The following is a 57,671-nucleotide window of genomic DNA, read 5'->3' on the forward strand; positions in this document are numbered from 1 at the left end:
AAACCTAAATATCCGACTGTAGAGGTTCATGCTTTGGAGTTCTCGGGGGATATTTATGGCAACCAGGTCTCGGTTGAATGGCATACAAGACTTCGGAGTGAGCAGAAATTTTCCGGACTTGAAGCATTGGTCGCTCAGATCGAAACGGATAAGCAAAATGCCATAGCCTATTTTGCAAAGCTTGAAGGATAAAAAGACAAGACTTGCAATTTTAATGAAAAACATGTATTCTATTGTATGTATGAAAATAACCATTGCTTGGCTAGTCGAGACTCCGACGCTGGCTCGGTAATAGGTGATTTTACAGAATTTTAGGAGGAATAATAACATGGCAATTACACAAGTACGCAAAAACGAACTTATCGCTGAGTTCAGAACTCACGATACTGACACTGGTTCTCCAGAAGTTCAAATCGCAGTATTAACAGAAGAAATCAACAACTTGAACGGTCACTTACGCACACACAAAAAAGACCACCATTCACGTCGCGGTCTTCTAAAAATGGTAGGTAAACGTCGTAATCTTTTAACTTACCTACGTAACAAAGACGTTACTCGTTACCGTACACTAATTAACAAATTAGGTCTACGTAGATAATTTTTTCAGGAAGGCGGGAAATTTCCCGCTTTTTTGATGTTAATCAAATGATTTGGACGTATTCTACTTAAGGCTGGGCCTTCGTCCTTGGGACTCGGCAGGAGCCGGGTCCTTTTCCATTTATAAATGATCGGGATATACATAATCAAATGAATGAAATTTTTATTCATTTTACTGTTAATGCTTGTTTTTTTCGTGCATAATAGGAATAGTTTGGTTTTAACTCGAGTTCAGTTACTTTTCCATATAAATGATTTATCCAATACAGGTTTAGGTAAACTAAGCCTCTAAGTGAAGATTCAGAGAGGGGTTTAATAAATGGGGCAGGAAAAACATACGTATTCATTTGACTGGGCCGGCCGTAATGTAACGGTAGAGATAGGGCAATTGGCCAAACAAGCGAACGGGGCAGTATTAGTTCGTTATGGAGAAACTGCTGTATTAAGTACAGCAACGGCTTCGAAGGAACCTAGAAATGTCGACTTTTTCCCTTTGACAGTCAACTACGAAGAAAGACTTTATGCAGTCGGTAAAATTCCGGGAGGCTTCATTAAACGTGAAGGACGACCGAGTGAAAGGGCAATTCTTGCAAGCCGCTTGATTGACCGTCCTATCCGTCCGCTTTTCGCCGACGGCTTCAGGAATGATGTTCAGATCATCAGCATGGTCATGAGTGTCGATCAAGATTGTTCTACGGAAATGGCAGCTATGCTAGGTTCTTCACTTGCACTTTCAGTTTCCGATATTCCGTTCGAAGGTCCAATTGCCGGAGTTGTAGTGGGGAGGATCAATAATGAATTCATTATTAACCCTACTGTCGACCAACTAGCTGAAAGTGACATCAATCTGACGGTTGCCGGAACAAAAGATGCTATCAACATGGTTGAAGCCGGAGCAAATGAAGTACCAGAGGAAACGATGCTTGAAGCAATCATGTTTGGACATGATGAAATCAAGAAGATCATTGCATTCCAAGAGAAAATCGTTGCTGAAATCGGCAAGGAAAAAATGCAGGTCACTTTATATCAAGTGGATGCAGAACTGGAAGCAGAAGTGAAAGGCCTATGTGAAGCAGACTTGAACAAAGCTGTACAAGTTCAGGAAAAACATGCTCGTGAAGACGCGATCAAAGAAGTAAAAGATCGTGTATTGGGTCATTATGAGGAAGAAACTGATGAAGAGAAATTAAAGCAAATCAAAGAAATCCTGAATAAATTGGTCAAATCCGAAGTCCGCCGTTTAATCACGGAAGAAAAAGTGCGTCCGGATGGCCGTAATCCTGACGAAATCAGACCATTATCATCAGAAGTTACCATTCTGCCACGTACACATGGTTCCGGATTGTTCACACGCGGACAAACCCAAGCTCTATCCATCTGTACATTAGGTGCACTTGGTGATGTGCAGATTCTGGACGGACTTGGAACCGAAGAGTCAAAACGTTTTATGCACCACTATAACTTCCCGCATTTCAGTGTCGGTGAAACTGGACCTATCCGTGGGGCAGGACGCCGTGAAATCGGTCATGGTGCACTTGGTGAAAGGGCATTGGAGCCTGTTATTCCAAACGATAAAGACTTCCCTTATACAATCAGGCTTGTTTCTGAAGTGCTTGAATCAAACGGTTCAACATCACAAGCAAGTATCTGTGCAAGCACTTTGGCAATGATGGATGCAGGTGTTCCATTGAAAGCTCCAGTTGCCGGTATTGCCATGGGTCTTGTCAAATCAGGTGAGCACTATACAATCTTAACGGATATTCAAGGCATGGAAGACCATCTGGGAGACATGGACTTTAAAGTCGCAGGTACTTCAAAAGGTGTTACTGCCCTACAAATGGATATTAAGATTGAGGGTCTTTCAAGAGAGATCCTTGAAGAAGCTTTACTTCAAGCCAAACATGGCCGGATGCATATTTTGGAATCAATGATGTCAACTATCAATCAACCGCGTGAGCAGTTATCCAAATATGCTCCAAAAATCGTTACAATGTCCATAAATCCGGATAAGATCCGTGATGTGATTGGACCGAGCGGAAAACATATCAACAAAATCATTGAAGAAACTGGCGTGAAAATCGACATCGAACAAGATGGAACGGTATTCATATCTTCTACTGATGAACCAATGATTCAAAAAGCGAAGAAAATCATTGAGGATATCGTACGTGAAGTCGTAGTGGGCGAACTATACTTAGGTAAAGTTAAACGTATCGAAAAGTTCGGTGCCTTCGTTGAAATCTTCAACGGTAAAGACGGTTTGGTACATATTTCTGAACTGGCTGAAGAAAGAGTCGGAAAAGTGGAAGATGTCGTTTCACTTGGCGATGAATTATTGGTCAAAGTTACTGAGATCGATAAGCAAGGAAGGGTAAACCTTTCCCGTAAAGCGGTCTTGAAAGAGCAAAAAGAGGCAGCCAACCCTACTCAATCGTAATGAATAATGTAAATCCGGCATGCAGTTCCTTGTGAATCTGCATGCTTTTTTTGTTTAAAAGTATGGGAATATCCATAGTGTGAATGGCGTTAAAAGGATGTCATGTTCTACCTTGTCCGTTTTCTTCATACATTTTGGTATGAAGGGGGCGTAAAAAATGAATAATAAATGGAAGCAGATAGTTGCGATAAGTGCCATTGCAGGTATATCATGGTTATTAGTGCAAAATCCATATACACAAATTTATTTGACCCAATTAACCGATGATTCAGTTGCATCAATGAAGCAAGAAGACGAGCTTCTTTTACAAATAAAAGAATCAACAAAAAAATATGAGATTGCACCACAGGATGCACGAATAGATTCTGTCTGGAAAACCGTTCCTGCATATAACGGCCTGAAGGTAAATATTGATGATTCGTATAAAGCCATGAAGAAGGAGGGCGTGTTCGATAAGGATAAGCTGGTGTTTCAGCAGGTTCCTGCAAAGATACATATGGAGGATCTGGATCCGGCTCCCATATACCGGGCCCATCCCGAAAAGCCAGTGGTATCATTTTTAATCAATGTGGCCTGGGGGAATGAATTCTTACAAGATATGTTGGCCGTGTTAAAAAAGAATAATGTCAAGGCCACATTTTTCCTTGAAGGTAATTGGACCAAGAAAAACCCAGATTTGGCCAAGATGATTAAGGGTGGCGGGCACGAAATTGGAAATCATTCTTATTCACATCCCGATATGAAAAACATATCCGCACAAGCTACACGTGAGGAAATTCGAAAAACGAACGAAGTCATTGAAGCTGTGACAGGTTTGAAAATGAAATGGTTCGCACCACCAAGTGGAAGCTATCGGGACGAAACGGTGAAAATAGCGGATTCTTTCGGTATGGAGACCGTCATGTGGAGTGTGGATACAATCGACTGGCAAAAGCCAAGCCCTGAAGTCCTTCAACAAAGAGTGCTTTCTAAGGTACACCCCGGAGCATTTATATTGATGCATCCGACGGAATCTACTGCAAAATCATTGGAAACGTTAATAATTGAAATAAAAAAGAAAGACTTAGATGTTGTTACCGTTTCGGAAGCAGTAGATGAAGAGCGATCGAATCCATAATGTATTGGTTACGATAGCAGCATAGAATGATTGGGAGGAATGTTAGTTGATTAAGAAATACACGTGTCAAAATGGAGTTCGAATTGTATTGGAAAATATTCCAACTGTACGCTCTGCAGCAATTGGAGTTTGGATCAAAACAGGTTCAAGAAATGAAACACCGGAATTGAATGGGGTTTCACATTTCTTGGAGCATATGTTCTTCAAAGGGACAACTACGAGAAATGCGCGTGAAATTGCCGAGTCATTCGATAGTATTGGCGGACAGGTGAATGCATTCACTTCAAAAGAGTATACATGCTATTATGCTAAAGTAATGGATAACCATGCAAGCTATGCGCTTGAAATCCTTGCTGATATGTTCTTCAACTCAACATTTGATGGGGAAGAATTGAAAAAAGAAAAAAATGTCGTCTACGAAGAAATCAAAATGTACGAAGACACACCAGATGACATTGTCCATGACCTCTTAAGCAAGGCGGTATATGAAAATCATCCCCTTGGCTATCCGATACTTGGCACGGAAAATACGCTTGAAACGTTCAATAGTGATACATTAAAAAAATACGTCCATGACATGTATACACCCGATAAAGTAGTTGTATCCATTGCTGGGAATGTAGATGAAAAAATGATTAAGGAAGTCGAAAGCTACTTTGGCTCGTATCAAGGAGGGGAAGATCGTCTTGAATTGGTCAAGCCTTCCTTCCATGAAAATAGGATCACCCGTAAAAAAGATACGGAACAAGCCCACTTATGCCTTGGTTACAAAGGGTTGGAAATTGGCAATGATAAAACATACAGCCTGATTACCTTGAATAATATTCTTGGAGGAAGCATGAGCAGCCGCCTATTCCAGGACGTCAGGGAGCAACGAGGCCTTGCCTATTCCGTTTATTCCTATCATTCCAGCTATCAAGATAGCGGTATGGTGACAGTATATGGGGGGACAGGCACAAATCAGCTTGACAGCCTGTATGAAACCATTCAGGAAACACTGGATACTTTAAAGAGGGATGGCATTACGGAAAAGGAATTACGGAATAGTAAAGAGCAACTTAAAGGCAGCTTGATGCTTAGCCTTGAAAGCACGAATAGCCGCATGAGCCGGAACGGAAAAAATGAGCTGATGTTGGGTGAGCACCGTTCCCTTGATGATATCATCATCAAGATTGACGCGGTGACGGAGGATACCGTCAATGAATTGGCAAACCAGATCTTTACGGAACATTCCTTGTCATTAGTGAGCCCGCTGGAAAACTGGGATAAATAATGACGAACAAGTCTGCACCTTCCTTTAATTAATGGGAGGTCAGGCTTTTTTTCTTTGAATGCAGGAGGGTCCAATGTTATGGACAATATTTGGACAAATGCCTTCTAAGTTTACCTTTTTCGGATATAGATTGAATAGAAGGCGAAAAAGGGGGAACCAAATTTGAGGTTGAGCGAATTGAGCGGTAAGGAAATAGTCGATGTGAATAGGGCGGAGAGATTAGGGATCCTTGGTCAGACCGATTTGGAAATAGATGAAACTGGACAAATTACCTCATTGATCATCCCATCTGTCAAATGGTTCGGTCTTTTAAGGAATGGCAGTGAAATAAGAGTTCCTTGGGAACATATAAAAAAAATCGGTGCGGATATGGTCATCATTGATTTCCAGGAAGGACTTTCACATAAAGACGGAGAGCATATGGACGGATGATCGCGCTCGTGTCAGGCTCCTTGAACTTCTCGGAATGCAAGCTCGAAAACGCCTTAGCTGGCAATAGCTATGGCGTTTTTTCTTTTCTTATCACCGTTTTTTAAGTGAAAACATAAGATGGCAGGGTAACTAGAGAATGTAGCAAAAACCGAATTGCTTCCTGAAGGAATTGTATATCATGAGGCAAGGAATGTTTAGGATCTTTTATATAAAGAAGGTGACGGTTTTAATGCTCACAGGCATGCAAATCGCTGTAATTGGTGGAGATGCGCGTCAGCTTGAAGTTGTCCGTAAACTGACGGAGCTTGATGCAAAGCTATTATTGGTAGGTTTTGAACAGCTCGACCATGCTTTTACCGGAGCGGTTAAGGAAAAAATGGAAGATATAAACTTCAAGGAATTAGATTCAGTTATTTTACCTGTCCGGGGCACGGATTCAGATGGGAAAGTAGAAACGATCTTTTCCAGTGAAGAGGTTGTTTTGACTGAAGAAATGATAAAAAATACCCCGGCACATTGCATTTTTTATGCAGGAATCAGTAACGACTACCTTAATGAGATATTCAAGAAAGTGGATCGCAAACTCGTTCTATTGTTCGAACGTGATGATGTGGCTATTTATAATTCGATTCCCACTGTTGAGGGTGCAATCATGATGGCCATTCAACATACGGATTTTACTATCCATGGATCGAATGTAGCCGTTCTCGGACTGGGAAGGGTCGGAATGAGTGTAGCCCGGTCATTCCATGCACTTGGAGCAAAAGTGAAGGTGGGGGCAAGAAAAAGCGAAGATATTGCGAGAATCAGTGAAATGGCATTAGCCCCTTTTCATTTAAATGAACTCGCTGCAGAAATGAAAGATGTTGATATATGTATCAATACGATTCCTTTTCCGATAATTACCGCAAAAGTTATAGCCAATATGCCCGTTCATACATTAATCATCGACCTTGCTTCAAAACCGGGGGGGACGGATTTTCGGTACGCTGAAAAAAGGGGAATTAAGGCGCTGTTGGCACCGAGCCTACCGGGTATAGTTGCCCCGAAAACAGCTGGTCAGATATTAGCGAATGCACTGGGACTATTGATTCAAGGCGAGTTCTTGAAAAGGAAGGGGAAAATGATATGAGTCTCAAAGGGAAACGTATTGGATTCGGATTAACAGGATCACATTGCACATATGATGAAGTGTTTCCGGAAATAGAAAAACTTGTAAATGAAGGTGCGGAAGTCATTCCAATCGTAACATCGACTGTCCAAAACACAGAAACCCGTTTTGGAAAGGGAGAGGACTGGGTTGAAAGAATAGAAAAATTGACGGGGAACCATGTCGTTGATACAATCGTCAAAGCAGAGCCTTTAGGACCTAAATTGCCACTTGATTGCATGGTGATCGCTCCTTTAACGGGTAACTCAATGAGTAAAATGGCAAATGCACTTACCGATTCGCCAGTACTTATGGCTGCAAAAGCGACGATGAGAAATCACCGTCCAGTCGTGGTCGCGATTTCAACAAATGATGCACTTGGGTTAAATGGTGTCAATCTAATGAGGCTGATGGCAGCTAAAGATATTTATTTCGTTCCATATGGCCAGGATAATCCCAAAGGCAAACCAAGTTCCATGGTTGCAAGGATGAGCATGATAAGGGATACAATCATAGCGGCACTGGAAAGGGAACAGATTCAACCTGTCATCGTCGAAAGGTTCAAGGATGATTTAGTCTGAACAAGTATTTCTGCCTCAAACCAGCTTTCTAACGACTGACATATATGCATAAATTTGTAGGTTGAAGTTATAAAAAACCACTCCACTACCAGAATATTTTGTTAAAGTGCGACCCTTTGGAATGTTAATGTGTTAAAATAAATGATATTCTAAAAAAGAAGTAATAAATCCAATAAATAACTAATTTAAGAGATAGAAAAGGAGTATGTATAAATGACTGAGACACAGGGATTGCGTATTGCAGTTGTGGGAGCAACTGGAGCAGTAGGACAACAAATGATTTCAACACTCGAACAAAGGGACTTACCGATTAAGAAAATCATCTTTTTATCATCGGCTCGTTCCGCAGGAATCAAACTTACGTTTAAGGGCGAAGAAATCGAAGTGCAGGAAGCAAAACCTGAAAGCTTTGAAGGCATCGATATAGCTTTATTCAGTGCTGGAGGAAGCGTGTCTAAGGAATTGGCTCCAGAAGCAGTGAAACGCGGTGCGATAGTAGTCGATAATACAAGCGCATTCCGCATGGATGAAAATGTGCCGCTAGTCGTTCCTGAAGTAAATGAGGAAGACTTGAAACAGCATAATGGGATCATTGCAAATCCGAATTGTTCAACTATCCAAATGGTTGTGGCATTGGAACCTATTCGCAAGACATACGGCTTATCAAAAATTGTTGTTTCTACCTATCAGGCTGTTTCGGGTGCAGGTGCAGCTGCGATAAATGAATTAAAGGAACAAGCTCGCGACTTGCTTGATGAAAAAGAAATAGATCCGAAAATTTTACCGGTAAAAGGGGACGAAAAGCATTATCAAATCGCATTTAACGTCATTCCCCAAATCGATAAATTCCAAGATAACGGGTACACGTTCGAAGAGATGAAAATGATTAATGAAACAAAGAAAATCATGCATATGCAAAACCTTCCAGTGGCTGCAACTTGCGTGAGGCTTCCTGTTGTAACAGGTCATTCGGAATCTGTATACATTGAAGTTGAAAAAGAAGGCATAGCGGCTTCTCAAATCAAAGATTTAATGAAAACGGCACCTGGAATAGTGTTAGAAGATGAACCGGAACAACAAGTTTACCCTACGCCTGCTTCATCCGTCGGCAAGAATGATGTATTCGTCGGTCGGATACGCAAAGATTTGGATGAAGATAAAGGCTTCCATTTATGGGTGGTTTCCGATAATCTATTAAAAGGAGCAGCTTGGAATTCCGTTCAAATTGCTGAGAGCCTTTTGAAATTAGGTTTGGTTACCGTTAAGTAAAAATTTTATTCTTAATGAACTCGACAGAAAATTAAATTCCAATAGGATAGAGAGTTTTTGTCAGCTTCCCGGATTGGGAAGCTGGCTTATATTTGGGGTGCATATTATGAAAATTATCGTCCAGAAATACGGTGGGACATCCGTTCGTGATGAGGAAAGCCGTTCATTCGCCAAGGGGCATATTGAAAATGCGATTAAAGAAGGCTATAAAGTGGTGGTTGTGGTTTCAGCAATGGGAAGAAAAGGCGATCCTTATGCAACGGATACCTTACTTTCCCTGGTAAATGGAGCGAAAGCCTGCCTTTCAAAACGAGAACAGGATTTACTTATGTCAGTAGGGGAAACGATATCATCAGTCGTATTTACGAACATGCTCTTGGAACATGGTATTGATGCGGTCGCATATACTGGAGCCCAAGCGGGATTCTTGACGAATACCGACTATTCAAGTGCGAAAATTATCGAAATGAAATGCGACCGTCTCATGAAAGAACTTGAAGTGAAGGATGTTGTCGTTGTAGCAGGTTTCCAGGGAGCGGCTAAAAACGGGGACATCACGACCATCGGCCGTGGTGGAAGTGATACTTCAGCCGCAGCATTAGGTGCGGCTTTGCAAGCTGAACGGGTCGATATTTTTACGGATGTGGAAGGAATCATGACGGCAGATCCACGTATTGCCGACCAAGCTCGTCCATTGTCAATCGTTTCATATACGGAAGTTTGCAATATGGCATATCAAGGGGCGAAGGTCATTCATCCGAGAGCTGTTGAAATTGCGATGCAGGCGAAAGTCCCGATTCGGATAAGGTCAACTTACAGCGAAGGCTTGGGAACACTTGTTACAAGCATGAACAAGGGAAGCCAGGGCAGCGACATACGTGAAAGGCTCGTGACCGGGATTGCCCATGTACCAAAGATCACTCAAATCAAGGTCCGTGCGAAAAAAGATCAATATAATCTACAGGCAGAAGTTTTCAAAGCAATGGCCAATGCCTCCATTTCAGTGGACTTTATAAATATATATCCAAGTGGCGTAGTTTATACCGTTTCCGAGGAGATGACAGAACTTGCCCTCTCGATTTTGGCCGAGCTTGGTCATGAACCGGTCATTGAACGCAATTGTGCCAAGGTTTCAGTAGTCGGTGCAGGCATCAATGGAGTGCCAGGCGTTGCAGCGAAGATTGTCACAGCGCTTTCCGAAAAGGAAATTGCCATTCTCCAGTCAGCGGACAGCCATACGACAATTTGGGTACTCGTAAAAGAGGAAGATTTAATAGAAGCTGTTAATTCCCTGCACTATGCGTTTCAATTGCATGAAAGGGAAGTCCAATAATAAGGTTTTTTAATAAATAAAGGTTTTAAAAATTAAAGAGGTGTTAGATAATGATATTTGGTAGAGTATCAACCGCAATGGTCACCCCTTTCGATAGCAAGGGAAATGTTGATTTTCAAAAGACGACTTCATTGGTTAATTACTTAATAGCGAATGGAACAGATTCGCTTGTGCTTTCGGGAACGACAGGGGAGTCTCCAACTTTATCTTCGGAGGAGAAAATTGCATTATTGCGTCATGTTTCTAAGGTTGTTGAAAAACGTGTGCCCATCATCATGGGTACAGGAAGCAACAATACGTATGCGTCCATCGAGTTGACAAAAAAAGCGGAACAAAATGGCGCCGATGCGATAATGCTGGTTGCCCCGTATTATAGTAAAACCAATCAAGAAGGTCTGTACCAGCATTTTAAGGCTATTGCAGCTAGTACGACTCTCCCTGTTATGGTTTACAATATCCCTGGGCGCGCTTCGGTTAACATTGAACCGGAAACGATCATCCGCCTTTCAAAAATTCCTAATATCGTAGCCGTTAAGGAAGCGAGCGGGGATTTAAACGCTATGACCCAAATCATAGCAGGCACGGATGAAGATTTTGCATTATATAGTGGGGACGACGCTTTAACACTCCCAGTATTGGCGATTGGTGGTGTGGGTGTAGTCTCGGTTGCTTCACATATTGCAGGTAATGAGCTGCAGAAAATAGTGGAGGCCTTCATCAGCGGGAACTTGAAAGAGGCAGCCAGGCTGCATCAGGAACTGATACCGCTTATAAAAGGTTTGTTTGCAGCGCCAAGCCCTGCACCTGTCAAAACAGCGCTTCAGTTATATGGAATTGACGTTGGATCGGTGAGACTTCCAATCGTGCCGTTGACTGAGCAGGAGCGCCTTGCATTAACCAAGGTATTAAAAAAATAAAAGGACACAGAACAAGCTGATCGTTGAAGATTGGCTTGTTTTTACATAATGATGTATATGAATGGGATAACTTTCTGATTTCGGATGAAAATATTTAAATTTTTTTATGATCAATCGAGACTGGATAAAAGTACAAAGGATCTCTTACATAATAGGTTGTTTTATTGGATTAAATGAAAAAGTCCCTCTGAAAATGGTAAGTGTTGTCATGTTTTTTGAACATCGGTTATAATGAAATCATTGGGAAATTATGAACGGGATTTTTTAAGGAGGATATTCGATTGGGTAAAGATAAAAATAATGGAATAAAAGTGATTTCTCTTGGAGGACAAGGGGAACTTGGTAAAAATATGTACGTCGTTGAGGTGAACGAGGACATCTATCTTCTTGATGCAGGGTTAATGCTGCCAGAAGATGAAATGCTCGGAATCGATGCGGTTATCCCTGATATTACGTATTTGATGGATAATAAGGAACGTGTGCAGGGGATATTCATTTCCCATGGTCATGAAGACCATATGGGAGCGCTTGCTTATGTCTTGAAATATTTACCGGTCCCTGTTTATGGAACAAAGCTTACTCTTGCTTTAATCAAAACGAAATTAAAGGAAGATGGCTTTAACGGCAGGGCGACATTCACTGAAATCGATTCGGATTCTCTTTTAAGTTTCCCTCAAGCAGCCGTGTCTTTTTTCCGGACAAACCATAGTATTCCCGATTCCGTCGGAGTCGTGATCCACACTCGTGAAGGTGCAATCGTATATACAGGGGATTTCAAATTCGATCAAGCAGCAACAGATCTATATAAACCGGAAATCGGTAAAATGGCCAGTATCGGTGAAGAAGGTGTCCTATGCTTGCTTTCGGATAGTACCGGAGCCGAGAGGCCAGGTTATACGACATCAGAAGCAGTTGTGGCCAAAGATATTACAGAGGTATTTCATGCTGCCTCCGGAAGGATCATTGTTGCGTGCTTCGCTTCGAATATCAACCGGATTCAACATGTTTTCAATGCAGCGGCAGCAAGTCGCAGAAAAGTGGCAGTTGTCGGGAAAAGCCTGCAACGCGTTTATGAAACAGCATTGAACCTCGGCTACTTAAAGGTAGAAGAAGAGCTGATAATCCCAATTAATGAAATAGGCCAGTATGACGACCGTGAAATCGTCGTGTTATCGACAGGTCATCAGGGCGAACCCATTGCGGCACTTCAAAAAATGGCAAAACAGACGCACAAGCAGGTAACGATCAAAAAGGGAGACACCGTTTTGATCAGTGCATCACCGCTACAGGGCGGTGAACTTATTTTATCCAAAACCGTCGATTTACTATACAGGGTAGGTGCTGAAGTGGTATCTGCTAATAAATATAAAGTGCACGTAACAGGGCATGGCAGCCAGGAAGAACTGAAAATGATGATCAATTTGATGAATCCTAAATTCCTCATCCCTGTACATGGGGAATACCGCCATTTATATGCCCATCAAAAAGTTGGGATTGCAGCGGGGATTAAGCGGGAAAACATCATCATTGCCGAAAAAGGTGATGTCATCGAACTTAAGGGCAATAAAATGGGCCTTTCCGGGAAAGTCTCTGCAGGAAATATCTTGATAGATGGCAGTGGTGTTGGAGATGTGGGTAATATCGTACTTCGTGATCGGCGCTTGTTATCCCAGGATGGCATTTTGATTGTAGTGGTCACGTTGAACCGTCAGGATAAAAGCATTGCAGCAGGCCCTGAAATCATTTCAAGGGGCTTCGTATATGTTCGCGAATCAGAGAAAATGATTGGCGAAGCAACTGAAATTGTAAGTGAAATCGTAAAGAAAAATGGGTCGCGCCAACCATTTGATTGGTCCACGCTGAAGCAGGAAATGCGTGATGCGTTAAACCAATTCTTCTATGAAAAAACGAAACGCCGTCCAATGATTTTACCGATCATCATGGAATATTAAGTAAGGAACCCCTGATTTAACAGTCAGGGGTTCTTTTTCTGTTTCAAACCTCTTATATCTTGAAGAATGAAGTCCGAGACTCGAGACATAATAAAGCTATAGGCTATAAGAGAAAGGGGTTGGCATAGTGGATAATGCACCATTACCAAATGAAAATGAAGGCAAGCAGGAAGGTAAGAATTCAACTTTAATCGAAAAGATCCAGCAGCTGGGGGCTACTAATGTTCCGCAACTATCTCAAGACTCAAAAATCCATTGTTTGACGATCATTGGACAAATTGAAGGACATATGCAGCTGCCGCCTCAAAATAAAACGACCAAATATGAACATGTTATTCCGCAAATTGTGGCAATTGAACAAAATCCCAATATAGAGGGACTGCTTGTCATATTAAATACAGTCGGAGGAGATGTCGAAGCGGGACTGGCAATCGCAGAAATGCTGGCTTCCCTATCAAAGCCATCCGTCTCGATTGTACTTGGGGGAGGGCACTCGATCGGTGTGCCGATTGCGGTTTCGTGTGACCATAGCTATATAGCAGAAACAGCAACGATGACGATTCATCCCATTCGTTTGACAGGGCTAGTCATTGGCGTGCCTCAAACCTTTGAATACTTGGATAAAATGCAGGAAAGAGTCATTAAATTTGTTACTCGCCACTCCAACGTTACAGAAGAAAGTTTTAAGGATTTAATGTTTGCCAAAGGAAACTTGACCCGTGATATCGGTACGAATGTTATCGGGGCCGAGGCAGTTGAAATCGGTATGATCGATGATGTAGGAGGAGTGGGCCAGGCAATGAGAAAACTAAATAGCTTCATGGAAGAAAGAAGGCCAAAAATTGCCGGGGAAGAGGAGGGGCTTCTGCAATGACGCTTTATACGATCGTTCCTGAAGAAATAATTTTCCCTCATCACCATGAGAAGACGGCAAATTTAATAGAAATGATCTACAATGGTGTCCATGTGATGGTTGAACATGACGGTGGCCGTACGTTTCGCATTGACCGAATCGTCAGCACCGATCCTGAAGATTATATGAATGTACACATTCAGCCGGGAGCTGTCATAAATGTGTTCGAACATATGAACCATTAGTAAAAACGACTAACTGAGGTAAATTATGATATACTGGAATGAAAATCAGCAGCCGCTTGGCTGCTTTATTCATTATATGGGAAAAATGTCCGCCTTAAGAATGAATGGTACTTATATCAAGGACAAGGTCATATTTATTTGGTATAATCAGTAGCGAACGTTTGTTTCGTGAAGGGAAATCATGTAGTGATGTTGAATAGGAAAGTTAGAATAGTTTCATGAAGAATCAGGTGATATTATGGCAAAGAAGAAACGCAGAAAAAAGAATAGTACAGAGAAGTTAAAACTAACGCTTAAATATGAATTGATTGGCCTCACTATAATAGGTTTGGCCATCATTGCCATTGCCAAGCTCGGAGCAGTGGGAAACGGGACGGTCTTTTTAATCCGCTTCTTCATGGGGGAATGGTATATCCTCTTTTTGTTGGGAGCAATCGCAGCTGGATTCTATTTGATGATAAAGAGGGAGGTCCCTTACCTGTTAAAACGGCAATTCGTCGGGATGTATTTCCTTGTTGCGAGCATGCTCCTACTGAGTCATGTCACGCTGTTCAACATGCTTGCAGATGGAGGACCGTTCACGAAGCCCAGCGTCATTTCGAATACATGGGAACTATTCTGGATGGAAGTGACCGGCAAGGCCAGCACAAAGGACCTTGGGGGCGGTATGATTGGAGCGATATTATTTGCAGCCTCATACTTTTTATTCGACGAAGCTGGATCGAAAATCGTTTCATTCCTTTTTATCATTGTAGGTGCCGTCCTATTGACAGGGAAAACGTTAGGTGAAACCCTCGGGAAGTTTTTCATGGGTCTTGGCGGCTTTTTCAAAAAGCAATGGTCTGCATTCAGAGATGATATGAGAACGTGGAATGAAGACAAAAAAGAAAAGAAAAAGAATCCGGTTAAAAAGAAGAAACGGGAAAAAGAACCGGTGGAAGAAACGGATCAGCCCCTTCTTCAAGAAGAGGATACAGAGCAAATGGCGACGGAGCGGATTATTTCCAGCTTTGCTGATAAAGCCTATAGCGACGAAGACGAAATAATTCCGGTCGTCACGGAATCTGCAGCTGATAATAAAGAGGACCAGGATGATGCCGTTCCGCCTATGAATTTTACGGAAGTGGAGAATAAAGAATATCTTTTACCGCCTCTTTCTTTACTATTACAGCCCAAAAAAACGGATCAAAGCGGAGAATACCAATTGATCCATGATAATGCGGCTAAGCTTGAGCGCACCTTTCATAGCTTTGGAGTGAAAGCGAGGGTCACTCAAGTTCATTTAGGCCCAGCCGTAACCAAATACGAAGTTCATCCGGACGTAGGAGTGAAGGTAAGTAAAATTGTCAGCCTATCCGATGACTTGGCCCTTGCACTTGCCGCAAAGGATATTAGGATCGAAGCCCCGATTCCCGGAAAATCGGCAATCGGGATAGAAGTGCCCAACTCGGAAGTGGCGATGGTGTCATTAAGGGAAGTTTTAGAGGCCAAGGAAGTTGACAAACCTGACGCAAAACTGCAAATAGGCCTAGGGCGGAATATTTCCGGTGAAGCGGTTAAGGCGGAGCTCAATAAAATGCCGCATTTACTAGTGGCTGGTGCTACTGGCAGCGGGAAATCCGTTTGTATCAACGGGATTATCACGAGTATCCTGATGCGGGCAAAACCGCATGAAGTGAAAATGATGATGATCGATCCAAAAATGGTGGAGCTGAATGTCTATAATGGAATTCCCCACTTACTCGCACCTGTAGTGACAAATCCAAAGAAAGCTGCACAGGCTTTGCAAAAAGTTGTCAGTGAAATGGAAAGGCGCTATGAGCTATTTTCTCATTCCGGTACGCGTAATATTGAAGGCTACAATGATTATATTAACCGGTATAACATCGAAGAAGATGCCAAACAACCGCTCTTGCCTTATATCGTAGTCATTGTCGATGAGCTGGCGGATTTGATGATGGTCGCCTCAAATGATGTAGAGGATGCCATCACACGGCTTGCACAAATGGCACGTGCCGCGGGCATCCACTTGATAATTGCCACTCAGCGGCCATCCGTCGATGTAATTACAGGGGTCATTAAAGCGAACATCCCATCCCGGATTGCTTTTAGTGTCTCATCAATGACCGATTCGAGAACGATCCTCGACATGGGCGGAGCTGAAAAACTGTTAGGCCGGGGTGACATGCTCTTCCTGCCAGCAGGAGCTTCAAAACCGGTTCGCGTCCAAGGTGCCTTTTTATCCGACAATGAAGTCGAGGAAGTTGTCACATATGTCATTTCACAGCAAAAAGCACAATACAGCGAAGAGATGATACCCGATGAAATTGCAGAAACTTCAAATGGTGAAGTCGAAGATGATTTATATGGGGATGCCGTGTCCTTGATAGTAGAAATGCAGACTGCTTCGGTTTCCATGCTGCAGCGCCGTTTCCGGATTGGCTATACGCGGGCAGCGAGATTGATTGATGAAATGGAAGCGAGGGGAATTGTCGGTCCATATGAAGGCAGTAAACCACGAAATGTGTTGGTCACTAAAGATGAACAGGATGAAGCGCATTCATCATAGGTAAAAAAAACCGGGCAGCAGCCCGGTTTTTTAATTATTCATCGCCTCGTCTAAATGTTTAAGGCAGAAGTCGGTAATCATCGCTTCTTCATCTTCTTCTAAATCGAATTCGAGTGTGCCCTCATTACCTTTTTCAAAAATATCATATTTAATCAATTTTCCTACTTGCTCTTCCACTGCAAAAAGCACCCGGATATATAAACCATTTTCTGAAAAGAGCTCATCCTCTTCAGGCACTTCAATATCCAGGAACAACTCGTAACGTTCCCCGGACAAAATACCAAATGGATCATTCAATTTTTCGATCGTGTATTCTGTAATCTTTAACATCTTGTGTACATCCCTTCAAAGAAGATAAATCCTATTATACAGGAAAACAGCATCTTGAACAGAGCTGCATTCATTTTGCATTTTCAAAAAAAATTTATCTGATTTAGGAGAATAATCGTGCAAATTCCGCGGCCTCATCTAGATTGAAAGACACAGGGAAGGGTAATTTCTCCTAAATTCTTTTAAAGTAAATAGTAAAACACTATTTATTTATGTCAAAAAAAATGTTATATTATTTTCGATTAGTAGGAATGATTCAACATCAGAGGTCTGATGTCTTAAGAAATTAGCTGGGGGAAACTGTATGTCAATAAAATCAGATAGTCGACATTTATATTTGCAGGTCATTGATTACCTGAAGCAGGATATTGAAGCTGGAGTCTATCAGGAAAATGAAAAATTCCCTTCAGAATTCGATCTTGCAAAAAAATTGGGAGTGAGTAGGGCGACACTTCGAGAAGCGCTGCGAATTTTAGAAGAAGAAAACATCATCATTCGCCGCCATGGAGTTGGGACTTTCGTCAATCCGAAACCTCGGTTCACTTCAGGTATCGAGCAATTAAAAAGTGTCACGAACATGATTGAAGAGGCAGGAATGAAACCGGGTACGATTTTCTTAAGCTCGACGGCCCAAGAACCTACAGAAGAAGATATACGCAGGTTTTCGTGTTCGACAGATGAACGCATCGTCATCATCGAACGAGTAAGGACTGCGAATGGGGAGCCAGTTGTCTACTGTATTGACAAAATTCCTGAATCTATACTATCAGAAAATTTTGACCGTAATGATGAGTCTCTTTTAGATATTTTGGAAAGAGATGCGCATCGAAAAATTACGCATGCCGTAGCAGAGATTGAGCCTATTGGATATCATGAGAAAGTTTCTCCTATCCTTAAATGCTCGCCAGAAGCCGCACTACTCGTTCTAAAGCAGATGCATCTGGATGATTGGGACCAGCCTATCCTGTATTCTGTAAACTACTTTAAAGCCAATATGTTCAGCTTTCATGTTCTTCGTAAACGTGTGTAGGTCTTGACTCTGCAGACGGGTGAATGCAAGCGTTTGTTTCGATTCCGAAAAAGTCGATCAAGCGGATGCAAAAAAAATTAACGAGAAGTGAAAACGCAAACATAAATGACTTTTCAGAACATTCCTGCTAAAAAAAACTATGTAAAACTAGGGGGATAAAAATTGAAAAAGCGCAAATTAGGACTAGCTCTTTCACTTGTTCTTGCAGCCGGTACGCTACTAGGAGCATGTGGTAATTCAGAGAATGATGATAAAGAATCTTCAAATGGGAAAAACAAAGATAACTTCACTGTTGCAATGGTAACTGATACTGGCGGCGTGGATGACGAGTCGTTCAACCAATCCGCTTGGAAGGGCATTCAGGAATTCGGTAAGGATAATGGTCTGGAAAAAGGTAAGGATGGCTACAACTACCTGCAATCTAAATCTGATGCAGATTACGCTAAAAACCTGAATACGCTTGTACGTGAAGATTACCAACTAATCTATGGTATCGGTTTTCTTTTAGCCGAAGCTGTTGGTGAAGTGGCCGATCAACGTCCGGACTCACACTTTGCTATCGTTGATACAGTTGTAGATAAAAAGAATGTAGCCAGCATTAATTTTAAAGAGCAGCAAGGTTCATTCCTTGTAGGTGTAATTGCCGGTCTGCAAACGAAAACAAACAAGGTCGGTTTTATCGGCGGAGTTGAATCTGAATTAATCAAGAAATTCGAAGTTGGCTTTAAGGCTGGGGTTTTATCTGTAAATCCGGATGCGAAAGTTGAAGTTAAATATGCCGGAGATTTCAATAAAGCTGATATCGGTAAATCCACAGCAGGCTCCATGTATTCTTCAGGTATCGATATCATTTATCATGCTGCTGGCGGAACTGGAAAAGGTGTATTCACTGAAGCAGTCGAGCAAAAGCAAAAAGATCCTAAGAGAGAAATCTATGTTATCGGTGTAGATAGCGACCAAGCTAAATTAGGGGCAGTTCCTGGAACTGACGACAACATCACACTTACTTCCATGTTAAAACGTGTTGACGTGGCAGTTAAAGACCTTTCCGAAAAAGCGAAAGAAGGAAACTTCCCAGGCGGAAAAGTAATTGAGTACGGTATCGAAGAAAATGGTGTAGGCATTTCCGATACAAAAGATAATGTAACAGAAGAATCTTTAAAAGCGGTCGAAGAGTGGACAGAAAAAATTAAATCAGGTGAATTCGTAGTTCCGGGCACGGATGAAGAATTCAAAAAACTTGGTTTATAAGCTGTAATGCCAGAAAGAATAGGGAGGCGAATTGCCCTCTATTCTTTCTTTTCCCAATTGCTCTTTGCATCTGAAAAATATCGAATGAAAAACTATGATAGAATCGTAGTTTTTCATTTGGTTTTTTTAAAAAAATCAATAAGCTAGTAGAAGCAATTATATGATTTAAGAATATTTACACTCATTTTAGGAGTTGATAATACGTGGAATATGTAATTGAGATGCTTAATATCCGTAAGGAATTCCCCGGCATCGTCGCAAATGATAACGTTACCCTTCAGGTTAAAAAAGGGGAGATTCACGCATTATTAGGTGAAAATGGCGCGGGCAAATCCACTTTGATGAATGTCTTATTCGGCTTATACCAGCCTGAACAGGGAGAAATCCGTGTGAATGGCAAGCCAGTCAAGATTACCAGTCCTAACATTGCCAATGATTTAGGGATTGGGATGGTCCATCAGCATTTTATGCTCGTAGACCCCTTTACAGTAACAGAAAATATCATTTTAGGAAAAGAACCATCAAAAGCGGGTAAAATCGATTTAAAAGAAGCGAGCGAGGAAGTTAGGAAACTATCGGAACAATATCAGCTTCGTGTTGACCCCTATGCGAAAATTGCCGATATATCAATAGGGATGCAGCAGCGTGTCGAAATTCTTAAAACGCTATACCGTGGTGCGGAGATATTGATTTTTGATGAGCCGACCGCTGTATTGACTCCTCAAGAAATCAAGGAATTGATTTATATTATGAAAGCCCTTATCAAAGAGGGGAAATCCATCATTTTAATTACACACAAACTTAAGGAAATCATGGAGGTTTGTGACCGGGTAACGGTAATACGCAAAGGCCAAGGAATTGGTACAGTGAATGTCAACGAAACGAATCCTAACGAATTGGCCAGTTTAATGGTCGGTAGGGAAGTTCTGTTCAAGACGGAAAAAACGGCAGCTATTCCTTCGGATGTAGTTCTCGAGGTCCGGGAACTGGAAGTCAAGGATTCCCGGGGCGTTTCAGCTGTTCGGAACTTGGATTTAACTGTCCGTGCAGGAGAAATCGTCGGTATCGCCGGTGTGGATGGGAATGGACAATCCGAACTAATTGAAGCATTGGCTGGCCTAAGGAAGACAACCGCAGGTTCGATAAAGCTAAATGGAAAAGAAATCAGGAATCTGAAGCCGCGTAAAATCACTGAAGCAGGTGTCGGCCATATTCCAGAAGACAGACATAAGCATGGTTTGGTTCTTGATTACAGCATTGGGGAAAATATTGTCTTGCAAACCTATTATCAAAAGCCTTTTTCAAAAGCTGGTATCTTGAACTCAAAGAAAATTTTTGAAAAGGCCCGTTCACTGATCAAAAGTTACGATGTTCGCACTCCGAGTGAATATACCCCGGCAAGGGCGCTTTCTGGAGGGAATCAGCAAAAAGCGATCATTGGACGGGAAGTTGATAGGAACCCGGATTTATTGATAGCCGCACAGCCGACACGCGGGCTTGATGTCGGGGCGATCGAGTTTATCCATAAACGTCTGATTGAACAGCGTGATGCAGGAAAAGCGGTACTCCTCATATCATTTGAATTGGAAGAAATCATGAATGTGAGCGATAGAATTGCCGTTATATACGAAGGGGAAATCGTCGCAATAGTCGATCCGAAAGAAACGACTGAACAGGAGCTTGGCCTTCTTATGGCTGGCAGTAAACGGACGGTAGCAGGGGGAAAACAAAATGTCTAAGTATTTATCTAAATTAACGAGTCCGTTAATAGCAGTTATCCTCGGCTTAGTCGTTGGGGCCATAATCATGTTAGTAAGCGGCTATGATCCTGTTGCCGGCTATGGCTCCATGATAAATGGAATTATTGGGGATTCTTATTATGTAGGGGAATCCGTCAGGACAATCATCCCTTATATCCTTGCCGGTTTGGCAGTGGCTTTTGCTTTCCGTACGGGCCTATTCAATATCGGTGTAGAAGGGCAATTAATTGTAGGCTGGCTGGCGGCAGTTTGGGTCGGAATCGCTTTTGATCTACCAAGGATCATCCATTTGCCGTTTGCCATATTAGCTGGTGCAGCTGCAGGTGCCTTGTGGGCGTTTATCCCTGGTTATTTAAAAGCTAAGTTCCGTGTACATGAAGTAATCGTTTCGATCATGTTGAATTATACAGCTTTATATGTGACAAATTATTTAATTCGGAATGTAATGACTGACAAGCTGGATAAAACAGAAAGAGTTGCTGATACAGCATCACTGCGGTCTCCTTTTTTTGAAAGCATTACGGATTTTTCCCGGATGCATTGGGGAATAGTGGTAGCGATTATTTGCGTGATCATCATGTGGTTCCTTCTTGAAAGGACAAAAACCGGCTTTGAACTGAAAGCGGTAGGTTTCAATCAGCACGCGTCCGAATATGCAGGGATGAGTGTAAATAAGAACATCATACTTTCCATGGTTATTTCAGGTGCGTTTGCAGGGCTTGCGGGTGCGATGGAAGGCCTTGGAACTTTCGGTTATGCTGCAGTCAAAGGCGGGTTCACAGGTATGGGCTTTGATGGGATTGCAGTAGCCTTACTAGGAGCTAATACGGCTATTGGTGTAGTGCTGGCAGCCTTATTATTTGGGGGACTGAAAGCAGGGGCGTTAAATATGCCGCTAGAAACCGGCATACCTAGTGAAATTGTAGATATTGTCATAGCATTGATCATCTTCTTCGTCGCATCCAGTTATTTTATTCGTTGGATTGCCGCTCGATTTAAGAAAGGGGTGAAATAAGTGGATTTTTACCAAGTATTACAAATTATTATTCCATCTATGATTGCTCTAGCTGCACCACTTATTTTTACTTCGCTTGGAGGAGTGTTATCTGAACGGGCAGGTGTCATAAACATCGGTTTAGAAGGATTGATGGTCATCGGTGCCTTTACAGGGATCGTTTTTAACTTAATGTTTGCTGATGTTTTTGGGGAATGGACTCCTTGGCTTGCTGTGCTAGCGGCAATGGTTGCCGGCTTGCTGTTTTCCATTCTGCACGCCGTGGCATGCATTACATTCAGGGCGGACCAAACGGTTAGTGGGGTAGCCATCAACTTGTTGGCAGTGGGTCTGACCATGTTTTTGGTGAAGCTGATTTTTGACAAAGGTCAAACTGATAGAATAACGGAAACATTCCCAAGGATTGATGTTCCTTTACTAAGTGATATCCCATTTATAGGACCCATCTTTTTCGCGAATGGATATTATATCGTATATATAGCGATCCTTATATCCTTTGTCGTCTGGTATGTACTTTATAAAACACCTTTCGGGTTAAGGATCCGTGCAGTGGGTGAGCATCCCATGGCTGCTGATACGATGGGTGTCAATGTTACGAAAATCCGATATGCCGCTGTTTTATTATCAGGTGCTTTTGGAGGTATAGGCGGAGCGATATATGCTACCATCTTTTCGAATGAATTCAATCATGCGACAATTAATGGTCAAGGTTTCATGGCCATTGCCGCCATGATTTTTGGTAAATGGCACCCGGTCGGGGCAATGGGTGCAGCGTTATTCTTTGGTTTGGCTCAAAGTTTAAGTATCGTTGGCTCGAGCCTTCCCTTCTTCAAGGATATTCCTTCGGTTTACCTATTGATCGCTCCTTATGTTCTGACGATCATTGCATTAACTGGTTTCATTGGACGTGCAGATGCTCCTAAAGCATCCGGACAGCCGTACATCAAAGGAAAAAGATAAGGTTTTAACCGGTCAGCAAACTATGCTGACCGGTTTTTTGAGATTGAGCCGTAAGTGATCGTGAGCTGGTGAAAAACCAAAAAAAGTAGCTGTAACTTGCATGATTTTTCCTTTCACATGTATATTTTAAGTAGATGTTTAAAAGGGTTCCAATCTACAAACAATAAGCTAATAAAGGTGATTTATATAATGAGGAGGATTATTCATGTCTATTGCTTCCGAAACAATTACGGAAAAAAGCGGCTACAAGCTTCATGTGGTCCGGACGGATAAATATAAAACGAATACTCTCGTGCTCAAGATGAAAGCCCCGTTGACAAAAGAGGACGTTACATATCGTGCATTGCTGCCATATGTGTTACAAAGCAATACAAGTAAATATCCTACAACACCCGAGCTTCGATCTTATCTTGATGATTTATATGGAGCAGGGTTTTATGTCGATGTAGCTAAAAAAGGCGAATATCAAATCATAAGTTTTACGATCGATATCGTCAATGAAAAATTTCTTAGTGATTCAACCCCGCTTCTCGAAAAGGCTTTTGGGTTATTATCAGAGGTGATCTTTAATCCGAAGAAGAATGGCGAAGCCTTTGACTCTAAAACGGTTTCCAATGAAATCCGTTCTTTAAAACAGCGGATTCAATCCATTTCCGATGATAAAATGCGATATTCAGCTACACGCCTTGTAGAGGAAATGTGTAAAAACGAACCATATGCTTTAGAAGCGAGCGGTAATCTTCAAGACTTGGAAACGATGACTCCCGAGTCCCTTTTCGCCTATTACAAAAAAGTGCTGGCGGAGGATGAAATCGATTTATATGTAATCGGTGACATCGATCAATCGGAAGTGCAGGCTCTGGCTGACAAGTATGTTTCATTGCAAGAACGAGTGCCTGTGAGACTGCCAGGGAAGACGGGCAAGGTAGTGGAGAAGGAAAAAGAAATCATTGAGAATTCGGATGTGAAGCAAGGGAAATTGAATATCGGTTATCGAACCCAAGTTGCCTACGGTGATCCGGATTATTATGCACTTCAGCTTTTCAATGGGATTTTTGGTGGCTTTTCACATTCAAAACTTTTCATCAATGTCCGGGAGAAGGCCAGCCTTGCTTATTATGCAGCTTCGAGGCTCGAAAGTCATAAAGGTCTATTAATGGTCATGGCCGGCATTGAAAATGCCAACTACAAGCAGGCATTGGATATCATTCATGCGCAAATGAAAGAAATGAAGCAAGGGAACTTTTCCGAAGAAGAGCTGGCGCAGACAAAGGCGGTCGTTAAGAACCAACTCCTTGAAACCATTGACGTTTCGAGAGGACTTGTGGAAATTTTATATCATAATGTGGTTTCCGGGCAGGATATATCACTCGACGAGTGGTTTGCAAACACAGAGCGGACGACAAAGGAAGAAATCATTGCAGTTGGTCAAAAAATTCAGCTTGATACGATTTATTTCCTAACGGAAGAGGAGGTGCAAGGGTAATGGAAAAAATAGCATTCACTCAATTGAAAGAAGAACTTTTCCATGAAAAAATGGATAATGGCCTAGAAGTGTATATTCTTCCGAAAAGTGGCTTCAATAAATCATTTGCCACTTTCACGACGAATTATGGTTCGATCGACAACCATTTCAAACCTTTGAATGAAACGGAATTCACTAAAGTACCTGATGGAATTGCCCATTTTCTTGAACATAAGCTTTTTGAAAAGGAAGATGGAGATGTTTTTCAGCAATTTTCAAAGCAGGGAGCATCTGCAAATGCCTTTACTTCTTTCACCCGTACAGCTTATTTATTTTCCAGCACGTCCGATTTCGATAGGAATCTAACTACCTTAATCGACTTTGTCCAGGATCCTTACTTTTCGGAAAAGACGGTAGAGAAGGAAAAAGGAATCATTGGGCAGGAGATCAATATGTATGATGATAATTCGGACTGGCGATTATATTTCGGAACGATAGCCAATATGTATCATCAGCATCCCGTGAAAATCGATATCGCCGGTACTGTGGAATCCATTGCAGATATTACGAAGGATATGCTTTACGAATGTTATAATACGTTTTATCATCCTAGCAACATGCTCCTATTCGTGGTAGGACCGGTGGATGTCGAAAGCACCATGAAGCTGATCCGGGATAATCAAAATAATAAAGGGTACAACGAACAACCTGAGGTGGAACGTAAGTTTGACCAAGAGCCGGAAATCGTTGCCAAGGATAAGGAAGTCTTAAGAATGAATGTCCAGACACCAAAAGTGATGCTGGGAATCAAGGCGACCAATGTCCATCAATCCGGTTTACAACTTTTGAAAAGGGAATTGGCAACCAATATTTATCTGGAAATGCTGTTCGGCAAAAGTTCACCTTTGCATGAGGAGCTATATGAGGAAGGATTGATCGATCAAAGCTTCTCATATGATTATACACAGGAACAAGGTTTTGGATTTGCGTTAATTGGCGGGGACAGTGCCAAACCTGATGAGTTGACGGAGTCTTTATTTGGTATCCTGCATAAATCAAAAGCCGGAACCGGCCTGAATGAAGAAAGCCTGCAAAGGACAATCAAGAAAAAAATCGGTTCTTTCCTTCGTTCTCTGAATTCGCCGGAATATATAGCGAATCAATTCACCAGATATGCATTCAATGATATGAACTTGTTCGATGTTGTATCAGTATTGGAAAAACTAACGATCGAAGATATCAGGGAGGTCGCCAAGGACTTAATATCCGATGAACGGATGACAGTCTGTCAGGTACTTCCTAAATAATATAAAGGGGGCTCGAATGTGGGGAAACGTTTTGCCCTTATTACTGGAGCCAGTGGAGGGATCGGCCGGGAAATCGCTATAAAGCTCGCCGAGGAGAATTATTCACTTTATTTACATTATAACAGCAATGAAGAAGCGATACTTGAATTGATTGAAGAACTGAAGCCCCATCAAGTCGAACTTATTCCGGTTCAAGCGGATTTGGCTGCACCGGATGGATACAAGAAATTGGCGGAAAATATCTTTGCCCTCCATGCAATCGTCCTCAATAGTGGCAATAGCTATTATGGGCTAATATCAGACATGGATGAGAAAATCGTTAATGAAATGGTGCAGCTGCATGTAACGAGCCCTTTCCAATTAACAAAGGAACTGCTTCCAAAGCTTATGTACCAAGAACAGGCTGCCATCGTTGCGGTCACATCGATTTGGGGGCAGACAGGTGCATCCTGTGAAGTCTTATATTCAATGGTCAAGGGCAGTCAAAATGCTTTTATCAAAGCGCTTAGCAAAGAAGTCTCGCTTAATGGAATCCGGGTGAATGCTGTTGCCCCCGGTGCGATTTCCACTTCCATGCTCGAATCTTTCAGTGCAGAAGATCTGGAGATCATCAAAGGCGATATCCCGATGGGCAGGATGGGACATTCCAAAGAAGTCGCAGAGGCCGTATACTACTTGCTTTCCGACAAGTCATCCTATATAACCGGGCAAATTTTAGGCGTAAATGGCGGATGGTACACATGATTTTTTTTAAGACATGTATAATTTCCTCGGTTCCTTCACAAAATATCTATGTACTATTTTGAAGGAAAGGGTGACCATTCATGTCTGTACTGGACAATTGGGATCAATGGAAAAACTTCTTAGGCGACAGATTACATCAAGGTGAACAACAAGGTTTGTCAGGAAGCGCTGTTAACAACTTGGCTTACGAAATCGGTGATTACCTGGCTAACCAGGTTGAGCCCCAGAATGATCAAGAGAAAGTGCTTGCTGATCTTTGGTCGGTCGCAAGTGATGAAGAAAAACATGCCATGGCAAGTGTCATGGTCAAGTTAGTCGAGAACAATGGAACGAAGTAAAATATCAATCCAAAGGCCCTGTTATTAATTAACAGGGCCTTTTGGGTTTAAGTGGCTGACTATTTATCCTCTTATATAAAAATGAATATTTTTCTAGGGTTTTTCCTTTTAACTTATCACGAAATGCTATATTATAGAAGCTAGACAATTAATATTAAAGTGTTCAGACCTTGAAATTTACGATGGATAAGTTTTTTGCCCTGAGTAGGGTAAAAGCTTTTAGGCTTAAGGAGTGTTATCGTGGATAATAAAGAATGGTATTTTGAATATGAAATCCAAGTCAACCGTCCTGGTTTATTAGGGGATATTTCATCCCTTCTGGGTATGCTTTCCATTAATATCATCACCATTAACGGGGTCGATGAAGGCAGGCGTGGTTTACTTTTGTTGGCGAAAGACAGCCGTAATATAGAAAGATTCGAGTCAATCCTCCGTACGATGGATACGATAAAGGTCATTAAGCTGAGGGAACCTAAATTGCGTGATCGCCTCGCAGTCAGGCATGGACGTTATATTCAGCGCGATGCCGATGAGAAGAACACCTTTAGGTTTGTCCGTGATGAACTGGGCTTGCTTGTCGATTTCCTGGCCGAGCTGTTTAAACAGGAAGGTCATAAATTGATCGGGATACGGGGGATGCCTCGTGTCGGGAAAACTGAATCCATCGTAGCCTCGAGTGTATGTGCTAATAAGAGATGGTTGTTTGTGTCATCGACCCTTTTAAAGCAGACTATCCGCAGTCAGCTTATTGAGGATGAATATAATAATGATAATTTGTTCATTTTAGATGGAATTGTTTCCACTCGCCGTGCAAATGAGCGTCATTGGCAGTTGATTCGCGAAATAATGAGGCTTGATGCTGTCAAAGTAATCGAACATCCGGATGTTTTTGTCCAAAATACAGAGTATACCCTCGAAGACTTTGATTATATTATTGAACTGCGAAACAATCCTGAAGAAGAAATAACATATGAAGTTGTCGACCAAAAAGACCAGTTTTCAGGGTCCGATTTTGGTTCCTTTGACTTTTAAAATGGCAGGTGTTTTATTTGACTGAGTTAGGTAATCGATTAAAGGAAGCTAGGGAAGCCAAAGGCCTTAGCTTAGAAGATTTGCAGGAATTAACGAAGATTCAAAAGCGTTACCTTATAGGCATTGAAGAGGGAAATTACAGTATGATGCCTGGAAAGTTCTATGTACGGGCATTCATAAAGCAATATTGTGAAGCGGTCGGACTGGACTCAGAAGAGATTTTCGAACAATATAAGAGTGAAGTGCCATCAGTCTATAGCGAGGAATTGCCAGAACAGCTTTCAAGGGTCCAATCCCGGAAAACTATACCGGCAGGGGATTCAAAGGTTGTGGAAATGTTACCGAAGATCCTGGCTGCCGTTTTAATCATTGGTGCGGCCGTATTGATTTGGGTGCTGGTATTGAACTATATGAGTAATCCGGACAATGATGACAAAAAGGACGCAAAACAGAGCGATGCCGTGGATTACAATAAAAGTGAAGAGTTTAACAAAGAAGAAGAGAATGCAGACAAAAAACAGAATGAAGAAAAATCTGAGTCATCTGATGAGAAGAATGAAGATGATGCAGTTGTCAAAGATGAAAAGAAAGAGCAAAAACTTGCCGTCACAAGTTCCAGCGGTAAAAACAGTACGTATGAATTAAAAAATACCGATTCCTTTAAATTAAAGGTGACCTCAAAAGGCTCACCATGGGTCGGCATAAAAAATGGTGAAGGTAAATTACTATTCCAGGGCACTATCGACAAGGACAAAAGCCAGGAAATTGATTTCACCAATGAAAAAGAAGCTGTCATCAATATAGGCAGAGCATATGAAACTGAGATTTATGTGAATGATGAGAAGCTGGAGTATTCCATTTCACCGACTGAAGTGAATACGCAATTGGTTACGATACAATTTACGAAAGCCGAATAGTCATCTTATAGATGACTATTTTTGCTCTATATAATAGTAAGGCGACGGGAAATGGATTACCCGGCATATAAGATTGGATTTTGAGTTAAATTATACATAAAAGCGTATTTTAGATCTAAGACGCAGGCCCAAATGGCAGGCGTAAATTTTGGAGGTAAAAGTTTTGAATCTGCCTAATAAGATTACAGTAGCAAGAATCTGTTTAATACCAGTATTTTTAATCATCATGCTCGTTCCTTTTTCATGGGGGACGCTGACTTGGGGAGAATACAGTTTGCCAGTGGCGCACTTAGCTGGAGCCATCCTCTTTATTATCGCTTCCACTACGGATTGGATCGATGGCCATTTTGCCAGAAAATATAATATGATTACTGATTTAGGGAAATTTTTAGATCCATTGGCTGATAAGCTTCTGGTTTCGGCTGCCTTAATCGTTTTGGTTGATCTAGATTTAATGTACGGTCAATCATGGATCGCCATCGTGATCATAAGTCGCGAGTTTGCAGTCACCGGATTGCGTTTGGTGCTAGCGGGTACAGGGGAAGTGGTTGCAGCGAACCAGCTTGGTAAAATTAAAACATGGGCACAAATTGTTTCCATTTCAGCTTTATTGCTGCATAACCTTCCATTTACCCTCATTTCACTTCCATTTGCCAATATCGCATTATGGATTGCATTAATCTTTACAATCTGGTCTGGTTTGGATTATTTTATAAAAAACAAAGAAGTATTTGTTAATTCAAAGTAAAAACGAATGGTGGTTTTGAAAAGATGGATGCAGAAATCATTGCAGTGGGCTCAGAGCTTCTTTTAGGACAAATCAATAACACTAATGGAAGGTTCTTATCGCAGCAGTTTGCGGAAATGGGTATCAACGTTTTTTACCATACTGTCGTCGGGGATAACGACCGCCGTTTACAACAAGCTATAGAAATCGCTGAATCGAGGGCGAACTTGATTGTCTTTACCGGTGGACTCGGTCCTACCAAAGATGATTTAACGAAAGAAACGATTGCTCGCCATATAGGGAAAAAGCTCGTTTTTAATGATGAAGCTTTGCAATCCATTGAAGCTTACTTCCAAAAACGGGAACGGCCGATGACGGAAAACAACAAAAAACAGGCCCTTGTCTTAGAAGGCAGTGAAGTGTTGGCAAACGATCATGGCATGGCACCGGGAATGGTCTTGTCCAAATCCGGGATTACATATATGCTTCTCCCTGGTCCGCCAAGTGAAATGGAGCCGATGTTTTTAAGTTATGGTTATGAAAAGATCATGAATAAACTGGAAAAGCATGAACGGATCGATTCCAAGGTTCTTCGGTTCTACGGTATAGGTGAAGCCGAACTGGAAACGGTGATTGAAGATCTTCTTGTCAATCAAACGAATCCGACAATTGCTCCGCTGGCAGCCGAAGGGGAAGTGACGTTAAGGATCACCGCTAAAGACTCTTCTAAAGAAAAATGCGAAGAGCTTATTTTAGAAGCGGAAAAAGAAATTCTTAGCAGGGTCGGTAAGTTCCATTATGGAAGTGATAATACTTCGCTAATAAAGGAACTTGTAAAAGAATTAACGGTCCGCAAGCTTTCAATTGCGGCAGCTGAAAGCTTGACCGGAGGGATGTTCCAAGAACAGCTGACAACCATTCCTGGCGCCGGTAAGATCTTCAAAGGCGGAATTGTCTGCTATACGAATGATGCGAAGTCGAACGTCCTTGGCGTCAGCGATGATACCATATCTGAGCATGGGGTGGTCAGCGGTGAGTGTGCAATGGAAATGGCCTCTAATGTCCGGAGCAAGCTCAATGCGGATGTAGGCATAAGCTTTACGGGTGTTGCAGGTCCGGATGAACAAGAAGGCAAGCCTGTAGGGACAGTATTCATTGGCATTTCCTATCGGGATGGAAACACTCATTTCAAGGAGTTGAATCTTTCCGGAAGCAGGGCGCAAAACCGGATTCGGAGTGTGAAGTACGGCTGTCATTACCTATTAAGGGATTTATAAATGCTATAAGCAGAGCTTTTTACAGCTCTGCTCAGTTTGTAGACAAAAGGGGTTCGGAATTAAAAAATTCTGAACCCCTTTTGAAATTCCCTTTGAATTTTCGCCTAAAGTTAAGAGATTGGAGCTCTACGAGCCCACTATGTTAGGCCATTTTTGGACCTCGCCATGTCCAATTGGCCATCTTCTTTAAATTAATGGCAGCGAAAGTAAGCATCGCCAGCATCGACAATTTTTTAAGTCCCCTTAAAGTAGTCCAACGCATACCATGCTTTTCTTTTGCATCTGCGAATACACGCTCAATCGTTTCTTTACGTTTTGCATATATAGGTTTTACATCTTGATGATGACGCAGATGATCTGCTTCTTTCACATGTGTTTGCCAGATATGCCGTGTCACCACTTTTTGACAGTCTTTGCTTTCTGTACACCGAATAAAAATGAGCATCTTGAACAATTTGTTTTGGCGATTTGTACTCGCGATAGCCCTCTTTATTTGTTGTTGAGTACTTTAATAGCTCTCCCGAAGGGCAAAGGTAACAATCAAAATGTTCATCGTATACATAGTCCTGTTTGCGGAAAAATCCTTCTTTGGTGCGAGGACGTGTATAAGGTAAAGCCGGTATGATTTCTTTGTTAAATAGGTAGCTTGTAATCGCTGGTGTTTTATAAGCTGCATCTGCGGCAACTGCTTCCGGTTTTCCAATTTTCTCAATCACTTGTTCAACTAGTGGCTCTAAAATCTGACTGTCATGTGTATTTCCAGGTGTTACAATCGTTCCAATACAAAACCGTTGCGGTCTGCGGCCGCGTGGAATGAATAGGCAAACTGTTTTGTTCGTTCATCTTTCACATAGTAGCCACTCTCAGAATCGGTTGTACTTTCTTTAATCTCTTTGGTCTCTTCTTTATCAAATTTATCTGATGGAAAAGGCTTTTTTCCATGGTTTTCACGATCTTGATTGATTTCTTCTTGAAGACGTCCTTGATACGCTCGTGTTTCTTTACGAACGATTTTCTTTTCAAATTTCCGTTTATTCGCACTGGCTTTCACATGTGTGGAATCCACGAAAACGTGTTCAGCACTTTAACTTTTTATTAGCAGCTGTCATTAAAATGCGATAGAAAATTTGTTCAAACAGGTCTGTATCTTTAAAGCGTCGCTCATAATTTTTCCCGAACGTAGAGAAATGAGGTACTTTATCATGGAAACCATAGCCTAAGAACCAACGGTAAGCCATATTGGTTTCAACTTCTTCAATCGTTTTACGCATGGAACGAATACCAAAGGTATATTGAATGAAAGTCAGTTTAACTAAAATAACTGGATCAATACTTGGGCGTCCTACCTCTGAATACATATCTGTCATAAATGAAAGTGAAGTCAATGGAAGCCTCCATTTTACGAACCAAATGATTCGGAGGCACCAGTTAATCTAAAGTAATCATTTCAAGTTGGTCTCGCTGAATAGAATTATGTTTCGAAAGCATCCTCATCACCTCAAGTTTTAATAATTCTATTTTAAAACAAAAAAGACTGTAGGCAAAAGGAGTTCTAACTAAAAACATAGTTGATTGGAACGTAAGGTGCGAGACTCCTGCGGGAATAGCGAGTCCAAGGGAGACCCCACAGGCGCAAGTGCGCCGAGGAGGCTCCCGGACCGCCCGCGGAAAGCGAGTGCCTGAAGTGGAAATCAACGTCCAAATTTGTACAAGCCATAAAAATAGACAAACACGATTTTCATCGAGGTTTGTCTACAGTCTGAGCAGAGCTTTTTACAGCTCTGCTTTTTATTTGGTTTTAGAAGTTTGTTTCTTGAAAAATAGGGAAAAAAAGAAAAAAGTTAATTCAATGAAAATGTTTTTTTTAGGGAGCAAGTGAAAGGAAATGGAGATTTCTTAAAGATAAAACGTTTTTTTACAGAGAATACCCCGAAAGAAAAAAACGAATGAATGTTCGACTTTTTGCTTGGCAAAATTGTAAAAAGAGTATATAGTAAAGATAGGTTTTGAGACAGGATGCAAACCTTGATCTCGAATAATTGCTAACGTAAGTACACCTTTAATCGGACAGCCGATTATTTGAATATAGAGGAGGAAATTGAGTGAGTGATCGTCAAGCGGCTTTAGATATGGCGTTAAAACAAATTGAAAAACAATTTGGTAAAGGTTCTATTATGAAACTTGGGGAACAGTCTGATCGTAGGATTTCAACGATTTCAAGCGGTTCTTTAGCATTGGACGTAGCATTGGGAGTGGGCGGATATCCAAGAGGCCGGGTCATTGAAATATATGGACCTGAAAGCTCCGGTAAAACGACTGTTGCATTACATGCTATTGCAGAAGTACAAAAGACTGGCGGCACGGCTGCATTCATTGATGCAGAGCATGCTTTAGATCCAGCATATTCAGAAAAACTTGGTGTGAATATCGATGACTTACTGCTTTCACAGCCTGATACGGGTGAACAGGCCTTGGAGATCGCTGAAGCATTAGTTCGAAGTGGAGCGGTGGATATCATTGTCATTGATTCGGTGGCAGCACTTGTTCCTAAAGCTGAAATCGAAGGCGAAATGGGAGATTCCCATATGGGTCTTCAAGCGCGGATGATGTCCCAGGCGCTTAGAAAACTGTCTGGTGCCATTAATAAATCAAATACCATTGCCATTTTCATTAACCAAGTCCGTGAAAAAATCGGTGTTATGTTTGGGAACCCTGAAACGACTCCGGGAGGCCGGGCATTGAAGTTCTATTCAACTGTTCGTCTGGAAGTGCGTCGTGCGGAACAATTAAAACAGGGTAATGAAATCGTCGGTAATAAAACGAAAATCAAAGTTGTTAAAAACAAGGTTGCTCCACCATTCCGTCAAGCGGAAGTTGACATCATGTATGGTCAAGGGATTTCCCAGGAAGGTGAAATCATCGATATGGGTGCAGATCTTGATATCGTCCTTAAAAGCGGTTCGTGGTATTCATACAATGAAGAGCGTGTCGGACAAGGCCGCGAAAATGCGAAGCTGTTCTTGAAAGAAAATCAGGATATCGCTCAGGAAATTTCTCAGAAAATCAGAGATCACTATAATCTCGATGGAGAGCATGAATTACCGCCAGAAGAAAATGAACCAGAAGAGCATTTTGAATTGCTTGATTAATGGTATTTGGAAAAGGCCTAAGCTTGTTCGCTTAGGCCTTTTCTATATATTTTGAGAAAAGTGTGAAATTTTCAGCGGAATAAATGGCATTGAAATCAGATTTACAGACTTCTTCCATAAAGAATGCTGTACATAATGATGGTTGATATTAAGAAAACTTGAATAATCATTGATACATAAGGGACAAACGCTTGACAATAAAAATTCTCAACTATACAATTAATATGTATATTTTACAATTTTTCAAACTAAAATTTTGAAAATTAAGTGCTGTATATTGAATTTATGTGCAATGTACTTGCCGACAGTTCAACATTTTATGTAAAAAGTTCATAGCAAGGGGAGGTGAAACGATGGAACCCATGACAATCATCTTCACTTTGCTTGGCCTAATCGTCGGTGCAGTTGTTGGTTATTTTATTCACAAATCAAAATTTGAGAGTAAAATAGCAGGGGCAAAGGGCTCTGCTGAACACATCCTTGAGGATGCAAAACGTGAAGCGGAAGCACTTAAGAAAGAAGCCTTGTTGGAAGCAAAAGATGAAATTCATAAAGTTCGTGCCGATTCGGATCGGGAAGCCCGTGAAAGAAGGAACGAATTACAAAAACAAGAAAATCGGTTATTGCAAAGAGAAGAGAATCTGGACCGCAAGGATGAAACGTTAGACAAACGTGAAAGCCTTTTGGAGAAAAAAGAAGATTCTCTAAACCAAAGACAACAGCATATTGAAGAGATGGAAAGCAAAGTGGACGAGACGGTTCGTAAGCAGCAAACAGAGCTTGAACGTGTTTCCGGTTTAACTCGTGAAGAAGCTAAAGCAATCATTATAGACCGAATGGAAAACGAGCTTGCTCACGATGTAGCGCTTATGATTAAAGAAAGTGATACCCGTGCCAAAGAAGAAGCTGATAAAAAAGCAAAAGAAGTTCTTTCTCTTGCCATTCAGCGTTGTGCGGCTGATCATGTTGCAGAAACCACCGTTTCTGTAGTAAATCTTCCAAACGATGAAATGAAAGGACGGATAATCGGACGTGAAGGACGAAATATCCGGACGTTAGAAACGCTAACAGGTATTGACCTTATTATTGATGATACTCCTGAAGCTGTCATTTTATCTGGATTCGATCCAATTAGACGGGAAACGGCACGCTTGGCTCTTGAGAAACTTGTTCAGGACGGACGGATCCATCCGGCCCGCATTGAAGAAATGGTTGACAAAGCAAGACGTGAGGTAGATGAACATATTCGTGAAATTGGTGAACAAACGACTTTTGAAGTTGGAGTTCACGGTCTCCATCCAGATCTCATCAAAATACTAGGACGTTTGAAGTTCCGTACCAGTTATGGGCAAAACGTACTTAAACATTCAATTGAAGTGGCCCAGCTTTCAGGTTTACTGGCCGCTGAGCTTGGTGAGGATGAAGTTCTTGCCCGCCGTGCAGGTCTACTGCATGATATTGGGAAAGCGATTGATCATGAAGTGGAAGGCAGTCACGTTGAAATTGGCGTTGAATTAGCAACCAAATATAAAGAGCATCCAACGGTCATTAACAGCATCGCTTCACATCATGGCGATACTGAACCAACTTCCATCATTTCAGTGCTTGTGGCTGCCGCTGATGCATTATCAGCTGCAAGACCGGGAGCTAGAAGTGAAACGCTTGAAAATTACATTAGAAGACTTGAAAAACTTGAGGAAATTTCCGAATCCTATGATGGAGTGGAAAAATCATTTGCAATTCAAGCCGGACGAGAAGTGCGGATTCTAGTGAAACCAGAACAAATTGATGATCTTTCGGCCCATCGACTCGCACGTGATATCCGGAAAAGGATTGAAGAAGAGCTCGATTACCCTGGTCATATAAAAGTCACGGTCATCCGTGAAACAAGAGCAGTCGAATACGCTAAATAATCGTTAATGAAAAACGAAGTGGTGCAAACCACTTCGTTTTTTCTTTTTCGTTAAGCGTAATTCTTATACTTACCCCAAATTATGTTACAATACTTACTTGAATAATTCATATAATTAGGTGAATCCAGAAAGGGTTTTACAATGAAATTGCTATTTATTGGAGATGTAGTGGGGTCTCCTGGTCGTGACATGATCCAAGAATACCTTCCTAAGTTAAAAGAAAAGCATCGTCCGCACATCACGGTCATCAATGGCGAGAATGCAGCAAGTGGCCGGGGAATTACAGAAAAGATTTACCGCAGTTTTTTAGAGTGGGGGGCGCAGGCGGTGACCATGGGAAATCATACATGGGATAATCGTGATATCTTCAATTTTATTGATGAAGCGAAATATCTCGTCCGTCCAGCGAACTTTCCAGACGGGGCACCTGGAGAAGGAATGAAATTTTTAAAATTGAACCAGTATGAAATAGCGGTCATCAATTTGCAAGCGAGAACATTCATGCCGGATTTGGATTGTCCGTTCAAAAAGGCTGAAGAACTCGTGGCAGAGGCTCAAAAAAAGACACCAATCATCTTTGTCGATTTTCATGGAGAAGCTACAAGTGAAAAGCAGGCTATGGGGTGGTTCCTGGATGGGAAGGTTACAGCCGTTGTCGGTACACACACACACGTCCAGACAGCCGATAACCGTATACTGCCTGGAGGCACCGCTTACATATCAGATGTAGGCATGACAGGACCATATGATGGCATCCTTGGTATGGGAAGAGATGCAGTCATTCAGCGGTTCCTAACTAGCCTTCCTGCTCGTTTCGAAGTGCCAAAAGAGGGGCGGACCCTATTAAGTGGGGTACTCCTTGAAATTGATGATAAAACTGGCAGAGCTAAAAAAATAGAAAGGATACTGATTAACGAGGATCACCCCTTTTATCATTGATTCGAACGGATGGACAGTCAAACTGGCCATCCGTTTTTCCATTCATTAATAAATGGTGGACAATCCCGGTTTTCTTTGTCATACAAGTTTTACTTGATGAATATAGTAGCAGTGGAAAGTGTTATAACTATTGAGCCAAGTTAGAATCGGCAGGGAAAACAAGGAGGACTAGGAATGGAAATATTAAAAGTTTCAGCAAAATCTAATCCTAATTCTGTAGCAGGCGCACTAGCGGGAGTGCTCAGGGAAAGAGGAGCAGCCGAAATTCAAGCAATCGGTGCAGGTGCGTTAAATCAAGCCGTCAAGGCAGTTGCAATCGCAAGAGGGTTTGTCGCACCTAGTGGAGTTGACTTGATTTGTATTCCTGCCTTTACAGATATACTTATTGATGGCGAAGAGCGAACGGCAATAAAACTAATCATTGAACCAAGATAATTCATGTTTGGATGCCCTGTTTGTCGGATGGCGAGCAGGCTCTTTTTTGTCGTGAAATCCAAATGACGAAAAATATATATCCCTTTATAATGGAATATAGAATCATAAAAAGACACAGGAAGGGGGATTACATTGGCTATTTTTGATGCCCATTGTGATGTACTGATGAAGATGTTCATCGATCCGGATATTTCTTTTGCGAATAGTGATAAGTTACATATAACAAAGCGGGGATTATTGGATGAAGGGGGAAAGGTCCAATGTTTTGCCATATATATTCCTGAAAAAGTCCACCCTGATATGAGATTTCAAGCGGCTTTGGCAATGGTGGATATTTTTCATGAAAAGATTTTATCAGAGCCGGAAATGAAATTTATAAAGACCAAGGCAGATATCGAATCTTTAAAAGAAAAGGAAATAGGTGCAATGCTAACTTTGGAGGGGTGCGATTGCATCGGGAATGATTTGTTGAAACTTAAAACCCTTATTCATCTTGGAGTTTCCTCCGTAGGTCTAACTTGGAATTACGCCAACTTGGTAGCGGATGGGGCATTAGAAACAAGAGGGGGCGGCTTGACAGGGTTTGGAACCGAGGTGGTCGCGCAATTGAATGAGAATTCGATTTGGTGCGATTTATCCCATTTATCCGAAGCGGGATTTTGGGACACCTTAAATTTGGCGAAATTCCCAATTGCCTCCCATTCGAATGCTTACCATCTTTGTCCGCATCCGCGAAATTTAAAAGACGGGCAGATAAAAGCCCTTTTGCAGAAAAATGGGGTGATCGGCGTAACCTTTGTCCCGCAATTTCTGGCAAATGGTGAATCGGCTACGATAAAGGATATCCTGAAACATATTGAGCATATATGCAGTTTGGGAGGGGAAAGACAAATTGGATTAGGGTCTGACTTCGATGGAATCGATCAAATGGTAGAAAATTTAAGGTCATATAATGATTATCATAACTTAATCAATGAACTGAACAGGCTTTATTCCAGTGAGTTTGTAAAAGGTCTCCTTTTTGATAATTTCACTCGTAATTTTCCGCTTGGAAAGGAAATATCTTAAGTGATTTTCAATTCTTACTATATAGATATGAATAAATATTCTGAAAATATAAAAAATAAAAGCAAAAAGGTTGCAATTTGATGATTTAACCGATAGAATTGAAAGCGTTTAGTACACCTTTCCTAAATTAGAACGATAATTTTACATAGTTGAATGTTCTGAAGAGAGGTGCGGTTAAATGCATTTATATACGAACGTCCTAAAGGAGTGTAAGACATGATCAATCAACTTTCATGGAAAGTTGGCGGACAACAAGGTGAAGGTATTGAAAGTACAGGAGAAATATTCTGTATTGCCCTCAATCGCTTAGGTTATTACTTGTATGGCTACCGTCATTTCTCATCCCGAATCAAGGGTGGACACACGAATAACAAAATTCGTGTAAGTACTACGGAAACTCGTGCTATCTCTGATGATTTAGACATCTTAGTTGCTTTTGACCAAGAAACAATTGACGTCAATTATAAAGAATTACATGAGGGTGGCATCATAATTGCAGATGCAAAATTCAAACCTGTCTGCCCAGAAGATACAAAGGCAGAATTATATATTGTTCCCTTTACGGAAATAGCAGCCGAATTAGGAACATCATTAATGAAAAATATGGTCGCCATCGGTGCGACATGTGCTGTTCTAGGAATGGAGATTTCCGTATTCAACGATGTGGTTGATGAAATATTCGGCCGTAAGGGTGAAGAAATCGTTAAGAAGAATATGGATGCCATTACTGCTGGCTATAAGGCAATGGAAGTGTTGCTTGGAGAAAAACTGGGCGCAATGGAGCTGGAAAAGGCAGACGGCCAAAAACGAATGTTCATGATTGGAAACGATGCTATCGCTTTAGGTGCAGTTGCAGGCGGTTGCCGCTTCATGGCAGCTTACCCGATTACTCCTGCCTCGGAAATTATGGAATACCTAATTAAAAAACTTCCTCAATTTGGCGGAACGGTCATCCAGACTGAAGATGAAATCGCGGCGGCTACAATGGCAATCGGTGCAAACTATGGTGGTGTACGTGCCATCACAGCTTCAGCTGGACCTGGACTTTCCTTAAAAATGGAAGCAATTGGTTTAGCGGGCATTACCGAAACGCCAATTGTCATCGTCGATACTCAACGTGGCGGTCCATCTACGGGACTTCCTACAAAACAGGAGCAATCCGATTTAATGGCCATGATTTATGGTACACATGGTGAAATACCTAAAATCGTCATGGCTCCGAGTACTGTTGAGGAAGCATTTTATGATACGGCGGAAGCATTCAACCTTGCAGAGGAATATCAATGTCCAGTTATCGTTCTATCCGACTTACAGCTATCATTAGGTAAACAAACGGTTCAGCCGCTTGATTACGGCAAAGTGGAGATAAGACGAGGGAAATTGGTGGACTTTGAAATTGAAGAGGCTGAAGACAAATCTTACTTCAAGCGTTATGAAGTAACGGAAGACGGAGTCTCACCGCGTGTGGTGCCTGGTATGAAAAATGGAATTCACCATGTTACTGGTGTTGAACATGATGAAACGGGCAGACCTTCCGAGACGGCTTTGAATCGTAAATTGCAAATGGATAAACGGATGCGTAAGCTGAATAATTTAACTAACACATTCCAAACACCAGTATACAAAAACACACCGCATGAAGAAGCGGATTTATTAATTCTTGGCTTTAACTCAACACGCGGGACGATTGATGAAGCGATCGGCCGGTTAGAAACGGATGGAATGAAAGTGAATCATGCGCAAATCCGTTTGATTCATCCTTTCCCAGCTGATGAAGTCCTATCATTGGTGCAAAGTGCTAAGAAAGTAGTAGTTATTGAAAATAATGCGACTGGACAATTGGCTAATATCATCAAGATGAATGTCGGACATGTTAATAAAATTAAAAGCATCCTAAAATATGATGGCAACCCATTCCTCCCGCATGAAATTCACACACAATGCAAGGAGATGTTCGAATATGGCAACGTTTAAAGAGTTTCGGAATGATGTAAAACCTAACTGGTGTCCTGGCTGCGGAGATTTCTCCGTTCAGGCTGCCATGCAGCGTGCGGCAGCGAATGTGGGATTGGAGCCGGAGAACTTGGCTGTTGTTTCCGGTATCGGCTGTTCAGGCCGTATTTCCGGTTACATCAAGTCATATGGTTTCCACGGCATCCATGGCCGCTCACTGCCAATCGCCCAAGGAGTAAAAATGGCCAATCGTGAATTGACCGTTATAGCTTCAGGCGGTGACGGAGATGGTTTTGCGATCGGGATGGGACACACCATCCATGCGATCCGCCGTAATATCGACATTACGTATATTGTCATGGATAACCAAATATATGGATTGACAAAAGGTCAGACTTCTCCTAGGTCCGCTGCTGGATTTAAAACGAAATCCACTCCAGAAGGATCAATAGAACAGGCTGTTTCACCTATGGAATTAGCATTATCAGCTGGCGCTACGTTTGTCGCCCAAAGCTTTTCCACAGACTTGAAAGACCTGACGGCGATCATTGAAGCAGGGATAAACCATAAAGGGTTCTCCTTTATCAATGTTTTCTCTCCTTGCGTAACATACAATAAAATCAATACGTATGATTGGTTTAAACAAAACTTGACTAAATTGAACAGTATTGAAGGCTATGATCCATCAAATAAAGAACAGGCCATGCAGACTTTGATGCAGCATGACAGCCTTGTGACAGGGATTATTTATCAAGACTCTTCGCGCCCTTCATACCAGGAATTAGTGCCAGGGTATGCTGAAAAAGCGTTAAATAAATCAGATTTGACTCTTGATCAAGCGCACTTTGATAAGCTTGTTGCTGAATTTATGTAAAAGGTAAAAGGTAAAAGGTTCACCCCTTAAGATGGGGTGAACCTTTTTTGTGATTAATTGGAAAGCTCAATTAGAGAGAATCACTATACTCTCTGAATTAGCTTACCACCAACCGTTATTGCATCCGCAGCCGAAGATATTGCAACGGTTCCTTCTGTGACAATGGCGGTCCCGATCACGGTCGCGGTCGCGGTCACGGTCCCGATCACGGTCGCGGTCGTGGTCGCGCCTATTACAGCCTCTCACAGCACGACAAAAATTGTCTGCGATTCTATCGTTGTCCCGATCCCGATCCCGATCGTGGTGGTTATCCCGATCGTGGTGGTTATCGCGATCGTGATGGTGATCGCGGTCACGCCTATTACAGCCCCTCACAGCACGACAAAAATCGTTTGCGATTCTATCATTATCTCTGTCCCGATCGTGATGATCGTGATTATTGCATCCACATGACATATAAGTCACTCCTTCAGTTAATTTGTTGTACAAGATATCTTATTCGAGAGCGCACAGGATGCTATAGAAACATGACCCATTTAATAAAAATGTACGAATTCCCCAGTCGGTACAAAAGCGTTTATGGTATTTTTTTATTTAGTTTTTCATATCTTTACATATTAAGGTAGATGAAAGTAGCAGCCCTAGTTCAGGGGGAGTGTACATGTTGAGTGGGAAAATGAAAGCCGTCGTCAAACACCACCGAGGTTATGGGGCTCAATTACAAAATGTCGATATTCCGGAAATTCGTGATGACGAAGTATTGATTCGAGTGAAAATGACCTCGATATGTGGAACGGATATTCATATTTTCACCTGGGATGAATGGTCGCAGGGAAGAGTGAATCCACCATACGTATTTGGGCACGAATTTGCTGGGGAAGTAATGGAGATAGGAGCAAGTGTAAGCAATGTTTCGGTTGGTGATTGCGTATCTGCAGAAACACATATTGTTTGCGGCACATGCAGGCAGTGCTTAACCGGACAATTCCATATTTGTAAAAAAACAAATATTATCGGTGTCGATAAACAAGGATGCTTTGCAGAGTATATAGCTCTGCCCGCCAAAAATTTATGGAAAAATCCAAGTGATATGCCACTTGATATGGCTACCATACAAGAACCGATGGGCAATGCAGTCCATTCAGTGCTAGCTGGCGAGGTGCTGGGTAAAACGGTGGCAATAATTGGCTGTGGCCCAATCGGGCTGATGGCGATTGCTGTAGCAAAGGCCGCAGGTGCTGATAAAGTAATCGCTCTTGATATTAATGAATATCGACTTCAGCTGGCCCAAAAGATGGGTGCTACAGACCTCATTCATTCGATTAAACAGGATCCATTGAAAATCACGAAAAGCCTCACAAGTGCCGATGGGGTGGATGTCGTTTGCGAAATGAGCGGTAATCCGGCGGCTATCCAACAAGGGTTTAAGATGGCGACAAATGGTGGAAGAATATCAATTCTAAGTTTGCCTTCTAAGCCCGTCACCCTTAATATAACGGAGGATATAGTATTCAAGGGCCTTACTGTCCAAGGAATAACAGGAAGGAAGATGTTTTCAACCTGGCAACAGGTTTCAAGCCTGCTTGAAAGTGGCAAGGTTGATGTAAAACCAATGATTACCCACCGTTTTCCACTAAGCGATTTTGAAAAGGGATTTGAACTGATGATCAAAGGTCAGTGTGGTAAGGTGCTCCTGATACCTTAAAGAGTGAGAAGGTTTACGAGTAAAACGCAAATTCACGAGTAAAGTGCCCAAACTCACGAGTAAATCGCTCAAATTCACGAGTAAAGTGCCTAAACTCACGAGTAAAGTGCCTAAACTCACGAGTAAATCGCTCAAACTCACGAGTAAAGTGCAAATTCACGAGTGAAGTGCCCATATTCACGAGTAAATCGCCCAAACTCACGAGTAAATTGCATGGTCTGCATTTGAAAAAGCTGTGAGGAATAGTATCTTCCTATCTTTTAAATAAGAAGAGGCTAATTTCGTCTTAGCCTCTTTTTTCATGTTCTTATTTCCCGTATTTGTGAAAAATTTCTTACAATTCAAGAAGCCATGACAGAATGATTGTTTCTTGCTGTTAAAAGCTTTATACTATAATAATGTGGATATATCACACTTAAAAGCAAATATTTACTGGTAATTCCTAAAAAGGAATCCGTATAAAACCATTAGAAGATAGGTCTTGAAATAGTTGGTGAAAGAAATAAACTAACTATTTTGAAAGGAGATTAACTATGAACGAGAAACAACGATTAGAATCACAACAAGTACAGGCTGAGAATCCAGCGGACAAAAAATCCGAAAAGGACTTCAGTAAGTACTTTCAAGCCGTTTATATTCCGCCTTCCTTAAAAGATGCGAAAAAGCGAGGAAAAGAAGAAGTAGAATATCATGATGACTTTGCCATTCCTGAAGGTTTCCGTGGAATGGGAGAAGGTAAAAAGTTTTACATTCGTACTTTTGGCTGTCAAATGAACGAACATGATACAGAAGTCATGGCGGGCATCTTTATGGCACTTGGTTATCAGCCGACAGACACGGTGGATGATGCTAACGTCATTTTACTTAACACTTGTGCGATTCGGGAAGGCGCAGAGAATAAAGTGTTCGGTGAATTGGGACATTTAAAATCATTGAAATTGGAAAAGCCGGATCTATTGCTTGGGGTTTGCGGTTGTATGTCACAAGAGGAGTCAGTTGTAAAGCGGATTCTAGAGAAGCACCATTTTGTAGATATGATTTTCGGAACGCATAATATCCACCGCCTGCCGCAAATTCTTAATGAAGCTTATCTTTCCAAGGAAATGGTCATTGAGGTTTGGTCTAAAGAAGGTGATGTAATCGAGAACCTTCCGAAAGTGCGTAAAGGAAAAACGAAGGCATGGGTCAATATCATGTATGGCTGCGATAAGTTTTGTACATACTGCATCGTACCGTACACAAGAGGGAAAGAAAGAAGCCGCAGGCCTGCAGATATCATACAGGAAGTCCGTCATTTAGCGGCACAGGGTTACAAGGAAATAACCCTGCTTGGACAGAATGTGAATGCTTATGGTAAAGATTTTACGGATATCGAATACCGTTTCGGTGATTTGATGGATGAAATCCGCAAAATCGATATTCCGCGTATTCGTTTTACGACAAGCCATCCACGTGATTTCGATGATCACTTGATTGAAGTATTGGCTAAGGGCGGTAATCTCGTTGACCATATCCATCTTCCAGTTCAATCGGGAAGTACGGAAACACTTAAAATCATGGCCCGTAAATATACACGTGAACAATATTTAGAGCTAGTAAAAAAAATCAAGGAAGCTATCCCAGGTGCATCGCTAACCACTGACATCATTGTAGGTTATCCGAATGAAACGGAAGAGCACTTTGAAGAAACGATGTCTTTATACCGTGAAGTTGGTTTCGATGCGGCATATACTTACATCTATTCACCACGTGAGGGAACACCGGCTGCGAAAATGCAGGATAATGTACCGATGGAAGTGAAAAAGGAACGTCTGCAGCGCTTGAACTCCCTTGTCAATGAAACGTGTGCATTGAAAATGAAGGAGTATGATGGGCAGATTGTTGAAGTGCTCGTTGAAGGCGAAAGCAAGAAGAATGCGGAAGTATTAGCAGGTTATACAACGAAAAATAAGCTCGTGAACTTCAAAGGACCAAAATCCGCTATTGGCCAAATCGTAAAAGTGAAAATCACCGGAACGAAAACATGGTCACTGAATGGGGATATGGTTGAAGAAGCAACGGCGATTGAGGTGGAGTAATATGACGAAATATACTAAAGATGACATTCTGAACAAAGCTGCCGAGCTTGCTGAAATGATCGCAAGCACGGAAGAAGTCGATTTCTTTAAACGGGCAGAAGCTCACATCAATGAAAACCAAAAAATCCGTGAAATGATCGCCAGCATCAAGAGCTTACAAAAACAGGCTGTAAACTTCCAGCATTACGGCAAAGAGAAAGCATACAGTCAAGTTCAGGCCAAAATCGATGCACTGGAAAAACAATTGGATGAACTTCCGATCGTGCAAGAATTCAAACAATCCCAAGTGGATGTAAATGACCTTTTACAAATGGTTTCATCACAGGTATCGAATAAGGTGACGGACCTGATTATTGAATCGACCGAAGGAGACGTCCTTCGCGGTGAGACAGGTTCAAAGGTACAAGCAGGCGGCGGAAGCTGTTCATGAATAAAAAAAAGCCCTTCTGATTTCAGAAGGGCTTTTTTTAGATTCAGAAATCCTTATACAGTGCCCATTCGTGACACATATCCCAAAACATGCGCATAAAATAACCTAGGTTTAAAACATTACAGCAGTTTTCAAACAATTAAAATTCTACGCACACTAGACTTTTACCACGCATAGGATGAATGGAAACTGTATGAGGAGGGTTCGCTAGCATGTCACAATATAGAGAGATAATTACTAAAGCGGTGGTGGCAAAAGGACGCAAATTCACAAAGTCCTCTCACACCATTTGCCCGGCTCATCATCCTTCTAGCATTCTAGGTTGTTGGATCATCAACCATAAATACGATGCAAAGAAAGTCGGCAAAAAGGTAGAAATTCACGGCAGCTACGAAATCAACGTCTGGTATTCCTATAACCAAAATTCGAAGACGGAAGTTGTAACTGAAAAAGTGCAATATACCGACGTTATTTCGCTGAAATACCGTGATCCCGATTGTCTTGATGACCATGAAATCGTTGCAAAAGCTGTCCAACAGCCGAATTGTTTAGAAGCTTGCATCTCCCCATGTGGACAAAAAATCATTGTCCATGTGGAAAGGGAATTCTTTGTGGAAGTCGTCGGCGAAACGAAAATTTGTGTCGCTGTAAGTCCAGATGGCCGCTGTGAGGATGACTGGGGCTCTGATTTCGATGATGAGGATTTCGAAGATTTAGATCCGGATTTCCTTGATGAATTCGAAGACGAATAGAATATAGAAATTAATACCGGATGACATTCCCTTCATCCGGTTTTATTTAATTTGAAGCGGGACAAGTCCCTTGCAGGCCTGGCAATGAGAAAAAAATAGGAATGAAATGTTACTATATCCCTGCGTATGGCTTGCAGATACAGCTAGCTACAATTTAAAGGATAATTGATTTACCATGCAATTTCGAATACAGGCAATGTTGCTTTCCCATATGTTATAATGAAGGACATAAATGTGTAATAGATTATAGTTTGGAAAGGTTTTGAAGGAATGGCTGGATATACTCCGATGATACAGCAATATTTAAAAATTAAGGCAGAGTATCAGGATGCCTTTTTATTTTTTCGTTTAGGCGATTTTTATGAAATGTTTTTTGACGATGCGCTGAATGCATCTCAAGAGCTCGAAATCACATTAACAAGCCGAGAAGGCGGTAGTGAAGAGCGAATTCCGATGTGCGGCATTCCGTATCACTCGGCTGCTAATTATATTGATATATTGATAGAAAAAGGTTTTAAAGTAGCTATTTGTGAACAAACCGAAGATCCGAAGCAAGCCAAAGGAGTTGTACGCAGGGAAGTTGTCCAGCTGATTACTCCGGGAACGAAAATGGATAGTAAGGGTCTTCGTGAAAAGGAAAATAATTATATTGCCACGATCACTTATTTCTCGGATGGTCAGTTTGGCTTTGGATACAATGATTTATCGACAGGGGAAAATAAGGTCACTCTAATTGAGAGTTTCGAGGAAGTTCTGAATGAATTTGCCATCCTTGGTGCGAGTGAAGTGGTCATTGCCGAGGATTTCAATGAAGAATGGAAAAAAAAGCTGCAAGAACGGGGCGCTGCCGCTCTATCCCTAGAGAATAATTTGGATCAAAGCGAGTCATTCGTTGCACTGCTTCATCTGTTAAAAGACCAGAAACTGGCGACAACGACTTCACGTTTATTGAATTATCTATACCGTACCCAAAAGCGCAGCCTGGATCATTTACAGCCAGTGCTTGCATATGAAACATCTCAATATATGAAAATTGATTATTATAGCAAACGTAATTTGGAATTAACTGAAACCATTCGTTCCAAAGGTAAAAAAGGCTCATTATTATGGCTGCTTGATGAAACGAAAACAGCCATGGGCGGAAGAATGTTGAAACAATGGATTGATAGACCGCTCATTAATAAAAAACAGATCGAGCGGAGACAAAGCCTTGTTGAAACCCTAAAAAATCAATACTTCGAACGGCAGGACTTACGTGAACGCCTGAAGGAAGTGTACGACTTGGAGCGACTTGCCGGAAGGGTGGCCTTCGGGAATGTAAACGCTCGGGACTTGATTCAACTGAAACGTTCATTGCAACAGGTGCCGATCATTCGTGAAATCGTTAAGTCAATGGCTTCAAATCAGGATATTTCAATTCTGGCCGATAAATTGGATCCTTGCGAAGAAGTGACGGATTTGCTTGAAACGGCACTTGTAGAAAACCCTCCATTGTCCGTGAAGGAAGGAAATATCATTCAGGACGGTTTCCATAAGGAGCTGGATACATACAGGGATGCCAGCAGAAACGGGAAAACTTGGATTGCACAGCTTGAACGGGAAGAGCGGGAACGCACAGGAATCAAATCATTGAAAATCGGATATAATCGTGTTTTTGGCTATTATATTGAAGTCACACGAGCCAATTTGCATCTGCTTGAAGAAGGCCGTTATGAACGGAAGCAAACTTTAACGAATGCCGAACGTTATATCACACCTGAGTTGAAAGAGAAGGAAGCTTTGATTTTACAAGCAGAAGAAAAAAGCATCAGTTTGGAATATGACCTATTCCTCAATCTTCGTGAAGAGGTCAAAAGCTATATCCCGCGCTTACAGGATTTAGCGAAAGGTGTCAGTGAACTGGATGTCTTGCAGTGCTTTGCGACGATTAGCGAAGAACGCCATTATGTGAAGCCTGTCTTTTCTGATGATCGAAGAATCGTACTGAAGGAAGGCCGGCATCCAGTGGTCGAGAAAGTCCTTCAATCACAGGAGTATGTCCCTAATGACTGCTTCATGGATGGAGACCGGGAGTTACTCTTGATTACAGGGCCTAATATGTCGGGTAAAAGTACCTATATGCGTCAGATAGCGCTAACATCGATTTTAGCGCAAATTGGATGCTTCGTATCCGCAAGTATAGCTGAATTGCCTATTTTTGATAAGGTATTCACTAGGATCGGCGCGGCAGATGATTTGATTTCCGGTCAAAGTACATTCATGGTCGAGATGCTTGAAGCAAGAAATGCCATCATGAATGCGACAGAAAACAGTTTAATATTATTTGATGAGATAGGGCGGGGAACATCAACTTACGATGGGATGGCGCTTGCCCAGGCCATCATTGAATATATTCATGAGGAAATTGGGGCAAAAACTCTCTTTTCGACTCATTATCACGAATTGACAGTGCTGGCAGCGGAACTGCCAAAATTGAAAAATATCCATGTCAGTGCCATTGAGCAAAATGGAAATGTCGTTTTCCTTCATAAAATTAAAGAAGGTCCTGCAGATAAAAGCTATGGAATTCACGTGGCAAAGCTAGCTGATTTACCGGAGCAGTTAATAGATCGGGCGGCCGCAATTTTAGCGCAGCTGGAAAATGAAAATGGACTGGCAAAGGAGATGCCTGAACAGCCTGCTGCTTCTGTAAAAGCACCTATTGCTGAAGTAGCCCCGGTAACATCCGTCAATGAGGCACAGCTTTCCTTCTTTGGGGAAGAGGCTCCTAAAGGAAAAATGAATTCCTCGCCTAAGGAAAAAAAGGTGCTTGATGACATAAAATCACTGGATATTCTTGAAATGACGCCACTTGAGGCGATGAATACCCTTTATAAATTACAAAAGAAACTTAAATGAGATAATAAAGCGAGGCGATAAAAATGGGGAAAATCATACAGCTCGACGAGGCTTTATCTAATAAAATCGCAGCTGGCGAAGTTGTTGAACGCCCAGCCTCAGTGGTTAAGGAACTTGTGGAAAACGCAATAGATGCAAACAGTACCATTATAGAGATTGAATTGGTGGAGGCTGGACTTGGTTCCATTAGGATCGTGGATAATGGCGATGGGATATTGGCTGATGACATAGAAGCGGCATTTAAACGTCACGCCACAAGTAAAATAAAAGATGAAAATGACCTCTTCCGAATCCGAACACTCGGCTTCCGCGGTGAAGCAATGCCCAGTATTGCTTCAGTTTCCCGTTTTGAAATGAAAAGCAGCACTGGCGAAGGTGTAGGAACGCGCATACTTCTTGAAGGCGGCATGGTTAAGGAACTTGAGGCTTCATCCAGCCGTAAAGGAACGGATATCCTTGTTTCCGACTTGTTTTACAATACTCCTGCAAGGTTGAAATATATGAAAACCATTCATACCGAGCTAGGAAATATTACGGATGTCGCTAACAGGCTTGCACTTTCGCACCCGGATGTTTCTATACGGTTAACACACAATGAGAAGCGTATTCTGCATACGAATGGTAACGGCGATGTCAGGCAGGTGCTAGCCGCAATTTATGGGACGAATATTGCCAAAAAGATGATTCCGGTTCAGGCAAGCTCATTGGACTTCAAATTATCCGGATATATCGTCATGCCCGAAGTCACACGGGCTTCAAGAAATTATATTTCAACCATGATAAACGGCCGCTTCATTAAAAACTATGCGCTCGTGAAAGCAATCCTGGATGGTTACCATACACTTCTACCAATTGGGCGTTTTCCAATTGCTTTGTTGAATATTGAAATGGACCCGATTCTTGTCGATGTCAATGTACATCCGTCCAAAATGGAGGTAAGGCTCAGTAAGGAACAGGAATTGTTCAGTCTTGTATCGGAAACGATCAAATCTTCGTTTAAAAAGATGTCTCTAATTCCAAGTGGATATACACCTGCAGCAAAGCCGGAACAGGTGAAAAGTGAGCAAACTACGCTGGAATTGGACCATGTTGTGGAAAGCGGCAAGCGGGTTCTTGAAGAAGCCAAGAAAGAAGCTTCACTCTTGAAGGATACCTTGATTCGTGAAAAGCAGGAACAAAAGAGTTATGTGGATCATAATGAAGATTTCGACTTTGAACCAGTAAAGGAAATAATCTATAGCAATGAACAGCAGCAAATGGAAGATGTCTATGTACCGGTCTTACAAGATGATGAAAGCAAACCATATTTCGAGTCAGCCGAAAAGTATACAACCTACACTGTCGAACAAGAGGAAGAAATCGAAGCGAATGAACCTGCTAACCGCATCCCTCCCATGTACCCGATTGGGCAAATGCATGGAACATATATTTTCGCCCAAAACGAAAAAGGTTTATATATCATAGACCAACATGCTGCCCAGGAACGGATCAAATACGAGTATTTTAAAGAGAAGGTCGGACGTGTTGAAAACGAGCTACAAGACATGCTGGTTCCCATCACCCTTGAATTTTCAACAGACCAATGTATCCGGATAAATGAATATCGGCATGAGTTGGAAAAAGTCGGCGTCTATTTAGAGGAGTTTGGCTACAACGCCTATATTGTCCGATCGCATCCACAATGGTTCCCTAAAGGAATTGAACAGGAAATACTTGAAGAAATGATTGAACAATTGCTCTCGATGAAAAAGGTCGACATCAAAAAATTGCGCGAAGAAGCAGCTATCATGATGAGCTGTAAAGCCTCCATAAAGGCAAACCGTCATCTGCGCAATGATGAAATCCAAGCACTATTGGATGAACTAAGGCGGACAACCGATCCCTTCACATGCCCTCATGGAAAACCTATAATCATCTCGTATTCCATTTATGAAATGGAGAAAATGTTCAAGAGGATCATGTAATTAAAAGCAATGGAGGACCCTTATGTAATAGGGCCCTTCATTGCTTTTTTAGTTAAATGACCACATTTATTGGTCCAAGGACTTTTATCCTAGGGCTTTTGAAAAGTTTTCAGCTGAAGAGTCCTGTATATTATGTGTACATGACTTTATGTATCTAGGGTTATAGAAACTTTTGAATGTCCTAATCTTTCTGATCCCACTTTAGCATTTTCTCCGATCTCCAACATCATAGTTGCATGTGTATGGCGTAAATCGTGAAATCGTCTGAGAACAAGCTGGGTAAACCAGTCATTAAAGAAATTTAAGAGTGAGCTAATGCCTGCTCTTTTTTATTAGAAGGGTATGTTAAGGATGTTGTTGATTTCCTTGATGAACTAACGGGGCAGGTTAGTGGTAGAAGAAGGTAATCAGGTGTTAAGTAGAGAATAAGGTAGCAATAAATATAAAATTAAATAACTGAGGCGAAAAGGATGGCTCATAATGGGATAGTTTTAGCAGTTAGTGTATCAATATTCAGAGATGATGAAGTCTTAATAATTAGAGAAAATAAACCAACTGCTATTGATAAGTGGAACTTTCCGAGTGGACGCATTGAATATGGTGAAGACATTCTCTATTCAGCTCGTAGGGAGGTAAAAGAGGAAACTGGCTTTGATGTAAAACTTAATGGTACAACGGGTGTATATAATTTTATCAGTAGTACAAACAATCAAGTTATTCTATTTCATTTTACTGGTGAGGTTAATGGTGGTTCATTAAATCTTGAAGAAGATGAAATTTTAGACAGTAGATGGATTAAGGTGAATGACCTTGTGAAATTTGATAATGAAGAACTACGTGAACCAAGGGTACTAAAGCAAATAATAGATAACTTATTAAAAGAGAGGGTACATTCAATTAGTATTTATAATGAACAACTAGATAAATAATTTTTATTAAGCTAACAGCTTCTTTATCAGGAGCTGATCAGCAGCTCCTTTTCTTATGGCACTAAAGGGGCAGCATTCCTGTATTAACTGAAATACTAAAAAGTTTGTGAAGAAATCCACTTAAACTAACGGGTGCTTTACTTCATTAAGAAATAGTAAAATGGAAGAGGTTTTGTATGAGAATTAATGAGAATGAGAAAAAGAATTTATGGAAATCTTTAATAAATAATGGGTTCTTGAGTGCCCTTTTTGTTATGTTAATAGGAATTATAGTTTTGATTTATGTACTAATCTAATTTACTTGTTCAACGTGTGGCTTTACTTCAATATAGAGTAAAGCCTTTTTCTTATTTAATGAGCAAATCTCTTCTATTAAACAAAACCAGCTAAGTTTGTGATTTAATACACTTAAACTAACGGGTGCGTTTCTTTAAAAAGGAATGCTCTTTTCGTATCCAATTAAAAGGAAGTAAATGTTATTATTATATTAAAGATGGTTGCTCTTCTATTATAGGTGGAGAAAGCTTTGATACGATATATACTACAATATTAACTTTGGAGGCACACCACTGCAATAAGACTTATAACGAAATTAAGTTCTTGATATATCCCGTAAAGGACATATTATGAAACAGTGCTTTAATAAAGGAGTTGTATAAAATGAATGAAAATAAAGGTACAGAAATAAAACGCTTTTCAAAAGCAGAAAACATTCTACCTCAGATCAATAGTAAAACTAAGCTAGGCGACTTACGAAAAATCGCGAAGGACATTAAAAAAGATCACGAACTAGCTATGGAACTTTGGTCAACCGAAGAGTTTTTGCCCAGACTATTAGCAATCTTAATTATGGACAAAAAACTTCTTTCACAAGATGTGCTAAATAAGCTTGATAAGGATATGCAGACTCACACTTTTGATGAGCGAAATAACTTAATGGATTGGTTAATGGCTAATCAGCTCACCAAAGACAAGAAGAAAATTGCATTGATGGAGTCATGGGAAAATAGTCCTTCTGCTCTTCAAAGGCGAGCTTTCTGGTATTATCAAGGGCGATTGAGATGGACTGGACAAACACCGCCTGATAACACCACATACTTGCTATCTGCATTAGAAGCTAATATTACGCAGGAAGTACCGGAAGTTCAATGGGCTATGAATTTCACCGCAGGCTGGATAGGCGTTTATGATGAAAAGAATCGTGCACGTTGTATTAAACTTGGTGAGAAAACAGGTCTTTACAAAGATGAAATAGTAGCAAAAGGATGTACTCCCAGCTATTTGCCGGAGTTCATTACAATTGAAGTTAACAAACGACATAATAATTAGTTATCTCTGAAAAATTTATTAGGGTTTAATGCAAAAAATAAAGGAATTCAAAGCCTCAATATGAAAATTGTAATAGGCTAGGACGATCAGAGCTGTCTTTTAGGCAGCTTTTTCTTTATGGAACTAACGGGGCTGTTCCAAAAATCGATAATTGATCGATTTTTGGAGCAGCCTCTTTTTTGTAACGGTAGTTATTTTATCTTTTCATTCTTACATAGGAAGAGTGCTATTTAAACTAGCGCTGGAGTTAGTACAAATAAAATATGATTTGTTTCATCACTCTTGTTCAAAAATCGATGTTTAATATTGGGTGGAATACGCACTACATCCCCTTCATCTAAAAAATATTCAGTGCCTTCCAATTCAACATACGATTGACCTTTCATGACTACAGCAATTTCTTCTTTGTCGTCGTGTGAATAGTGGCTTTCCGTAGTGATTGCGTGTGCATTTAAATCCATCATTAAGAGTTCGATACGTGCTTTCATGAAATCTGGCGTTAACACATCATAGACAATATGGTCGTTATTTTCACGATACACCTTCTTCCGATCTTTTTTTCTAGAAATGAGTGAATCGGTATCAATATCGTTAATGAAAAGCGTAAACAATGGTACATTTAATGCTTTTGCAATCAATTCTAGTACACTTAGCGAAGGGTTTGCTTGTCCTCTTTCAATTTGGCTAATAAGCGAAGTGCTGATTCCTGCATAATCGGCAAATTCACGAATTGTCATATCGTTTTTCTTACGATAACTTAATACTGTTTGACCAAGGCGATAATTAATCATGGTAAAGACTCCTTTCCACAATAATGTATATTTCATTCCTTTTGTGCTGACATACTGAACATAAGTAATTAGTACTTTCTTAAATTACATAAAAATTTTATACTTACGTTTGTACATTATATTATATAAATTTCAATATTATAAACAAGGAATCGGAGGATATAAAATTGCAATCATCAATTATTTCTTATGTAATTTTATTTTTTGGCGTATTTGCATTATCAACTTCAGCAATCTTTGTAAAGTTAGCAGATGCACCTGCGACAATCACGGCGTTCTATCGGCTGTTTTTTGCAACAATAATGCTTTTGCCATTTTTATTAATAAATAAAAGGAATCGACATGAATTATATTCATTGTCAAAAAAACAATGGGGACTCGGACTATTATCAGGCTTATTTTTAGCAGTTCATTATGTATTATGGTTTGAATCATTAAATTACACTTCTGTAGCAAGTTCGACGGTTATCGTTACATTGCAGCCACTTTTTTCGATGGTCGGTGGATATTTTCTATTTAAAGAGAGATTCAGTAAAGGTGCTGTAATAGGTTGTCTTGTAGCGATTGCCGGAAGTATCGTTATTGGATGGCAAGATTTTCAAATTAGTGGACAAGCTTTATTTGGTGATATACTAGCCTTTATTGCAGCGGGGGTTATTACAGCCTATTTCTTTGTAGGCCAGCATGTTCGTAAAAAGCTATCTCTTATTCCATATTCAGTTATCGGTTATGCCAGCAGTGCACTATTTTTGTGTATTTTTGCGTTCAGCCAGCAAACTTCTTTCGTTGATTATTCCACACAAACATGGTTGTCCTTTATTGGATTAGCGTTTATTGCAACGATATTAGGGCAAACGATTTTTAATTGGCTGTTGAAATGGCTAAGTACTTCAGTTATTTCAATGAGCATATTAGGAGAGACGATTGGAACCTGTATACTCGCTTATTTTATTTTGGATGAGGTTATTTCTTTACAACAAGGTATGGGTATCGCACTCATCTTAATCGGTTTAGCATTATTTTTACTACAGCAAAGAAATAACGAATAAATAATAGAGATTAATTGGCGGTACGAGAAAGAATAGATTTAATTGAAGAACATTTATAAGAAGAATATCTTTTAAAATGACTTCCTTGTTCAATTAAAGGCGCGATTCTTGAAGAAGTTTCGCTTTTCTTAATGAACTAACAGGGTGCGTTAGCTGAAGATCGGAGCTGCCTTTAAGGAAGCTTTTTCTTTATGCAACTATCGGGGCAGGATAGTTCAACAAGGGAAATGGTTATTTGTGGTAAAGTATAAAAGAATAGTTGTTTAATTTATAGGGGGTTGTTTTAAGTGCAAGAAAACAAAGAAACTCCTGAACGAAAAAGAGAGAGATTAAGACAAGAAGAATTAAAAAGAAATCCGACTGGTAGTTTGAATGATGCTTTTAATAAAGCAAACAGTGGCGGTCTTGCTGATTTAGTAGGAAGTTTAGGTTGGAAAGGTACGGGAATTCTCATTCTTGTAATCATTATTGGCTTTATTTTTGTATCACTTTTCTTCAAGTAACGGATGCGTTAGCTGAAGATCGGGGCTGTCTTTAAGGCAGCTCTTTTCTTATGGAACTAAAGGGGCAGGATAGTTCAATAAGAAAAGGGAATTTTTTCTTGAGGTATAAAGGACGATTTTTGGTAAGATGTCTTTATGGAGAAGTGATATTACAATGAAAATTTTAAAAAATAGAATAAAGCCTTTGTTTATTCCAGCGTTACTTTTATGGATAACAGCAGGAATTATCCACTTTGTTTCCACCTTGCATTACGGTGTTTACAATGATTATCGGTCTATGGCATATATCTTCATAGTCATTGGATTGTCTTTAACATTAATTGAACGGTATTTACTAGAAAAGGCAACAAAAAAGGAACTAATTGGGCTAGGTTTGACATTTCTACTAATCATTTCATCTCAATTGTGGGTTATATATTTTTTGTAATTGAACAAACGGATGCTTTACCTCAATATCAGGAGCCAATTAGCTGCTCTTTTTTTTATGGACTAAAGAGGCAGAATAATTGAGGATGTATTTTAGAGGAATATAATTGGAGTAATTATGAAGATAAAAAGAGGATACAAAAGATGAAAAAGAAAGGCAAAGAAGGCTTTTTCAAAAGCATAATTAATGAAATTCGTGATTCCATCTTATCTGAATTGGTTTTTAACATCTTAACTCTTATTCCAAGAATGATAATTCGTTTAGTAAAGAGTTTATTTTAATTGATTAAGTCGAAAGTACTTCTTAATGAACTAACGGGTGCGTTAGCTGAAAGATCTGAGCTGTCTTTAAGGCAGCTTTTTCTTATGGTACTAACGGGGCAGGTTAGTTCATTAAAGAAATGTACATTGGCATATTTTCCTTACATAAGGAAGGATTTCTGTTAGGATGATTATCGGAACGTAATTATATGTTGAATATAGGAACGAGGATAATGTATGAATGAAACAAAAGAAGTTTTGCCATTAAGGAAATCTTATTGGAGTATTTTATCACTGGTTTGTGTTTTATTAGGAATTCTATTCTGGTTTATATTCTTTTTGGTTCCTAGTCAAAATATAGGTCTTGACAAAGGGTTTCCTATTTGGGCTTGGACTTTTATTATGAATCCAATTGGTATCATCTTGGCTAGGATAGGTTCAAAATACAATAATAAATTTTCTTTGTTTGGGATTGCAGGGAATCTATTTATGACATTTAGCATATTTTTTGCTTGGTATATTGGTTATCTAGTTGAATGGCTGTCCTCCCTTATTCATTAAAAATTTTCTAATTAGAGTTAAACCATAATGGTTTGGAAAAAACGTATAAAAGAAAGGCATTTTAAGCTAGGTGGGATTAGAGTGGTTAAAGACTTTTTTGGTTCTATATTTGCAACTATATTTGGTATTATCGCAACCTGGACTGGTTTGATCTATACGACTCGTTATCGGTTTGATAATAGAAAATTTTTTGAACACATCAAATATATAACGCCCTTACCTCTAACATTTAATTATTGGTTTCTTAAAGTTTTATTTATTTTCGGAGGATTAATGTGTGTTGTTTTGGGTCTATACGAAATTCTTTAAGGTATTCCTTAATGAACTAACGGGGGCGTTATCTGTAGATCGGTGCTGTCTTTAAGGCAGCTTTATGCAACTAACGGGGGACAGGTGATTTTAATACTTACTGTATGAATATAGCAGGAACTCTAAGTTATATTTTAGTAGGTAAATTGAATGAAATCCCTCAAGGTCAGATTGAAATGATACATCTTTCCTTCTTTGATTTATTTAAAAAGTATAGATTTTTTGAAGACAAAATAGGGAACTTTAACGATTTTTCACAAGAATATAAAAACTATGAAGAGACAAGGGAATTATTATTACAGTTGCTATGTAAATAAACATTCCTTATTAAGCTAAAGGGTGCGTTAGCTGAAGATCGAAGCTGTCTTTATGGCTGGAACTAACCGTGCGTTCGTATTATAAGGTTAGCCAGTTTTTACTGGTTGGCCTTTTTTAAATAGAACCGTTATATAATTAGCCAGGGGAGGACGTACGGGT

The 57,671-nt window shown here is 40.8% G+C and carries 51 protein-coding genes and 2 pseudogenes (1 of these 53 only partly in view); 49 read left to right on the forward strand and 4 right to left on the reverse strand.

Going from position 1 to position 57,671, the window contains the following annotated elements:
• The 15 genes from ribF to ABC374_RS07130 form a co-directional block, all read left to right on the forward strand.
• A protein-coding gene (gene ribF, locus ABC374_RS07060; protein ID WP_413016655.1) for a bifunctional riboflavin kinase/FAD synthetase crosses the window boundary here: on the forward strand, positions 1-192 show its 3' portion. It extends 759 nt beyond the left edge of the window; the window shows 192 of its 951 coding nt (coding positions 760-951); its start codon lies off the left edge, out of view; it ends in the stop codon at positions 190-192.
• A 136-nt stretch (positions 193-328) separates the two neighbouring features.
• Positions 329-598, forward strand: coding sequence for a 30S ribosomal protein S15 (gene rpsO / locus ABC374_RS07065; protein WP_053345367.1), 270 nt, complete (start codon positions 329-331; stop codon positions 596-598).
• A 318-nt stretch (positions 599-916) separates the two neighbouring features.
• The gene (pnp, locus tag ABC374_RS07070; protein WP_413016658.1) at positions 917-3,034 is read left to right on the forward strand and encodes a polyribonucleotide nucleotidyltransferase; all 2,118 of its coding nucleotides are present in this window, start codon (positions 917-919) and stop codon (positions 3,032-3,034) included.
• A gap of 157 nt (positions 3,035-3,191) precedes the next feature.
• Positions 3,192-4,151 (forward strand): polysaccharide deacetylase family protein, encoded by a 960-nt coding sequence (locus ABC374_RS07075; protein ID WP_350302031.1) that lies wholly within the window; start codon positions 3,192-3,194, stop codon positions 4,149-4,151.
• Positions 4,152-4,197: 46 nt separating this feature from the next.
• The gene (locus tag ABC374_RS07080) at positions 4,198-5,424 is read left to right on the forward strand and encodes a M16 family metallopeptidase (protein WP_350302032.1); all 1,227 of its coding nucleotides are present in this window, start codon (positions 4,198-4,200) and stop codon (positions 5,422-5,424) included.
• A 162-nt stretch (positions 5,425-5,586) separates the two neighbouring features.
• Positions 5,587-5,856, forward strand: a complete 270-nt coding sequence (locus tag ABC374_RS07085; protein WP_350302033.1) for a YlmC/YmxH family sporulation protein — start codon at positions 5,587-5,589, stop codon at positions 5,854-5,856.
• Positions 5,857-6,085: 229 nt separating this feature from the next.
• Positions 6,086-6,988, forward strand: coding sequence for a dipicolinic acid synthetase subunit A (dpaA, locus tag ABC374_RS07090; RefSeq protein ID WP_230177688.1), 903 nt, complete (start codon positions 6,086-6,088; stop codon positions 6,986-6,988).
• Positions 6,985-7,587, forward strand: a complete 603-nt coding sequence (locus tag ABC374_RS07095; RefSeq protein ID WP_101224686.1) for a dipicolinate synthase subunit B — start codon at positions 6,985-6,987, stop codon at positions 7,585-7,587. The genes dpaA and ABC374_RS07095 overlap by 4 nt, the downstream gene beginning before the upstream one ends.
• Positions 7,588-7,800: 213 nt before the next feature.
• On the forward strand, positions 7,801-8,856 hold the full coding sequence (gene asd, locus ABC374_RS07100) for an aspartate-semialdehyde dehydrogenase (protein ID WP_350302034.1): 1,056 nt from the start codon (positions 7,801-7,803) through the stop codon (positions 8,854-8,856).
• A 106-nt stretch (positions 8,857-8,962) separates the two neighbouring features.
• Positions 8,963-10,189, forward strand: a complete 1,227-nt coding sequence (dapG, locus tag ABC374_RS07105) for an aspartate kinase (protein ID WP_137019708.1) — start codon at positions 8,963-8,965, stop codon at positions 10,187-10,189.
• A gap of 47 nt (positions 10,190-10,236) precedes the next feature.
• Positions 10,237-11,106: a 4-hydroxy-tetrahydrodipicolinate synthase gene (dapA, locus tag ABC374_RS07110; RefSeq protein WP_350302828.1), complete on the forward strand. Its 870-nt coding sequence runs from the start codon at positions 10,237-10,239 to the stop codon at positions 11,104-11,106.
• Between the two features lie 281 nt (positions 11,107-11,387).
• On the forward strand, positions 11,388-13,058 hold the full coding sequence (locus tag ABC374_RS07115; RefSeq protein WP_350302035.1) for a ribonuclease J: 1,671 nt from the start codon (positions 11,388-11,390) through the stop codon (positions 13,056-13,058).
• Between the two features lie 127 nt (positions 13,059-13,185).
• Entirely contained in the window at positions 13,186-13,932 is a 747-nt protein-coding gene (locus ABC374_RS07120) for a ClpP family protease (RefSeq protein WP_034313566.1), read from the forward strand.
• Positions 13,929-14,156, forward strand: coding sequence for a YlzJ-like family protein (locus tag ABC374_RS07125; RefSeq protein ID WP_034313564.1), 228 nt, complete (start codon positions 13,929-13,931; stop codon positions 14,154-14,156). Before ABC374_RS07120 ends, ABC374_RS07125 begins: the two co-directional genes overlap by 4 nt.
• A 238-nt stretch (positions 14,157-14,394) precedes the next feature.
• Positions 14,395-16,725 carry a DNA translocase FtsK gene (locus ABC374_RS07130; protein ID WP_413016662.1) on the forward strand — a complete coding sequence of 777 codons (2,331 nt, stop codon included), beginning with the start codon at positions 14,395-14,397 and terminating at the stop codon, positions 16,723-16,725.
• A gap of 30 nt (positions 16,726-16,755) precedes the next feature.
• Here ABC374_RS07130 and ABC374_RS07135 read toward each other — a convergent pair whose 3' ends face one another.
• Positions 16,756-17,055, reverse strand: a complete 300-nt coding sequence (locus tag ABC374_RS07135) for a DUF6509 family protein (RefSeq protein ID WP_413016664.1) — start codon at positions 17,053-17,055, stop codon at positions 16,756-16,758.
• A 304-nt stretch (positions 17,056-17,359) separates the two neighbouring features.
• On the opposite strand from ABC374_RS07135, the gene ABC374_RS07140 reads away from it, so the two are divergent.
• From ABC374_RS07140 to ABC374_RS07200, 13 genes are all read left to right on the forward strand, one after another.
• The gene (locus tag ABC374_RS07140; RefSeq protein ID WP_101224693.1) at positions 17,360-18,085 is read left to right on the forward strand and encodes a GntR family transcriptional regulator; all 726 of its coding nucleotides are present in this window, start codon (positions 17,360-17,362) and stop codon (positions 18,083-18,085) included.
• A 162-nt stretch (positions 18,086-18,247) separates the two neighbouring features.
• Positions 18,248-19,336 (forward strand): BMP family lipoprotein, encoded by a 1,089-nt coding sequence (locus ABC374_RS07145; RefSeq protein WP_350302039.1) that lies wholly within the window; start codon positions 18,248-18,250, stop codon positions 19,334-19,336.
• Between the two features lie 203 nt (positions 19,337-19,539).
• The gene (locus ABC374_RS07150) at positions 19,540-21,075 is read left to right on the forward strand and encodes an ABC transporter ATP-binding protein (protein WP_350302040.1); all 1,536 of its coding nucleotides are present in this window, start codon (positions 19,540-19,542) and stop codon (positions 21,073-21,075) included.
• On the forward strand, positions 21,068-22,111 hold the full coding sequence (locus ABC374_RS07155; RefSeq protein WP_101224696.1) for an ABC transporter permease: 1,044 nt from the start codon (positions 21,068-21,070) through the stop codon (positions 22,109-22,111). Before ABC374_RS07150 ends, ABC374_RS07155 begins: the two co-directional genes overlap by 8 nt.
• Positions 22,112-23,071, forward strand: coding sequence for an ABC transporter permease (locus tag ABC374_RS07160; protein ID WP_350302041.1), 960 nt, complete (start codon positions 22,112-22,114; stop codon positions 23,069-23,071).
• A 205-nt stretch (positions 23,072-23,276) separates the two neighbouring features.
• Complete coding sequence (gene yfmF / locus ABC374_RS07165) at positions 23,277-24,557, forward strand: EF-P 5-aminopentanol modification-associated protein YfmF (RefSeq protein WP_350302042.1); 1,281 nt, start codon at positions 23,277-23,279, stop codon at positions 24,555-24,557.
• Positions 24,557-25,843: an EF-P 5-aminopentanol modification-associated protein YfmH gene (gene yfmH, locus ABC374_RS07170; protein WP_350302043.1), complete on the forward strand. Its 1,287-nt coding sequence runs from the start codon at positions 24,557-24,559 to the stop codon at positions 25,841-25,843. The genes yfmF and yfmH overlap by 1 nt, the downstream gene beginning before the upstream one ends.
• 18 nt (positions 25,844-25,861) lie before the next feature.
• On the forward strand, positions 25,862-26,587 hold the full coding sequence (ymfI, locus tag ABC374_RS07175) for an elongation factor P 5-aminopentanone reductase (protein ID WP_241591249.1): 726 nt from the start codon (positions 25,862-25,864) through the stop codon (positions 26,585-26,587).
• Between the two features lie 80 nt (positions 26,588-26,667).
• Positions 26,668-26,925, forward strand: coding sequence for a DUF3243 domain-containing protein (locus tag ABC374_RS07180; protein WP_350302044.1), 258 nt, complete (start codon positions 26,668-26,670; stop codon positions 26,923-26,925).
• A 240-nt stretch (positions 26,926-27,165) separates the two neighbouring features.
• Complete coding sequence (locus ABC374_RS07185; RefSeq protein WP_034313530.1) at positions 27,166-27,957, forward strand: DUF3388 domain-containing protein; 792 nt, start codon at positions 27,166-27,168, stop codon at positions 27,955-27,957.
• A gap of 8 nt (positions 27,958-27,965) precedes the next feature.
• The gene (locus tag ABC374_RS07190; RefSeq protein WP_413016669.1) at positions 27,966-28,874 is read left to right on the forward strand and encodes a helix-turn-helix domain-containing protein; all 909 of its coding nucleotides are present in this window, start codon (positions 27,966-27,968) and stop codon (positions 28,872-28,874) included.
• A gap of 163 nt (positions 28,875-29,037) precedes the next feature.
• Entirely contained in the window at positions 29,038-29,622 is a 585-nt protein-coding gene (gene pgsA, locus ABC374_RS07195; RefSeq protein WP_413016671.1) for a CDP-diacylglycerol--glycerol-3-phosphate 3-phosphatidyltransferase, read from the forward strand.
• Positions 29,623-29,645: 23 nt separating this feature from the next.
• Positions 29,646-30,878 (forward strand): competence/damage-inducible protein A, encoded by a 1,233-nt coding sequence (locus ABC374_RS07200; protein ID WP_413016673.1) that lies wholly within the window; start codon positions 29,646-29,648, stop codon positions 30,876-30,878.
• A 142-nt stretch (positions 30,879-31,020) separates the two neighbouring features.
• On the opposite strand, the pseudogene ABC374_RS07205 reads toward ABC374_RS07200, so the two are convergent.
• Positions 31,021-32,306 (reverse strand): annotated as a pseudogene (locus tag ABC374_RS07205) (IS1182 family transposase).
• A gap of 674 nt (positions 32,307-32,980) precedes the next feature.
• Here ABC374_RS07205 and recA point away from each other — a divergent pair.
• The 14 genes from recA to mutL all read left to right on the forward strand — a co-directional run bounded on the left by recA (position 32,981) and on the right by mutL (position 51,036).
• Complete coding sequence (gene recA / locus ABC374_RS07210; RefSeq protein ID WP_101224704.1) at positions 32,981-34,027, forward strand: recombinase RecA; 1,047 nt, start codon at positions 32,981-32,983, stop codon at positions 34,025-34,027.
• Between the two features lie 353 nt (positions 34,028-34,380).
• The gene (gene rny, locus ABC374_RS07215; protein WP_063231807.1) at positions 34,381-35,940 is read left to right on the forward strand and encodes a ribonuclease Y; all 1,560 of its coding nucleotides are present in this window, start codon (positions 34,381-34,383) and stop codon (positions 35,938-35,940) included.
• A gap of 141 nt (positions 35,941-36,081) precedes the next feature.
• Positions 36,082-36,879, forward strand: coding sequence for a TIGR00282 family metallophosphoesterase (locus ABC374_RS07220; RefSeq protein ID WP_350302047.1), 798 nt, complete (start codon positions 36,082-36,084; stop codon positions 36,877-36,879).
• 174 nt (positions 36,880-37,053) lie between these two features.
• On the forward strand, positions 37,054-37,314 hold the full coding sequence (spoVS, locus tag ABC374_RS07225; RefSeq protein ID WP_029281188.1) for a stage V sporulation protein SpoVS: 261 nt from the start codon (positions 37,054-37,056) through the stop codon (positions 37,312-37,314).
• A 132-nt stretch (positions 37,315-37,446) separates the two neighbouring features.
• Positions 37,447-38,382, forward strand: coding sequence for a dipeptidase (locus tag ABC374_RS07230; protein WP_413016677.1), 936 nt, complete (start codon positions 37,447-37,449; stop codon positions 38,380-38,382).
• Between the two features lie 216 nt (positions 38,383-38,598).
• A complete protein-coding gene (locus tag ABC374_RS07235; RefSeq protein ID WP_101224707.1) occupies positions 38,599-40,356 on the forward strand; it encodes a 2-oxoacid:acceptor oxidoreductase subunit alpha in 1,758 nt (585 codons plus the stop codon).
• Entirely contained in the window at positions 40,343-41,209 is an 867-nt protein-coding gene (locus ABC374_RS07240; protein ID WP_413016679.1) for a 2-oxoacid:ferredoxin oxidoreductase subunit beta, read from the forward strand. Before ABC374_RS07235 ends, ABC374_RS07240 begins: the two co-directional genes overlap by 14 nt.
• A 156-nt stretch (positions 41,210-41,365) precedes the next feature.
• A complete protein-coding gene (locus tag ABC374_RS07245) occupies positions 41,366-41,662 on the forward strand; it encodes a hypothetical protein (protein WP_413016681.1) in 297 nt (98 codons plus the stop codon).
• Between the two features lie 211 nt (positions 41,663-41,873).
• Positions 41,874-42,914 carry an L-threonine 3-dehydrogenase gene (gene tdh, locus ABC374_RS07250; RefSeq protein ID WP_413020287.1) on the forward strand — a complete coding sequence of 347 codons (1,041 nt, stop codon included), beginning with the start codon at positions 41,874-41,876 and terminating at the stop codon, positions 42,912-42,914.
• A gap of 533 nt (positions 42,915-43,447) precedes the next feature.
• Positions 43,448-44,992, forward strand: coding sequence for a tRNA (N6-isopentenyl adenosine(37)-C2)-methylthiotransferase MiaB (miaB, locus tag ABC374_RS07255; RefSeq protein WP_350302050.1), 1,545 nt, complete (start codon positions 43,448-43,450; stop codon positions 44,990-44,992).
• Position 44,993: 1 nt separating this feature from the next.
• Positions 44,994-45,422 carry a YlbF/YmcA family competence regulator gene (locus ABC374_RS07260; RefSeq protein ID WP_101224709.1) on the forward strand — a complete coding sequence of 143 codons (429 nt, stop codon included), beginning with the start codon at positions 44,994-44,996 and terminating at the stop codon, positions 45,420-45,422.
• A 212-nt stretch (positions 45,423-45,634) separates the two neighbouring features.
• Positions 45,635-46,174, forward strand: coding sequence for an outer spore coat protein CotE (locus tag ABC374_RS07265; protein ID WP_034313495.1), 540 nt, complete (start codon positions 45,635-45,637; stop codon positions 46,172-46,174).
• Positions 46,175-46,444: 270 nt separating this feature from the next.
• Positions 46,445-49,072, forward strand: coding sequence for a DNA mismatch repair protein MutS (gene mutS / locus ABC374_RS07270; RefSeq protein WP_413016684.1), 2,628 nt, complete (start codon positions 46,445-46,447; stop codon positions 49,070-49,072).
• A gap of 23 nt (positions 49,073-49,095) precedes the next feature.
• Positions 49,096-51,036 carry a DNA mismatch repair endonuclease MutL gene (mutL, locus tag ABC374_RS07275; RefSeq protein WP_413016686.1) on the forward strand — a complete coding sequence of 647 codons (1,941 nt, stop codon included), beginning with the start codon at positions 49,096-49,098 and terminating at the stop codon, positions 51,034-51,036.
• Between the two features lie 146 nt (positions 51,037-51,182).
• Here the strand turns inward: mutL and ABC374_RS07280 are convergent.
• Positions 51,183-51,299: pseudogene (locus ABC374_RS07280) on the reverse strand (tyrosine-type recombinase/integrase); the annotation flags it as partial.
• A 207-nt stretch (positions 51,300-51,506) separates the two neighbouring features.
• On the opposite strand from ABC374_RS07280, the gene ABC374_RS07285 reads away from it, so the two are divergent.
• Together ABC374_RS07285 and ABC374_RS07290 are read left to right on the forward strand one after the other, a co-directional pair.
• Positions 51,507-51,965: an NUDIX domain-containing protein gene (locus ABC374_RS07285; protein WP_413016688.1), complete on the forward strand. Its 459-nt coding sequence runs from the start codon at positions 51,507-51,509 to the stop codon at positions 51,963-51,965.
• A 660-nt stretch (positions 51,966-52,625) separates the two neighbouring features.
• Positions 52,626-53,294, forward strand: coding sequence for a DNA alkylation repair protein (locus ABC374_RS07290; protein ID WP_413016690.1), 669 nt, complete (start codon positions 52,626-52,628; stop codon positions 53,292-53,294).
• 230 nt (positions 53,295-53,524) lie between these two features.
• Here ABC374_RS07290 and ABC374_RS07295 read toward each other — a convergent pair whose 3' ends face one another.
• Complete coding sequence (locus tag ABC374_RS07295; RefSeq protein WP_258831634.1) at positions 53,525-54,085, reverse strand: helix-turn-helix domain-containing protein; 561 nt, start codon at positions 54,083-54,085, stop codon at positions 53,525-53,527.
• Positions 54,086-54,252: 167 nt separating this feature from the next.
• Between ABC374_RS07295 and ABC374_RS07300 the strand changes: the two genes are divergently transcribed.
• The 5 genes from ABC374_RS07300 (at position 54,253) to ABC374_RS07320 (ending at position 57,511) form a co-directional block, all read left to right on the forward strand.
• A complete protein-coding gene (locus ABC374_RS07300) occupies positions 54,253-55,134 on the forward strand; it encodes a DMT family transporter (protein WP_063575036.1) in 882 nt (293 codons plus the stop codon).
• 287 nt (positions 55,135-55,421) lie between these two features.
• Positions 55,422-55,637 carry a DUF6366 family protein gene (locus tag ABC374_RS07305; protein ID WP_127777896.1) on the forward strand — a complete coding sequence of 72 codons (216 nt, stop codon included), beginning with the start codon at positions 55,422-55,424 and terminating at the stop codon, positions 55,635-55,637.
• Between the two features lie 924 nt (positions 55,638-56,561).
• Entirely contained in the window at positions 56,562-56,885 is a 324-nt protein-coding gene (locus ABC374_RS07310; protein WP_413016692.1) for a hypothetical protein, read from the forward strand.
• A 27-nt stretch (positions 56,886-56,912) separates the two neighbouring features.
• A complete protein-coding gene (locus ABC374_RS07315; protein WP_413016694.1) occupies positions 56,913-57,194 on the forward strand; it encodes a hypothetical protein in 282 nt (93 codons plus the stop codon).
• A gap of 104 nt (positions 57,195-57,298) precedes the next feature.
• The gene (locus tag ABC374_RS07320; RefSeq protein ID WP_413016696.1) at positions 57,299-57,511 is read left to right on the forward strand and encodes a YxiJ family protein; all 213 of its coding nucleotides are present in this window, start codon (positions 57,299-57,301) and stop codon (positions 57,509-57,511) included.
• Positions 57,512-57,671: the final 160 nt, after the last annotated feature.

It is taken from the genome of Peribacillus phoenicis, assembly GCF_047238085.1.
Lineage (GTDB): Bacteria > Bacillota > Bacilli > Bacillales > DSM-1321 > Peribacillus.

Coding starts and splice junctions, on each gene's coding strand:
- ABC374_RS07290 (WP_413016690.1), top strand. CDS start 52,626: ATGAATGAAAATAAAGGTACAGAAATAAAACGCTTTTCAAAAGCAGAA.
- ABC374_RS07075 (WP_350302031.1), top strand. CDS start 3,192: ATGAATAATAAATGGAAGCAGATAGTTGCGATAAGTGCCATTGCAGGT.
- ABC374_RS07180 (WP_350302044.1), top strand. CDS start 26,668: ATGTCTGTACTGGACAATTGGGATCAATGGAAAAACTTCTTAGGCGAC.
- miaB (WP_350302050.1), top strand. CDS start 43,448: ATGAACGAGAAACAACGATTAGAATCACAACAAGTACAGGCTGAGAAT.
- ABC374_RS07200 (WP_413016673.1), top strand. CDS start 29,646: ATGGATGCAGAAATCATTGCAGTGGGCTCAGAGCTTCTTTTAGGACAA.
- dapG (WP_137019708.1), top strand. CDS start 8,963: ATGAAAATTATCGTCCAGAAATACGGTGGGACATCCGTTCGTGATGAG.
- ABC374_RS07240 (WP_413016679.1), top strand. CDS start 40,343: ATGGCAACGTTTAAAGAGTTTCGGAATGATGTAAAACCTAACTGGTGT.
- ABC374_RS07295 (WP_258831634.1), bottom strand. CDS start 54,085: ATGATTAATTATCGCCTTGGTCAAACAGTATTAAGTTATCGTAAGAAA.
- ABC374_RS07135 (WP_413016664.1), bottom strand. CDS start 17,055: ATGTTAAAGATTACAGAATACACGATCGAAAAATTGAATGATCCATTT.
- mutL (WP_413016686.1), top strand. CDS start 49,096: ATGGGGAAAATCATACAGCTCGACGAGGCTTTATCTAATAAAATCGCA.
- rny (WP_063231807.1), top strand. CDS start 34,381: ATGGAACCCATGACAATCATCTTCACTTTGCTTGGCCTAATCGTCGGT.
- mutS (WP_413016684.1), top strand. CDS start 46,445: ATGGCTGGATATACTCCGATGATACAGCAATATTTAAAAATTAAGGCA.
- ABC374_RS07310 (WP_413016692.1), top strand. CDS start 56,562: ATGAATGAAACAAAAGAAGTTTTGCCATTAAGGAAATCTTATTGGAGT.
- ABC374_RS07140 (WP_101224693.1), top strand. CDS start 17,360: ATGTCAATAAAATCAGATAGTCGACATTTATATTTGCAGGTCATTGAT.
- spoVS (WP_029281188.1), top strand. CDS start 37,054: ATGGAAATATTAAAAGTTTCAGCAAAATCTAATCCTAATTCTGTAGCA.
- dpaA (WP_230177688.1), top strand. CDS start 6,086: ATGCTCACAGGCATGCAAATCGCTGTAATTGGTGGAGATGCGCGTCAG.
- pnp (WP_413016658.1), top strand. CDS start 917: ATGGGGCAGGAAAAACATACGTATTCATTTGACTGGGCCGGCCGTAAT.
- ABC374_RS07095 (WP_101224686.1), top strand. CDS start 6,985: ATGAGTCTCAAAGGGAAACGTATTGGATTCGGATTAACAGGATCACAT.
- ABC374_RS07130 (WP_413016662.1), top strand. CDS start 14,395: ATGGCAAAGAAGAAACGCAGAAAAAAGAATAGTACAGAGAAGTTAAAA.
- yfmF (WP_350302042.1), top strand. CDS start 23,277: ATGTCTATTGCTTCCGAAACAATTACGGAAAAAAGCGGCTACAAGCTT.
- ABC374_RS07155 (WP_101224696.1), top strand. CDS start 21,068: ATGTCTAAGTATTTATCTAAATTAACGAGTCCGTTAATAGCAGTTATC.
- ABC374_RS07220 (WP_350302047.1), top strand. CDS start 36,082: ATGAAATTGCTATTTATTGGAGATGTAGTGGGGTCTCCTGGTCGTGAC.
- ABC374_RS07125 (WP_034313564.1), top strand. CDS start 13,929: ATGACGCTTTATACGATCGTTCCTGAAGAAATAATTTTCCCTCATCAC.
- rpsO (WP_053345367.1), top strand. CDS start 329: ATGGCAATTACACAAGTACGCAAAAACGAACTTATCGCTGAGTTCAGA.
- asd (WP_350302034.1), top strand. CDS start 7,801: ATGACTGAGACACAGGGATTGCGTATTGCAGTTGTGGGAGCAACTGGA.
- ABC374_RS07260 (WP_101224709.1), top strand. CDS start 44,994: ATGACGAAATATACTAAAGATGACATTCTGAACAAAGCTGCCGAGCTT.
- yfmH (WP_350302043.1), top strand. CDS start 24,557: ATGGAAAAAATAGCATTCACTCAATTGAAAGAAGAACTTTTCCATGAA.
- ABC374_RS07235 (WP_101224707.1), top strand. CDS start 38,599: ATGATCAATCAACTTTCATGGAAAGTTGGCGGACAACAAGGTGAAGGT.
- ABC374_RS07285 (WP_413016688.1), top strand. CDS start 51,507: ATGGCTCATAATGGGATAGTTTTAGCAGTTAGTGTATCAATATTCAGA.
- ABC374_RS07315 (WP_413016694.1), top strand. CDS start 56,913: ATGGTTTGGAAAAAACGTATAAAAGAAAGGCATTTTAAGCTAGGTGGG.
- ABC374_RS07320 (WP_413016696.1), top strand. CDS start 57,299: ATGAATATAGCAGGAACTCTAAGTTATATTTTAGTAGGTAAATTGAAT.
- ABC374_RS07265 (WP_034313495.1), top strand. CDS start 45,635: ATGTCACAATATAGAGAGATAATTACTAAAGCGGTGGTGGCAAAAGGA.